Consider the following 57671-nt stretch of genomic DNA (forward strand, 5'->3'; position numbering starts at 1 on the left):
TTACGCATGATGTTTTGTAATTGGCGCACATTGCCCGGCCATGCGTAGCGCTTGAGCGCTGTTTCGGCTTCTCGGCGAATAGAAGTGAATTTTTTGCCGTCTTCTTTAGCATAGAGGGTGAGAAAATGTTTGGCGAGCGTGACAATATCGTTGCCTCGTTCGCGTAGCGGCGGCATTTCAATCGGCACGACATGGACACGGTAGTATAGGTCTTCACGAAAGCGGCCTTCTTCAACCTCTTTGAGAGGATCACGGTTAGTCGCGCAGATGATGCGCACATCCACCTTCATCTCTTTACTGCCGCCGAGGGGCGTAAAGGTGCCCGTTTGCAGAAAACGCAGCAGTTTCTTTTGCATTTCCAGCTCCATTTCACACAGCTCATCCAAAAATAGGGTGCCGCCGTGGGCCATTGACGCAGCGCCTTTGCGATCCGCCGTCGCGCCAGTGAAGGCGCCTTTTACATGGCCAAAAATCTCGCTTTCCATCAGATCTTTGGGTATTGCGCCGCAGTTAATGGCAATAAAGGCGTTGTCGCGTCGTTTGCTTTCATTGTGAATGGCTTCGGCGCACACTTCTTTACCCGTACCACTTTCCCCGACGATAAACACGCTCGCGCTAGTGGGGGCGACCGAATCAATGATTTTGTAGACGCCTTGCATCGGCAAGCTAGAGCCAATAAAACCATGAAATTGAGGTCGGTCGAACTTGGCTTCGATGTCTTCAACAAGGTGCTCAAGCTTGGCTTGCTTGATGTGCAGATTGATGGAAGTGATCAGTCGGTCTGCATTGATCGGTTTCTCTAAAAAGTCTTTCGCGCCTTTTTGCACTAAGCTCACCGCAAGATTGACGGAGCCATGCGCGGTGGCCACCACCACGGATGTTGGGATCTGCTTTTCATTGATCCAATCTAAAATGTCTTCACCATCCATATCGGGCAATTTGAGATCGAGAATCACCAGATTGGGTGCGTGGCGCTCAATAAACGCCATTGCGTCCCGCCCTGTCTCAACATGAAACATGTCAAAGTCTTCATGTTTGACGTATTCCTTATACAAAATCGCGAGGGACGTTGAATCCTCGATAAGAAGTACTTTAGATCGCATGATTGATTCCTTGGTTAAGTCCTTGGTATTGGCTGCGAGAATTGAGCGCTTGGTGTGAAGCGAGCACTCAAAAGCCCTGTTGTTGTCGTTCTTGTAGGGCTTGGATCGATTCTTGTGTCAGCTGGTTGAGCTCAGGACACAGCGCGAACGCGGGTGCGGCTTTATCATCCAGACAGAGGTGCTCGATTTTGCGTGCAAGGTTGGAGAGGCGCCGACAGCCGAGTGCTAACGAGGCGCTGCCCAGAGTATGACTTTCAAATTCAAGTACAGATTTGTCGTTGTCGCTGGCCGCTTGCATGATGCGCTGAATGCGTGATTGGGTCTCTTCAACAAAGTGGTCGATCAGCATCGGCACCACTTCTGCACTGGTATCTTGGATCATCTGCTTAATGATACTCTCATCGATTAAACTCACATCGCTTCCTTCTAAACGGCTGATATACATTAAGAATAGTCGAAAATATTCCGTCAGCGGTTTAATTTAACGAAAGAGTTACGTCGATCGCGCTTTCAGCAAGCAGAGAGTGAATCAATGCTGATTGAGCAGCTCGTTGCTAAAGAGTTTATTTTGCAGATAGCGGCGAAATTTTGGGGTAAGGAAAGGAATGCGATTGAGCTCTCGCACCATTTCTTGCGCAAGTGTCGGCTGATTTTTTAGATTAAACACGCTGCCGAGCAGCGAAATGGATTCGTTGCTCAGCAGTTGTGTCGCTTTCTCAAGTTGCCCTGTGGTGGTGCTGCCACCAAGCACCACAATCGCGGTCTGATCGCAGGCGGTGGCGGCCACTTGCGCGGGAATATTCCCTCGGTTAATCAGTAAGATTGGTGAGGTATCACACACCACGCGGTCGTAACAGCTGAGCCATTGTGTCATGAGCGCTTTCATGCAGCGCGGGTCTCGATACTCGAGCAGCGCCTCGGTGGTGGTAGGGGCTGGTACACCGGTAAACAGCTTGTGGCTCACTTCGTGTTCAAGCAACATGCCGGGCATATCTTGATTGTCTATCGCTGATAGGCTCGGGATAAGCGAGGGGTGGAAGGTGTTTAAATCCACCACCAAGGTTTTGAGGCCGGAGAGCAGATAGCGCTCCGCCAAAGCCGTTGCAACAGACGTGACGCCGTCACCTGAGTTGCACGAGGTAATACAGATCGAGCGACAGCCTTGCATTTCAGCGGCGAGATAGAGTTGCTCAATTTCAGCATGAGTCGCAGGAATCGTCATTACAGCGCTCCTATCAGTACTATGGTTGTTGTGAGTCGCAGAATATCTTCTAAGCCAACACGTGCTTTCTCAAGAAAGCTCTCATTGCGATCGGGCACATAGATGGTATCACCCGCGCGCAATACAGGCAGTTGGTAGATATTGGCGGTTTTACTGAAATCAACCAGATCAAAGGTTCTTGCTTGGCCTTGGCAGCAGGACATATTGACGATGGAAATCTTTTCTAGATAGGCTCTGTCTGACGGGCCGCCGGCTTCTGCCAGTAGGTCAAGAATGGTCATGTTGTCGTCGAACACATAGCGACCCGGGCTATTGACCGCCCCGAGCACGCGCACGGTGGACTCTTTGGGCGTATCCAACCACACTTTATCTTTCTCGGGGATATAGATGGTGTCACCCATAGTGACATTGGGCAGCAGGCTTTCGTCGCCCGTCTCAAAGTAAAGTGAAAGGTTAAGCTTGCTTACTTTGGCGTAGCGTTTGTCTCTGTGGGTGACACGAATGTTGTGAATATCGGCGTCTTTGGTTGGGCCGTCAGCCGCGGAGAGAATATCAAGAAAATGCATCTCTTTAGTAAAGCGGTAGCGACCAGGGGCGTTGACTTGACCAAACACATAGATAGAGGCATCGGAGCTTTGGCGCACCCATTGCGACTTGTTGTCACTGGGATCTTGCGGAAGATCGTGTACACGCACAATCGAACCGGCGCTAATGCGAGGCAGTGCCTGACTTGGCGCGCCTTCAAGAATGAAGGTATCGAGGTTAAATTTATGCATCGTACCATCGGCGGTCACCACTTCAATCTTTGAGGTGTCGGCGCGCAATGTCGGGCCACCGACATGAGCAAGCAAGTCCATCAAATCCATTTCGTCTGACCATTCGATGCGCCCAGGTCTCACTACCTCACCAATCACACTCACCGCACGGTTAGGCGCTATTTTAAGCCACGACTTTTCATTCATGTCGGTTTTTTCCGGTACGAAAATGGCGTCGCCAGACTCAATGGTAGGCATAGCTTGCGGATTTAAACCTTCTGTAAACGCCGTTAGGTCAAATTTGACGACATCGCCATTGGCTTTGATAAGGCGAATCTGGCGAGACTCGGCAAAGCGGGTTGGTCCCCCTGCATTGGCCAAAATATCCATAAAAGAGGCACCATTTTTACTTTCGTACGCGCCTGGACTTGCCACTTCGCCCATGATGTAGACCACATTGGCCCCCGCACGAATCTCTTCTTCTTGCTTGGGCACGAAAATGGTCGTGCCGGGATTGATCGTTGGGAGGAGCGAGGTGTCGCCGCTATCAAGATAGGCTTTGAGATTAAATTTTTGCGGCGAGTTTTCACTGATGACGCGGATCTGCTCAACAGAGGCATAGCGAGTCACGCCGCCAGCACGCATTAGAATATCAACCAGATCTGTTTGTTCTTTGTAGCTAAACGAGCCCGGTGCATTCACTTCGCCAAACACCTTGATGGCGGTGCGCGCGTCGGCGCTGTCACCGGAGTTGGCGAGCTTAGCGGCATCGAACTCTTGTTCTATGTTACCGACCAGCGGAGATGCTGGGACAAAAATGGTGTCAAGGGACGCCAGTTCGGGCAGCAAACTTTCATCGCCCGTATCGAGAAAAGATTTGTAATTAAACGACTGTTTGTCAGCGCCGCGCTTAAGCAACATGTTGTTCAACTGAGCGCCAGAGCGTAGCCCGCCCGCTGCGAAAATGGCCATTTGTACATCGGCACTTTTTGCCAGAGTGTACTCGCCGGGTGAGTTGACATAACCTTGTACTGAGACAAGGATTTGTTGCTCAGCGATAAACACCGTGAGGTTGGAAAGATCGCGAAACACCCGCTCAAGCGATTGTCGCACAGCGGATTCGAGCTGCGCTTCGTTGTAGCCTGCCACATACAGTGCGCCCACTTCAGGCAGAGAGATTCGCCCCCGTTTGTCCACTTGGAAGCCTTTGTTGAGCGTCTCTTCTCCAGGTAAGTCGACTTGAATGAGATCGCCAACTTGCACGCGCTCGACCGCCCAAGCTTGAACGCTAAATACGAGACATAGTGCGATAAGCCATTTACTCCATACCATGCTGGCCTCCTTGCGTCAGCTCTTCTACGTCAAGCACTTCCACACTCACGCGGCGGTTGGTAAGTTTGACACCTGCGCTATCGCCTTCAAAAAGGGGCAGGGTGTCACCAACCGACTGGGTTTGAACTCGGTTGGGCTCTAAGCCAAAAATGGTTAAATAGCGTTTGACTTGCTTCGCACGGCCCATTGCGAGCGTTTGATTGTATTGGCTGGAACCATCGGCATCGGCATGGCCGGTCACGCGCAGCGTCAAGGTTGGATGCGTACGCAGAATGTTCGCGGCTTGCGCGAGATGACCCATGTATTTGGGGTTGATTTCCGTCGAGTTGTGGGCAAATTGGTTGTCGACGTTGAGGAGTTCGAACAGTGAATCCACAGTGCTCAAATGCTCCTGAAATTGTTGTTCGTCCTGAGGAGGCACACAGTTCGCTTGAGAGGTGACATAATCTAAACGCTGCTCAAGTTCATTGAGACGTTTGCGCTGAATCACCAAATCGTTGGCGGCGTCGACCAAAAGTCCGCCCTCAAGCTCACGTGCGATTCGGTTTTGTTTTTCAACCGCTTGAACCACCGCCGCAGGAAAGCACCAGCGAGCGCCTTCTCGAATCAGGGAATCAAGGTGCAGTTTGGCAAGTTGCCAGTCAAACCTGAGCCCATGCTCGGGGCCAAGTGGCTCATCTGGCATCACTGGCGAAAAGCTCGATTGCAAATATTGCTCGGCCAAGCCACCTTGACCTTCATCCGGGTAGCTGCTGCACCCGAATATTAAGGTTGTGGTGGCGATCACCGCCAAAGTACGAAGTTGGGTTGCCATACCGACGCTCCTGTTTAGTTAGAGTCTTATTGCTCGGGTAGTGCGACATTAATGCAGCTTCGAATTCACAGGAATCGCCTGGCTAATGCGCAGCAGATTCATGATTTCCAGTGGCTGCCCGCTGACATTTTCGATACGCATTTGGCGATTACGCTCGACTAAACGCTTGTACAAATACACCAGCGCACCGATGCCTGAAGAGTCGAGAAACTGCACGTCTTTAAAGTCCACTTCGATCTCCGTTTTGTTTTGATCGTCGATAATGGAGTCAATGTAAGGCTGCGCACTGCGACTGCCTTCTGCGTCCATGTTGCCGTGAATAATCAGTGAAATAGTATTGGCGTTGAGTTCTAGAGTTTGCATTTCCATGGTCAATCCCTCGATAAGTGTGTGGGTTGTGTTTGGCTTATCGGTAGTAGAGCATGGAGCGTGCCAATTTTATTTCTTATATATTTTAATGAGTTAAGTTGATCTTCTGTCATTTTCTCATTTTGAGAAATTTGCTTTTGTCATTTTGACAAGCAATTCAACTGCAATTGATAACGTTCTAAGTTTAGGTCAACATGAAGTGGCTCGAACGAATTTTGTTCACAGTTGCATAAGCTTGTAGGCTGAACAATGATGTGCGTAACGCTTTTACATGGATGAATGTTATGCATTTACGTTACACATTAACGGCTTTAGCCATCGTCACGGCACTGACAAGCCAAGCGAGTGAACCCACTGGTGCGGATCCCTGGCTGCAAATGCCACTCGCCAACAGTTATGATGCGAATGTCGATGTTGAGGCGTATTGGAAAAGTGAAAAGCTCGATGGGATTCGAGCAATGTGGACGGGTAATACCTTGCTGACTCGAAGTGGCAATCCAATCCATGCGCCAGCGTGGTTTACCGAGTCACTACCGGATTATCCAGTGGAAGGCGAGTTGTGGGCAGGGCGAGGGCGCTTTCACATCGTGCAACAGACAGTGATGGATACCACACCTCACGACGCAGCGTGGAAACAGATCGACTTTATGCTGTTTGATTTGCCGACCTCGGCAGGCAATTATCAAAAACGCTATTACAACTTAATTGCCTTAGTCGAGACCATTGACCGGCCTCACATCCGCTATGTTGAACACACGCCGATAGGCGATGAAGATGAACTGCTACGCTACCTAGATAGTATTGATAGTGATAACGGCGAAGGGGTGATGCTAAGAAAAATCACCAGTCGTTACCAAGCCGGTCGCAGCACGGACCTACTCAAACTGAAAAAATATCAAGACACGGAAGCGCAAGTGCTTGGTCATAAAGTAGGTAAGGGAAAATACAAAGGCATGCTCGGCGCGCTGCTGGTCAAGCTGCCGAACGGCATAGAGTTTTACATTGGTAGCGGGTTTAACGATGAACAGCGCCGCAATCCACCACCACTTGGCAGTACCGTTACCTTTCGCTACAACGGACTGACTCAAAATGGTGTGCCCAAGTTCGCGCGTTTTATTCGCGTCCACCAAGAGTAAGAGGTCTCACTTTCCAGCCAGCTATCAGCGTGGAGAGTCCCCACACCGCGCAAAAAGCTGCTGCCAATACTTAACGTGTTCTAGCGTGGCTTGGCGATATGCCTGGTAGACCGTGTCAATAGGGTACGCCGGTTCAAGAGGGACGTCAGTGAGAAAAGTGAGATGCGCTTCTAGCACGTAGTAGAGTTTATCGTAATAGCTCAGTTCCGGTTGTATTTTCTCTATATAAACAGATTGGAATACGTTACGTAGATAGCGATACCGAGTGGTGTCACGGCCGGCGCCACACACAATCACATCATCGTACTGATGCAACTGCTTGGTGATGGTATCAAGCCATAATGTACTGTTTTGCAGGGAAAACAGTAGATTCCCCAACCACAATTGCTTGTCCAGCACCTCTTGATGAGGTCGGATTGGATGGGCGTATTGCCACGCACTGCGTGGTTCAATCAATTCGGAAATGCCTGCCAAGGTTTGCAACGCACTGACAAAACGCTCATCAGGAAATCCATTACTCGGTGAGAGCCAATCTTGAACTTGAAGTTGTTGCCGCATCGCATCGCTGGTGTAGAGCAAGTTAAACCAATGGCTGCTGAGTTGCGCCTCTTTGCTAGGTAAGAGTGTCGAGAGCGTTGCTACGAGCGCAGGAGAAAGAGACTCAGCGTTGATACAGCGTTGAATACCTCTTAACAACTCTGTTTGATAATCGAAATTGGCGAACTCGTCTTGCACTTTTCCCAGTGACGAATTTTTTTCAGCGATCAGGTGAAAGAGCCCACATTTTCTTAACTCATAGCTGTCGAGCAAGCCAATGGTTGTGGCAGCGATGTCGATTCGAATGTCTGATTGCGCGGGGAGCGACCAATAAACCGCATCTGGCGGATCCAGCTCGGGTTTATCTTGAACATTCGCAACACGGCTTAAATAGTCGTCAAATCGTCCACCAGTAGAATGCGCGCCAAAGTCGCAGCCTGATAAAAGCGCGAGCCATCCTATCGCCACCAACCCCATTATCAGTGTTCGGACGTGACGACCGATGGATAGGGTCATCGTCCGATTGTTCTTTGTTGTTTCATTGACATCATAGCGAGGAGTCATGGATTACTGTCTGGTGGTTTGATTGTTAAGTTGTTACGTATGAGGCCAAGTATGGTTCAAAAAGACCAGCATGTAGCTGGTCTTAAGAAGAAAACAGGTGATGAGCAAACACGTCCTTATTTCGATGCAAACTCTAACTGCAACTGTTCAGGTTGGCGGTGCATCCACTTGAGGCGCAGACCCAGCATCAGTGCAGCGGAGGACAAACCGACAATGAATCCCATCCAAAAGCCGTGTGCACCCATGGGTTCGGTAATCCAATCGGTCATCGCGAGAATGTAACCGGTGGGTAGCCCTAACACCCAGTAGGCGATAAAGGTACGGTTAAAAATCGCAGACATGTCTTTGTAGCCACGAAGCGCACCCGCAGCGACCACTTGAATGGCGTCAGTCACTTGGTAAATCGCCGCTAGTAGCAGCAGTTGAAGAGCAAGATCGATCACCGCACGGTTGTGAGTGTAGAGCAGCGCGATCTGTTCACGAAAGACGACAGTGAGGACGGCCGTGGCTAGTGACAGTGTCACTGAGACAATAATGCCGACACGAGAAGCCACGGCGGCGCCATCCACACTCTCTTCACCGAGCTTATGACCCACGCGAATACTGGTTGCGGCGCCAATGCTCATGGGCAACATAAAGACCAGCGAACTGAAGTTGATCGCCACTTGGTGAGCGGCGACGACCAAGGGCCCAAGAGGGGCAACCAACAGCGCGACGACCGCGAACAGTGTGACTTCAAAAAACATCGCGGCAGCGACGGGAAAGCCCAATTTTAACAAGCGGACTTGAGCAGCCAGCTTGGGTGCACACCACTGACCAAACACATTGATATGCGCTAAGCGTTTCGAGGTCACCACGTAGAACAGCAACATGGCAAACATGATCCAATAGACAATTGCGGTGGCAACGCCACACCCAACGCCGCCTAACGCCGGGGCGCCAAATTTACCAAATACAAATATCCAGTTGAGAGGGATATTCAGCAAAAGCCCGAGAAAGCCAATCACCATCGCGGGCTTGGTTAACGACATACCATCGGTAAAACTGCGCAAGGTTTGAAACAGTAAAAAGGCCGGAACGGCAAGCATCACCGCATCCATATAACCGATGGTTTTGGCCGCCATCACCGATTCTACATCCATCAGGCCTAAAATCGTTTGTGTTTGCAACAACACAATCACGGTCGGCACGCTGAGTAGCAGTGCCATAATAATGCCTTGATGAATTTCAAATGGGATCTTGTGCTGACGACCAGAGCCATTGAGCTGCGCGACAACCGGCACCAATGCCATAAGCAAACCGATACCAAATAAGATGGTCGGCAACCAGATACTGGCAGCAATCGACACCGCCGCCATATCGGTGGCACTGACGGCCCCGGCCATCACGGTATCGACGAATCCCATTCCGGTTTGAGCGACGGAGGCGATCAAGACAGGTGTGGCCAACTTGATGAGGGCTTTGGCCTCTGATTGATAACGTTGCACGGAAATCTCCAACTTACGGTCGTTATTGTAATAGAAGTGAATAGTACGCTTGTGCGCGATGATAAAGAAGTGTCACACTAAGCGCCATCAAAATACGTATCAATACTGTCTTATCTTGCACACTGAGCAAGGTGAGCCCGACAAAACAGGTGGAAGTGAGTATGTTTACGGGAATTGTACAAGGAACGGCGCAAGTTGTATCCATTGAAAAAAAAGAGAACTTTCAAACTCATGTGATCGCGCTTTCAGAGGTGATGCGAGAAGGACTGGCTATCGGCGCATCGGTCGCGCATAACGGCTGCTGCTTGACGGTCACGCACATCGACGGCGAACACATCAGTTTTGATTTGATGCAGGCGACGCTGCGTTTGACCAATCTTGGGGAGTTGAACGAGGGCGACCAAGTCAATATCGAACGGGCGGCTAAGTTTGGCGATGAAATTGGCGGTCATTCGATGTCGGGTCACATTAGTGCAGTGGCCAAGATCGTTGAGATCATTGATACACCTAACAATCGTACTATCTGGTTTGAGTTGCCTGAAGAGTGGCTCAAATACGTATTAGCCAAAGGCTATATTGGTCTAGACGGTTGTTCACTGACCATTGGTGAGGTTAAAGATTCGCGCTTTTCGGTGCACCTGATCCCGGAAACCATGCAGCGTACCTTGTTTGGTCAGCGCCAAGTGGGTGATGCCATCAATGTTGAGTTTGACCCGCAAACCCAAGCGATTGTGGATACCGTCGAGCGCGTATTGGCAAGTCGCACCTAACCTCGTTAGGCGAACGTGGATGACCAGCCCTGAGCGCTCCTTACGTTCAATCAGTGCCGCTCTTTAGGCTCGAACGTTAAAAAATTTGCTCGTCATCTGCGTCGACTTGAAGCTCAACCGTATCATGCAACTCGTCGACCATCATATTGAGATGAATGGTGTGACAACAGGCTGGGCAGTCATCATAAAAGTTTTGACTGCCATTGGACGCGTCGAGCGTAATGGCAATATGGTGCCCGCAATGAGGGCAAGAGATACGTTTTTCGGTGTATTCACGCATAACAGACTCCTTACAACAAAACCGCCTTTGCGATGAATAAAGCATACGCTGACTTGTTGCTGTTTGACGTGAATTAAGTAAAAAATTTGACCGACCAAGGAAAAATCCCACCAAAGACGTAGGCCGCGCAGTTTGTCTACGCGGCCTTTGGGCTAGATTTAACGTATCTTCTCTACACGTAAAGCTGAGGCGTAAAGACTGACCAAGATCAGTAGCTCAGAATCGTGTTGATGCTTTTTTGTGCTTGCTCGAGATAATGCCCGCCAAATTGGTTATAGTGATTTAAGAGGTGGTAGAGGTTGTAGATCTCTTTACGCTCGGAATATCCAAGATCGAGCGGTAAAATACTTTCATAACCTTGATAAAACTCAGGCTGAAACCCCTCAAACAGCTCTGTCATGGCAATATCGCACTCGTGATCACCCCAATAGCAGGCGGGATCGTAGCAAATAGGACCAAACACAGAGAGCGACGCGTTACCATGCCACAAATCACCATGAAGTAGCGAAGGGCTAGGGTGGTGATTGGCTAAGCGGTCGCGGATGACTTGGGTAAATTCATCAATATCGACCAAATTAATCCCTTTCTCTTTCATCAGTTGCAGTTGCCAACCGATACGCTGCTCTGCAAAAAAGTGGTTCCATTTTTTCGTCCACGGATTGGGTTGTAAGGTCGCACCAATATAGTTATCGACATCAAAGCCATACTCTTTTTGTTCACCCCACTGATGCAAGCGTGCCAGTTGCTGACCAAACTTGTAGCTGTTTTCGGCATCGTCGAGCGGCTTAGTCGGTAGATAGTTGAGGATAATGAAGGCGTGAGTCTTGCTTTTGCCAACGCCAATCAACTCTGGGACAAAAACGGTATTGCTCTCCCGCATAATACGAATGTTTTCCGCTTCAATTTCGAACTTAGGCAAAAATTCACGTGTGTTCACTTTGACGAAATAACGTTGCTCTCCATCAGAGATCATATAGCAATCACTGATATCGCCGCCGCTAATGCGTGTTTTTTCGAGGATCTCGAAATTGAACATTAGGGTATCGGAAAGGTGCTTAGAGATCGCTTGCCACATAATCTGCCCTCAACTCGTTGCTATAAATCCAGTTTAGAAGAGTTGACGCAAAATTACTGGTTTCTAGTGCAAAAATTTCAATCATTTCGAGACTTTAAACGTACGGTTAACGAAAGTGTGACCGTGCTCTAATCGAACAGTGAATTCCAGCTTGGTGCAAAAAATCAACATAAGCATGGATTCTTAGCCTGAATTGGTTGTGAAAGGGTAAAAAAATGACTTAGTATTATTACTGTATGGAACGACATAAGTAAGAGGGTGGATTGTGGTCGTTGACACAGATGGTTACTTAGCATTAATTGAACATTTAGCACTTAATATTGATATTTTCACAGCGGCTGATGGTGATACCGGAACAGAGAGCGTGGAAGACGTGGTGACCGATATGGTGGCAAGTAACATCATGGCCATTTTTGAGCAAAATCCTGAACTCCACTCCAGTGTCCGTTTCAAGTTACTTAAAGAAGCCGATTCTGTTGTTGAAGATTTGGGTGAAGTGTTGGCGGGTGTGTGGACTAAACCGGCGACCAATGATCAAATCACCTTCCTTGATGAGTTTATTGCTCTGTTGAAAAACCTGTTCGATAGCGCTGTCGCCAAATACGACTAACGCAGTGATTCGAGCCTGTCGGTAGCGACAATAAACAAAACCGTCCAAATAGGGCGGTTTTGTTGTTTTTAAATGTTCAGTTTATATTGTTCTCATTAGACGCCATGCCTACGCTGCCGGCGTCTCGATGCGCCTAAAGTGCCAGAACTTCGAGGCCCAATATGGATTATCCAAGCGAGAAATGATCACGCCTTTGGACGTCGAGGCGTGCATGAATCGCTTGTTGCCCACATAAACCCCCACATGACGCACATTCCACGAGGTTTTGAAAAACGCCAAATCACCGACTTGAGCGTCTTGATAGTCTATCTGTGCGCCGAGTTTTACCTGAGCTTTGGTGGTACGCGGAAGGCTCAATTCAAGTGCGTCGCGATAGGCTATCTGCACAAACGCCGAGCAATCAATACCAGAGTATGAGCTGCCGCCTAAACGATAGGGCACCCCTTTCCACTGCTCATAAACTTGCATAAATGACTGATTAACCGTTTGTTCGTGTGTGCTTAACGGCTGGTTAAGCGGTGCCTGCGCCGAGCGCTGTGGTGAACTGCTGCAGGCGAAAAGCGTTAGCGACATCAGTGTTGTCGCTATTGTGCTGGTGGGTATCCTTACGACTTTCTTCACATTCACTCCTGACACGTGGTTGTCATAATCACGTCATACACTACGCGCATCTAAACTTTTGTATGACGTCGGTTCCAAACTATGACTCAAAACAAACCCGCGACTGCGCACACCAAACATCGTAAATCGTTGTCACTGATTCAAACCATCAGTGCGGTGTTTCTCTCTATCACCATACTGGTGATCGTCCAGTCTGTCACCAGTGTGAAAGGCTTAGAGAGAGTGGATGCACAATTTCACCGCTTATCAAACCAAGCGCTGCCATTAGCGATGACGAACGCTAAGTTAACACAAACCATTTTAGACCAGCTCAAGCAACTGAGCTATGGCACACAAGTTGAGAGCCAAACGGAGTTGACGCAAATTCAAGAGCTGGTTGAACAGCGCATTAGTCAATCACATCAATATGCACAAGATGTGTTCACTATTGCCAACGAGTTTGATCAAGCCATTTCCACTGAAGATCAAACAGCGCTGGAGGACAATATTGAGCAGCTGAGTCAGCTGACGCGACAAATTCTCGCAACACAAGCGGCCCTTCTTAAGCGTCAAGCGCAGATCAACACTGACGTCAGCGGTTTTCGTTATGGATTGAGTTCAATCGGTCCTGAAATGAACCGAATCAGCTCGTTTTTGGCGATAGACAACCCAGAATCAAGTGATGCGGCGAACCGATTTATTGCCAGTGCCAGCTCAATGGAGAGCACTTTTCTGGTATTGATGATGCAAGACAACTTGGATCAGGCGATGGACGAATACAAAGAGATGCGCAACCGGATCGCCGGCATCACCTTAGCGTACGATGACTTCGCTGAGTGGCACCCGGATGTGGTTGAGTTTGCCAGCTTGAACGCGCCGTATGAGATGGTTTTAGCGGGGTTTGAAGACGGTGGCGTGTTACAACAGATCCTAGACAAACTTGAACTGGCCGATACGCAAAGAGCGAACGTAGCAAAAGCGGCGGTATTGGCTAACCAAACCGTCACTCTTTTGAATCAGCTCTCAGACACATCCGAGGGGCTAATGAACGATAGCCAGGCGGTCGTCAACACGGCGATGAGTCAGATTGTCTCGACCATGTTATTAAGTAGCGCCCTCTTAGTGACATTGGTGGTGGTCTCTTGGTTGGCACTGCGCAGCTGGACCTGTCGCGGCTTGAAGAACATTCTCGCTAGCCTCACCACACTCACAGAGCATGACTTTTCTCAATCGATTAGTTCAGTCGGGCCGTTTGAATTTAAAGAGATCGCCCGGAAGCTCAATCAAGTCGTTGCGTCAACCAATGAGTCTATTTCGACTGTGACACGCAACTGCGAAACCTTGTATCAAACCGCTGAAATCAGTCACAACGCCGCGGAGCAATCCAATCAAAGTTTGACTCAGCAAAACGAAGCGTTGGCGAGCATGGTGACCACGGTGACCCAACTAGAGGCATCGATTCGTGAAATCGCGCAAGTGACCAATGAATCTTACGGCGAGTCTCAAGCTGCAGCGCAGTTTTCAAGTCAAGGCGTCAGCGCTATTGTCGATAATCAAGCCAGATTGCAATCACTAGAACAGACATTAAACCTGAACGAGTCTTCGATGGTCGAGTTAGATAACCGCGTCAAACAGATCCGTGAAATGGTGGATATGATCGCCGGAATTGCAGAAAACACCAATTTGCTGGCTCTCAATGCTGCGATAGAAGCGGCAAGGGCAGGTGAGCAAGGGCGAGGCTTTGCGGTCGTCGCAGATGAAGTGAGGAAACTGGCTAGCGATACTTCTAAGCAAACTACGCAAATTAGTCAGCGTATGGGGGAGTTGGTCTCTGCGGCGGAGAAGTCGCGCCAAGCCGTCGCTGATACTAGAGCGGAAATGACCTACGCATTGGCGTCGAGCGAAACGGTGAAACACACCTTTGCCGACATCGAACAAGCGGTTAACCAAATCAAATTGCGCGTCGAGCAGATCACGGTTGCCACTGAAGAGCAAGAGCGCGCCACCGCTGATGTGAGTCAATCCATTACTCAGGTTTCCGATCAGGGTCAACAGACCAAATTGCAGCTGGAATCGATGGTTGAAAGCTCAGAACAAGTGGCCGACATTGCGGGCCAACAACAGACAATGTTGCATAAGTACCGCTTGTCCTGAGAACAATAAGCGAGAGAAATATCGATAGTTAGGTTTTGGGGCGGCGAAAGGGCTGAGACAGCATTTTATCGAGCCACTGCTCGCGTGGTTGGTTGAAGATCGGTAAACCGATCTTCACTTCATCGTGGCCCAAAGCGGGCTGGTCGATGTAAGTGCCAAACCATCTATCCCATATTGAAAGAAAGAAGCCAAAGTTGGAGTGTGTCTCACGAGGGATGACTGAATGATGCACTCGATGCATGTCTGGTGTGACGATGAAGTGACGTAGCTTTCGGTCCCAATCAAGACGCAGCTTGGCGTTGCTATGGTTGAACATCGCACTCGCATTGAGCAGCACTTCAAACACCACTACAGCAATCGGCGACACGCCCAGGCTCAATACCAAGGCCATTTTAATCAGCATCGAGAGAAGAATCTCTAGCGGATGAAATCTCGCCCCGGTGGTGACATCGATGTCTTGATCCGCGTGATGCATGCGGTGCAATCGCCACAGCAAAGGGAGTCGATGAAACAGGCGGTGCTGAATATAAATGGCTAAATCGAGCAGCAACACAGATAGGACAACATTGAGCCAAGCAGGTAACTCTAGCCAATGCATGACGCCAAATTGATACTCGAGCGCGTACAAAGCAACGCCAAAAGCGAGGGTTGGCAGCAATAGGCTAAGAACAACAGAGTTAAACGCCACAAGCGTGAGGTTATTGAGCCAACGCACCGTTTTACTCTGGGTCAAGGCTTTACGCGGCACACGCCACTCCCACAGTCCACACGCGAGCAGTACACCGATAAATACGCTAAGTCGAATAAATTGTGGGTCTTGCATGGTGTCCTCTACATCTTCTACTTCTACATCGGGGTGGGTTTTGATTGAATCTCCCATCATGCTAGGTACACTCTAGCTCCCTAATCTGACCTTGCCAAACATTGTATGAGAGTTCACGCGTTTCATCGCTTATATCAACACCGATTAGACCGCTCAACCAAGCCGTTTATTGCACGCGGCTGCAAAGTGGTGCGCTGTCCCTATTGCCAAGTGGCGCAGTCGTATTGCCTATGCGCGCATCAACCCAACATCGAGTGTGGCGTGCAGGTTTTGCTCATTGTCTCAGATAATGAAGTGTTCAAACCAAGCAATACCGGTCGGTTAATTGCCGATACCGTGCGTGAGACGCATGTCTATCAGTGGCAGCGCACAGAACCCGATCCAGACATGCTCGCCCTCATCGCCGATCCAAGTAACGCGCCGGTGTTGGTGTTTCCAGATGCCTACGTAGACGATAGATCTCGTTTAGTGACGCCGGAGTGGATTCAAAGCCAAAGCCTCAAACAACCCAATAAGACGCCATTATTGATTTTGTTTGATGGCAGTTGGCGAGAAGCGCGAAAGATGTTTCGCAAATCGCCTTATTTGGCGCATTTACCTGTTGTTTCGCTGACACCAGAAAGCGTGTCCCAATACCTGATTCGCCGCTCTGACAATGAGCAGCACCTCGCGACAGCAGAAGTAGCTAGCCTATTGCTGGCGCAACTGGGCGAAGTCAAGGCGTCTCGCACACTGAGCGATTGGTTTTCGGTGTTTCGTGAAGCCTATCTACTGACCAAAAGTCGTGGCTTGGGCGATGCCACTCGTCCGGCGCTGAAACATTTCATCGAACAGAGTGAAAATGAGAATTCGCTCTAAAAGCCACGGTTTGAGTGGCGATTGTCTGCGCACCTGGTTTTAAGCGACAACTAAATCCGTCATCGGTCACGGAATGTAGGCGTAGCAATATGGATAATGAGTCGATTTATAAAATTGATAACATTGATTTCTGGGAGAGAAACCATGTACTACGGCTTTGATGTGGGTGGCACTAAGATTGAGTTTGGTGCGTTCAATGAGCAGTTAGAGCGTGTTGCAACCGAGCGTGTGCCTACACCAACCGATAACTATGACTTGCTGGTCGAGACCATCGCGGGCTTGGTGAGCAAATACGATGCGCAGTTCGGCTGCGAAGGCAAGATTGGCTTGGGTTTACCGGGTATGGAAGATGCCGATGACGGCACCGTGCTGACCGTTAACGTTCCTGCAGCGAAAGGCAAACCGCTGCGCAGCGATCTGGAAGCGAAAATTGGTCGTGGCGTTAAAATCGAAAACGATGCGAACTGTTTTGCTCTATCAGAAGCGTGGGACGATGAGCTGAAAGATGAGCCTTCAGTGATGGGCCTTATTCTCGGCACCGGCTTTGGTGGCGGTTTGGTGTATGAAGGTAAAGTATTCTCAGGTCGTAACCACGTCGCGGGCGAACTGGGTCATATGCGCTTGCCTATCGACGCTTGGTTCCACCTTGGTGACAACGCGCCGCTGCTGGGCTGTGGTTGTGGTAAGAAGGGCTGTTTGGACAGCTACCTGTCTGGTCGCGGCTTTGAGCTTATCTACGAGCACTATTTCCAAGAGTCGAAAAAAGCGATCGATATCATCAGCGCTTACCAGCAAGGCGAGAGCAAAGCCGTTGAGCACGTTGAGCGCTTTATGGAGCTACTTGCGATCTGTTTTGCCAACATCTTCACCGCTAACGACCCTCATGTGGTCGCACTGGGTGGCGGTCTCTCGAACTTCGAATTGATCTATGAAGAGATGCCAAAACGTGTGCCGAAATACCTACTGTCTGTGGCCAAGTGTCCGAAGATCATCAAAGCGAAACACGGTGATTCTGGCGGCGTGCGCGGTGCGGCGTTCTTGAATATCAAGTAACGGATGGTTATTAACGCATAAAAAGAGAGCTTGCCTAGGCAAGCTCTCTTTTTGTCCGTGGATTAATGGGTCGTGGGATTTGCGGCTCATGGTAATTAAGTTAGTGAGCGCAGAGGCGTCTCTACGACTTCTTTTTACCCACACCCAAGTTTTCTTTTTGCGCTAGGGTGATTTTGTCAAACCCTAACTTTCTGAAGTGGTTGTCGCGGTAGTTGCGCATCGCCTTGGTGTCAGAGACGGATTCGATTTGCTGCTCCATCTTGAGATAGGCTGAAATATCAAGACCTTCCGCTTCGGCGACGGCTTCATGAATATTGCGATGCTGCTGGTAGGAAAAAGTCAGGGTTTTGTCTTCACCTTTGTAGGTGTAGAGGATGGTACGCGCCATAAATCTTCTCTATAAAAGTCACTAAAGCGTGGAGGCTTTGGTTAGCGTCCACGCTGGCAAATCGAATCGTGGTGCGATCACAAGGATCGTCGTTAGGGTTAGATTCTGCCTTGAAGTGGGAAGATTGTCACGCTTTCACCCACCTTAACCGTATCAACGCTGGGTGAAATCTCAATCAAACAGTTAGCTTCACTCATTGAGCGTAAAATGCCGGAACCCTGACTGCCAGTGGTGGCGACGCACAACTGTCCGTTGGCATTGATGTGATAGATGCCGCGGCTAAACTCGGTGCGACCAAGGCGAGAGCGTAAGTTCTCAGTGGCAATGGCGGGCACCTTGAGTGGCTTCCAGCCGGTTTCGCCCTGCATTTTTCTCAGCGCAGGTTCAACAAAGTTAATGAACGACACCATCACGGCAACCGGGTTACCGGGCAAACCGAAAAACGGGATACCTTGCACTTGGCCAAAGGCCAGAGGCCGCCCGGGGCGCATATTAATGCGCCAAAAATCGATGCTGCCTAATCGCTCAAGCGCCAGTTTGATAAAGTCGGCATCGCCGACGGACACGCCGCCAGAGGTAATAATCACATCGGCTTGGTTGGCCGCCCCAGCAATCACTTGCGTCATCGTCTGCTCATCATCCTCAATGATCCCTAAATCGATGATGTCGCAGCCTAACTGGGTAAGTAAACCAAACAGTGTAAAGCGGTTCGAGTCGTAAATGGTGTTGGCTTGCGCCGCACAGCCTGGGGCTTGCACTTCATCGCCAGTGGAGAATATCGCCACTTTAAGACGGCGGTAAACCTCGCATTCGGCAAAACCGAGTGACGCCATCATACCCATCTCCGGCGAGTTGAGGCGCTGACCCACATCAAACACCGCGCTGCCGATGTTTAGATCTTCTCCGGCCATACGCACGTTCTGCCTGGCTTTAATACTCGCGCCTGCAAAGGTGACATTGTCACCGTTTGTTTGCGCTTGTTCACGCATCACCACTGTATCGGCGTTGATTGGCACCGGAGCGCCAGTCATGATTTTGACCGCTTGACCGGGTTCGAGTGGGTGATTGTAGCTCGAACCTGCCAACACTTGCGCTACAACCTGATAGTGGCTGCGAGCAAGATCGTCTCCGCGAATGGCAAACCCATCCATCGCTGAATTGGTATACGCCGGGACATCAATCGGCGAGGTGACCGGTTTAGCCAATACGCGTTGGTAACTGTTTTGGATGAAGGCGGTTTCACGCTCTTCAATCGAGCTTACAGCGGCAAGTATGTTGGCTCGCCCTTGTTCAACCGAAAGAAACGCTGGTGAGAGGGCATCACAACTGGCCGGTGTGGATGCGCTTTGTTGGATACTTTGTCGGGCGTGTTGTTGCGAGCTTTGCACAACGTAGTCTTGAACAAACTGCGCAATACCATCGAGGTCATTGATATTGAGTGTGGGTAGCGAGGTGTCGAGTGAGTCGCTGTCCGAGGCTACGGCGATAATGTTGGTATCCGTCGGGTATAGCCAAGGTTTTCCTAACGCTTCACGATGCAGTTCTATTTTGTCGAACGCAATGTTCTTACAGCCTTCCACCAAAATGACGTCGAGCGCGCTGCGATCGAATCGTTTAAGCAAATAGTCAAACTGCGCTTCTTCTTCCGGTGTTTCTGTCATCAGAGCGTAGCGATTGCGTGAAGCGATCAGCATTTGGCTTGCGCCCGCTTTGCGCAGTCGGTAGCTATCTTTACCGGGTTTATCGACGTCAAAGTTGTGGTGCGCATGTTTGAGCATGCCGACGCGCAACCCCGCCTGGGTTAGTTTGGGCAGTAAGGCTTCAAGTAGGGTAGTTTTTCCTGTGCCTGAGTAGGCAGCAAAACCAAGCACTGGTACGCCAAGTTCGGCGTAAAACGATCTATTCATGAGGTAAGGTGTCCAAAACGCTGCAATTCTTCAGGAGTGTTGAGATTGACAAAACAATCGGGCGAATCACTGAAATCGACCCATTTGGTCTGACACTCTTGGTAAAGGAGAATGATTTTGCGATCGCCTCGGCGTAAGAACGCCTCAAGCCTTGGCAGAACGGTGGTGTGAAACAGAGTAAAGACCGGTTGCAGATGATCGCCATCATGGGCGACCAAGATTTCAACGCCATCGTCAATCGCCGCGCAAAAACGTTCCACGAGATCGAGATTGATCATTGGGCTGTCACACGGCACAAATCCTACCCAAGGGGATGAGGATTGCGCCAGTGCATAGTGAAGACCGGCATGAATGCCACCGAGTGGCCCGGGGAAGTCTTTGAATTGATCCTCAAAAACCGGCGCCATCTGCCCGTAACGCTCAAGGTTGCGGTTGGCATTGATGGCAATCTGGGAGGTTTGCGTCGCAAGACGTTGGTAGACATGTTCAATCAAGGGTTGATTGCTGAGCGTAATCAGCCCCTTGTCTTGTCCACCCATGCGGGTTGCTTGCCCACCCGCTAAGATAACCCAACTAGTTTGCGTTGGATGAAGCATAGTTATTCTCTTTTGCTTGTTCTGAAATGACGTGCAGCAGCGGCGATTCGATTAGCGTTGTCTTTTTAATCCACCACTGCTTACGGCACAAATTGGTTAGGGCATTTTGCTGGTGACTGGTGACGACGATACTCGAACCTCGATCTAATAAATCCTTCGCCATCAATACCAAACGCTCGATAGACGCTTGGTCGAGTGAGGCGCTCGGTTCATCCATTAACAGAATCGACGGTTTCAGAATCCACGCTCTAGCCATCGCCACTCGCTGCTTTTCACCCCCAGACAGTACCGAAATGTGCTCATCGGCCAAGGTTTCCAATCCTACCATGCGCAGCGCTTGAATAACTTGCGCTCGCTTGTCTTTTGCCGTTGCTTGCTGAAACTTTATCCCATACACCACGTTTTGATAGACGCTACCATCAAACAGATAGGGAGACTGATGCAAATAGATAACGTCACTGCGGCCAAGCCTTGGGAAGAGGCGTTGTAGCCAGTGATCGTTTTGTGCCAATACTTGGCCAGTGGTGGGTTTGATTAAGCCCGAGAGAATTTTAAGCAGTGTCGTCTTACCGACGCCGTTGGCCCCTTTAAGGTAGATGGCGTCATTAGGGCCAATCGTCAGACGAGGAATGTGAAACAGTACTCGGTCTTTAAAGCGCATCGACAATTGGGTCGCGTTAAGTTTGATGGTCATAGTCGAGCCTTATTGATTTCTGAGATGGCCTTTGCCACGCATCGAAGTGAGTACAAAATTTAACGCCAGCGCTAAAGTAAGCAACACGATCCCCAGTGCTACCCCTTGTGCAAATGCGCCTTTATGGCTCTCCATCGCAATAGCGGTAGGGATGTTTCGTGTGATCCCCATGATATTGCCGCCCACCATAGTAGAGCAACCCACCTCAGTCACAATCCGTGAGAAGGCCGCAATCGCCGCCGCAAGCAGAGGAAAGCGGGTTTCCCAAATCATGGTGGCGATAATACGTGGTATTGACGCGCCGAGGGTGACGGCGGTTTCTACTGCGCGGCGATCGCTCGATTGCAACGCACCATGCATCATGGACACCATCACAGGAAAGCCGATCAGCATTTGCCCAACCACCATCGCTTTTTGAGTAAACAGCATTTGCCAATCGCCAAGTGGCCCCGCGCGTGACAGCAGCATATAGAGAAGCAGACCGATGACCACCGTTGGGATAGCCTGTAGAGTATTGACGATCGCAAGCAGTAGCCATTTGCCCGTGAACTCAGTATAGGCAAGCAAAAATGACAGCAAAATCGCCGGTAACAATACAATCGAAATAGCGCTGAGAGAGACGGAAAAGGAGACCGCAACGATCTCCCACAGCTCTTGGTCAAAGTGAATAAGTAACGCTAGTGCTTCTAGCGTCGTGTGCCAAACGGTCATCGACGATCAGTTCTTCTCAGCATTAGCAACAAACAGTTGCTGGTTGTTGAGTTTGAACTCATTGATCAAAGTTTGCCCTTGAGGGTTGACCAACCAGTCGCTGAACGCTTTTGCACCTTGGTAATTAATACTCGGGTAGCGTTTAGGGTTAACTAGAATCACCTGATAAGGGTTAAACAGCGCTTGGTCGCCTTGGTAAACAATGCTTAATTCAAGCTTGTTATTGTAAGCCAGCCAAGTGCCACGGTCAGTGAGAGTGTAGCCTTGCATTTCATTGGCCATATTCAGTGTCGGACCCATACCTTGGCCTACCGAGCGGTAGCCGCCAAAGTTAGGTTCCATTTCGGTTTGTTGCCAAATGCCAAGCTCTTTTTTGTGCGTGCCTGAGTCATCCCCTCGAGAGACAAAGGTCATGCCTGATGTTGCAATCGCTTTGAACGCATCCATCACGCTCTCTTGCTCACTGACCTTGGCCGGATCGCTGTTTGGACCCACCAAAACAAAATCGTTGTACATCAACGCGCGAGGCAGCACGCCGTAACCTTTGTTGACAAATTGTGCTTCGGCTTTGGGGGCGTGGGTCATCACCAAATCGACATCGCCGTTCTCGCCCATCTTCAGGGCTTTTCCTGTTCCTGCGGCAATCACGTCGACGCGATAGCCGCTCTCTTGCTCAAACTTGGGCAAAAGGTAGTCGAGCAGTCCTGAGTGATAGGTGCTGGTCGTGGTGGCTAAGCGTACATGCGAAGGTGAGTCGCTTGATTGCGCGGAGTAACTGACGACGGCTAAAGACGCCGATAGGGCGACGAGTGAGGTTGATTTCATGCTAACTGTCCGTAATTGTTATTGTCTTTATCGTTGCTCTCAAAAAATGAGGCGTGATCACTAAAATAGAACACGCTTAGTATGCAATTCAAATGCCATTGAATCATCTCATATATTTCAATAAGTTAGATTTGCATAACGTGAGGTGGGACAAATTGTCGCACATAAAATAGGGTGAAAAGACAATTTGTTGATACACTCAAGCGCAATGATACCCAACACAGACACTGCGGTTATGCCAAGTTCACTCGATATGCAAAAAGCCAATCAATACCATGCCTTTTCGGTTCTTGTCGTTGACGATGAAGAGGGCATGCAGGCGATATTAAAAAAAGCCTTGAGTAAATGGTTCACTCGCGTCGACTGTGCTGGAAGCATTGAGGAGGCAGAGGGACTGCGCAGCCAACACCATTTTGATCTGATCATTCTCGACATCAATTTGCCGGGGAGATCCGGGATTGAGTGGGAAGAAGCGTTTGATGACGACGATAAACGTGCCGACGTGATTTTTATGACTGGCTATGCGGATCTCGATACGGCAATCAGCGCGTTAAAACTCGGCGCGTCTGATTTCATTCTCAAACCGTTTAACTTAGAACAGATGCTTGCCGCGGTGCAGCGCTGTATGAATAAGCGTTTAGCAGAGCGTCATCAATACGCGCTGAAGCGCGATGTTGCACGGCACATTAAAACCGACATTGTCGGCGGATCAGAAAAAACCAAGCAACTGAAACAATTGATCGCTCAGTTCGCGCCGTCTCGCGCTTCTGTTCTTATCGAGGGTGAGTCGGGTACGGGTAAGGAGTTGGTCGCAAGGGGGGTGCATGAAGCCAGTCAACGCAGTGGGCCGTTTGTGCCGGTGAACTGCGGCGCGATTGCACCTGAGCTATTAGAAAGTGAGTTGTTCGGCCATACCTCGGGCGCGTTTACCGGTGCAAAGAAAAACCGAGAAGGCCTGTTTCGCGTGGCCAATGGCGGCACACTGTTTTTAGATGAAATTGGTGAGATGCCGCTCTCTATGCAATCGGCGCTGCTGCGGGTACTCGAACAACGAACCATACGTCCGGTCGGTAGCGAGCGAGAGATCACGGTGGATGTGCGCGTTGTCGCCGCCACCAACCGCAACTTGCAAGAGGAGGTCGAAAAAGGGCAATTTCGCGCGGATCTCTATTATCGCCTAAATGTACTGAAAATTGACGTGGCGCCACTTCGTCAGCGGAAACTCGACCTTATTGAATTGATCCCTTTCTTCACGCGCATGTTGGCCTCTGAACTTGGTATTCCCGATCCTAAGTGGGCGCATGAAGACATCGTCGCACTGAATGATTACGATTGGCCCGGCAACATACGTGAGTTGAAAAACGTCATCGAGCGCTGCATTTTGCTCGGTAAGCCCCCCGCGCACTATTGGCGAGAGACCGACACTCTGCCTGTGCACAGCGCGATCAGTGTCAATGTATCGACCGGCAGTGAGCTGATTGACTTTGGTAGTGATAATCCGCCCACCGGTTACCCCAATAACTGGTCACTCAAAGAGGTAGAAAAGGCGCATATTTGCCAAGTGGTCGAGTTGTATGACGGCAATAAATCCGCAGCGGCGCGCGATTTGGGTGTGGCGAGAAAAACGCTTGAACGCAAGTTTAAAGAGTGGGAAGACTCTGACCATGTCTAATCGCCTCAGTTATAAGTGGCGACGCCGTTTTCAGAGTATGGTGCGCTATCGGTTGATGTTTTTGACCTCCGCGCCTATCGCTCTGACGTTAATTGCCTTGATTGGCATTACCATCTACTGGTCTATTCAATACACTTGGCAGAGCGCGTTGGTGGATGTCTCTGAGCGACTTGGCGTGGCCAACAACAGCATCGAACTGATTCAAGAGAAGCAAGCCAATCACGTTAAAGCCTTTGCTGATTCTTACCAATTTCGTGTGCGTTTATCCAAGCGTCTCTCTCTGCATCAAAACAACGCCGATTTTATTTCATGGGTGGCGAGAAAAAAGCGCGATTACCAACTCGATTTTTTGCGATTTCACAGTGTCGATACGATTGAAGATAAGTTCCGTTTTCTTGATCTCACGCGGCGCGAATCCTTTTTTGACCTGTTGTCAAAACAAGAGCTTGAGATGCTCGGCGGCGATCTGAAAAATCGCGCTCAAGTGCCCATTCTTGGCAGTGACGATATTGTGAGAGAGGGGCTGGTCAGTCGTACTGTGGTACCGATTCATGATGATCAGGGCGATCTGATGGGGTTTCTAGACGGCGGGTTACTGCTCAACAACAGTACCGTTCTGGTCGATCAAATTCGCGATCTCATTTATCCAACCAAACAAGATGCCTTAAGGCCGGTTGGCACCTTGACCCTGTTTCTTGATGATATCCGCGTCAGCACCAATGTACCGCTCGATAGTGAAGACCGCCTCGGCCGCGCCATCGGCACGCGCGTGTCTAATGAAGTGCGCCAAAGCGTGCTTGAGGACGGACAAGAGTGGGTCAATTTGGCCTTTGTTTATGACGCTTGGTACATCACCGCCTATCAGCCACTGCGCGATCAATACGATAACGTGATTGGCATGCTGTATACCGGTTACTTGCTGTGGCCATTTGTCATGACCTACATGACCAACATTGCTGAAGTGTCGATCATTACCGTGCTGCTTTTGATCGGGTCTGGGATGATGGTCTATCGTGGCTCACGCGACTTGTTCAAACCTATCGAGCACATTCACCGTGTCGTCAAATGGATTCAACTGGGTAAGGAGACCCGCATTGGCGATTTAGGGCTTGACGAAAACCACGAGCTGGCGCAACTGGCCAAGCAATTTGACAATATGCTGGACTTGCTTGAGAAACAAAAACGCCAGCTCGAGATGGCGGCGAACGAGTTAGAAGGTCAGGTGCGTCAACGCACGGCCAGTTTAGAAGAGAAGACGCAACAACTGGAGCTGCATATCCAATTACTCAACCAAACCCGCGATAAGCTGGTGGTCAGGGAGAAGCTGGCGGCGCTCGGGGAGTTAACCGCGGGCATCGCGCACGAGATCAACAACCCAACTGCGGTGATACTTGGCAATATTGAGTTGATTCAATTTGAACTCGGTCAGGAAGCCCATCGAGTCAACGATGAAATAGTGGCGATTCACGGTCAAATTGATCGGATCCGAAATATTACTCGCAGTTTGTTGCAATACAGTCGCCAGGGCGGCGTGCAAGACGAAATCACCTGGCAGCATGTTAATCCCATCATTGAAGAGAGCATTACCCTAGTCAAGACGGGCAGTAAAAAGCGCCAAGTGACCTTTGAGACCGAGCTTTGTGCACACACGCCGGTTGAAGTGAATCGACATCATCTACTGCAAATCTTGGTGAACCTACAGATGAACGGCATTCATGCGATGCAAGGGGAAGGGACGCTGATAATCCGCAGTCACGATTGGCAAGAACAGGGGCAGATCCTTGGCGTCGTCATTCAAGTCGAGGATCACGGCTGCGGCATCAAGCCAGAAAATGTAACGCGTATTTTCTCGCCTTTCTACACCACCAAACGCGAAGGCACTGGCCTTGGGCTGTCGGTCTCGCAAAGTTTACTTAGCCAAACGGGCGGCGAGATCTCAGTCACATCAACACTAGGAAAAGGCAGCTGCTTTAGTCTTCATCTACCGTGTAAAGCGGACAACGGTATCAAGGTCGCCACCCTATAAAGCATCACACGAAAGGAAAAGCGGTAAAAGGCTTGCAGTTGCCGCCTTGAGCAAGTAGTGTGGCGCCGTTTTTAACGGTTTCAAAAAATAAGGTAACGATTGTGATATCCACCAACAACATCACGCAGCAATTTGGTGCTAAGCCGCTGTTTGAAAATATCTCGGTAAAGTTTGGCGAAGGTAACCGCTATGGCTTGATTGGCGCGAATGGATGTGGCAAATCAACCTTTATGAAAATCCTCAGTGGTGAGCTAGAGCCAACGGGTGGTAACGTCAGCTACGACCCGAATGAGCGCGTTGCTAAACTGAACCAGGACCAGTTCGCCTATGAAGAGTTCACTGTGATTGATACCGTGATCATGGGTTACAAAGAGCTTTGGACGGTGAAAAAAGAGCGCGATCGTATCTACGCCTTGCCAGAAATGACCGAAGAAGAAGGCATGCTGGTAGCCGATCTGGAAGTTCAATTTGCTGAAATGGACGGTTACATGGCCGATGCCAAAGCGGGTGAATTGCTACTCGCAGTGGGCATTCCTGAAGAGCAACATTACGGTTTGATGAGCGACATTGCCCCAGGCTGGAAACTGCGTGTGCTGTTGGCTCAGGTACTGTTTGCTGACCCGCACATCATGTTGCTTGACGAACCAACCAACAACTTGGACATCGACACCATTCGTTGGTTGGAAGAGACGCTCAACCAGCGTAACTGCACCATGATCATCATCTCGCACGACCGTCACTTCCTTAACTCTGTCTGTACGCATATGGCGGATCTCGATTACGGCGAACTGCGTGTCTACCCGGGTAACTACGATGAATACATGATGGCTGCCATGCAGGCGCGTGAACGTCTATTGGCGGACAATGCGAAGAAGAAAGCGCAAATTGCCGAGCTGCAAACCTTCGTCGCGCGCTTCTCTGCCAACGCTTCAAAAGCGAAGCAGGCAACCTCTCGCGCGAAGCAAATTGATAAGATTCAATTGCAAGAAGTCAAAGCATCAAGCCGCCAAAACCCGTTCATCCGTTTTGAGCAATCAAAAGAGCTGTTCCGAAATGCATTGGAAGTGGAAAACCTTAGCCAAGGTTTTGAATCCATGCTGTTTGAAAACTTCAATGCGATTTTTGAAGTGGGCGAACGCGTCGCGATTATCGGTGAAAACGGTGTGGGTAAAACCACTTTGCTCAACACGCTTGCTGGCGTCCTTGAGCCGAAATCGGGGACTTATAAGTGGTCTGAAAACTCAAACCTTGGTTACTACGCCCAAGATCATGCGCATGACTTTGAAGAAGACATGAACTTGATGGAGTGGATGGGTCAATGGCGACAAGAGGGTGACGACGAGCAAGTGATTCGCAGCTTCTTAGGCCGTATGTTGTTTTCACAAGATGACATCAAAAAGTCCGTCAAAGTGCTCTCTGGTGGTGAACAAGGCCGCATGTTGTTGGGTAAATTGATGATGCACAAACCCAACATGTTGTTGATGGATGAGCCTACCAACCATATGGACATGGAATCGATCGAGTCACTCAACAATGCGCTAGAGCAGTACAAGGGCACCTTGTTCTTCGTCTCGCACGACCGCGTCTTTGTTGACTCTTTGGCGACACGAATCATCGAACTCAAAGACGGTAAGATCACTGACTTCAAAGGCACTTACGCTGAGTTCTTGAAAGCCAAAGGCATCGATGGCTAATGAACGATCCCTAGGATGACATCATCAATGCCATCCTAGATGAATGATAACGGCCGCTTCAGGTACTCTTTCGATATAAAGCATCCTGAGGCGGCCGTTTTTTGTAGGTCGCGTTGATTGATGTTGCTTAGAAGATTTAGAGTCTTAACGCGTCCCGCTGCTCGTTTCCCCTTTGACATCAAACACCATTTTTTGCGCGCCGGTAAAGACCTGAAAGCGCAGCCCTTTGGCGCGCGCAATGGTAGTGATGCCAAACTGCTCAGCAAGCTCTAACCCCATTTGTGTGACGCCAGAGCGCGAGAGCAGCACAGGAATGCCCATTTGCGCGACTTTAATCACCATCTCAGACGTCAAGCGACCCGTGGTATAGAAGATTTTATCCTCGCCGGACTCTTGATTGATCCACATTTCTCCCGCCAATGTGTCTACCGCATTGTGCCTGCCCACATCTTCGACAAAAGAGAGCACCTGATCGCCCTGACAAATCGCGCAACCATGCACCGCGCCGGCTTTTTTGTAGGTATCATTGAAATGGGTGAGCGCTTCTAGGGCTTGGTAGATAGCGCTTTGCTTGATCGAGATTTGCGGGACTTGATACCCCTCAAGTTGCTTCATGACATTGCCATACATGGTGCCTTGACCGCAGCCCGACGTGACGGTCTTTTTCTTTAGCGCAGCTTCAACGTGTTCAATATCCTCTTTGGTTACCACCGCAGCGGTGTGCGTTTCCCAATCGATGATTACCGACTCAATCGCGTCCGGGTCAGTGAGGAAACTCTGGTTTTTCAAATAACCCAATACTAACGATTCGGGTCTTGAACCGAGTGTCATCAGCGTAACCACTTCTTTCCAATTGAGCATCACAGTCAACGGACGCTCACAGGCGATCTGCTTAACGAGTTTCTCTCCGTACTCGTCATAAACGTCGACTTCAATCGTTTGCTGAGGGTTGGGTTGGGTTTTAATGATGTTGGGTTTCACGTCGACACGGCCTTTCGCATGGGTTTGTATTGTTGTTGAGACAAACATATAGCAATTTGCGTTCCCAAACTCTAGTGAGATCAATATTTTGAATACTCAGCCTCATTAAGTACGATTGATGTGCATTCTGTTGTCTATGTTATTAGAGCGACTGAGGCATCTTGTCTCTTGGCGCACACATCAACGCTAGGTACGATATTTGCAAAGCGTTATTTTACTGTTCGTTCTTTAAGACGCGTCCTTTAAGGAATCAATAGTGGCTAGGAAACACGTCTTGTCAGGCGAATAGATAATACGAGCGCCATTCGTTTTCTCGAATGGGCTGATAACAATGATACGCTGGTGAACCATGTCAAACTCAATACATCGAATTAAAACCGAGGATAGCTGGCCCATCGCGAGCCGATTGGTGTCGCATGAAATTTCAACTGGGATTTGGTCAACCACTCAATGGCAACTCAAGGAGTTTGAGCTCAGCCCCGCCTCCGGAGAGCCATTTGTTAGCACGTTGCGCTTATTTAAAGATGAGCGCACGGACTATCGATTCAACTTAAGCGCTCAGCAACCCAAGTTATTCTTAATATTGGATGTTATGGAAAGCGATGAAACGCCAAAAATTGTAATGATCACTGCTTCACAAAGTGTTGCGGGGCAATACATGGATGGCGATTACCTCGTGCTTTCCAACGCCATGCCTCTGCCCGTCCAAGCGTGGATGGAGGCGTTTATCGGCCGACACGGCGAGCTACTCGAAGTGAGACGTAAGAAACGCAAAGGAGCAGGGCGAGCCAGTGGCAAGTAGTTTTTTACAGCGTTGGTCCCAGCGCAAACTCGAGGACGTGAGAGAGGAGGCTCAACCTGTCTTACCGTCCGATTCAGAGGCCCAAGATTCGGACGATAGCGGAGCACAGCCGTCGATCAGTGGTGTTGAGGCGAAGCAAGATACGTCAGCGCCGGGTAGTTCGTCACATCATTCTCTCGATGAGTCCTCAGGGGACATCGCCGCACTGTTGTCATCAGATGCAGAGCAGAGCATAAAAAAGCTCGCGCTAAGACAACTGTTTCAATCCGGCGCCTTTAGTGAAGTCGATAATCTCAATGATTACGATCATAACTTTAAGGCGGTCAAGAGCTTATCCAGCGATGTGGTCAATCAATTGCGTGACTGGATGGGTGAGCAAGATAAGGCTTCCACTATCGACCCGATAGAAGAACCGTCGCAAGTGGTGCAAACAGACACGTCATGCTCTGATCTTAACACGCATTCGGATGAAGAGATCCAAGAGACCGCAGATCCCGTCAATGTGAGTGGGACAAAAGATCCCACATTGGAATGAGGGACATTTTGACCAAGGGATAAAGAAAAGGTGAGACAAATTGTCTCACCTTTTTTATGGTCTTTAGCTAATCAGCACTACCCGTTTAAAAACTAGCGCTAATTTACTGATTAATTTGAAATTATTTTTTGGTATGGCATTTGCTTTGCTCTGTTCCATCAAAATAAAACGATAATAAAACACTGGAACGCAGCAATGCATGATCACACACACGTGAGCAGTCACCCGGCGCAAGGTGGGGGAGGTCAACACCTACCTTGCGAACTTGGCTTAACGCAACTGCTCGAACAAAATCAGTCAGTCAATGGCCTAGCACGCGCCGCCGCTATTCAAAGCACGGTTGAGCTAGCCAATCTCATCCCACCCACCGTCAGTTACGAAAGCCAAGGCGATACGTTGATCATTGGCCCAACCGCCATTATCGAGAGCGCTGCCGAGCAGTTAACCATGATGGGCAGCGTCACTTTGCTCTCTACCGACGGAGAAGCGGGCACGCATCCATCCCTTTACTTTACTCGCAGCGTGCGAGTGAGTGGGTTTCTTGGTGCATTTGAGGTGATGATCGAGAGTAAAGGCGGCGAAAGCAATCTCGCTGCTGCAACACTGGGCCGCAGTCAATTCGATATTGTGCTTGATCTTTGCTTAAGCAGTTGCATGAGTGAAGAAGTGCCAGTGCCGGGTTATTACCCTGTAGGCCGAGGTTACCCCAAACTGACTCAAGCGCTTGAAGAGATCCCGACCTTAAAAGGCACCTTTGATAAGCCTAAATATTTTCGTCTCGATACCGACTTGTGCGCGCACAGCTCACGAGGAGTAAAAGGGTGTGAGCGCTGTGTCGATGCCTGCCCGGCAGGCGCACTTTCCAGCCAAGGGAGTGAGAAGACAGGGCATAAGATAGAGATTAATCCGTTTCTCTGCCAAGGGGTTGGCACCTGTGCAACCAGTTGCCCGACGGAAGCCATTCATTACGCGCTACCTAACCCAACACAAACGCAGACGTTTGTTGAGCGTCTATTGGCCAACTACCGCAAGCACAACGGCCAAGCGCCCGTCCTTTTATTTTGCAGTGAACGCCATGAAAGTTACAACGTCATGGCGCTTAAGCAGCTACCCGACAATGTTATTCCCGTCGAGTTGGAAGAGATCGCCAGCGTCGGTATCGATACGTGGTTTGCGGCATTGAACAACGGCGCTTGCCAAGTGTTGTTTGCCGTCAGTCAGCACATGCCGCAAACCATATTGCGCGTACTCAATAGTGAAATTGACACTGCTCAACGCTTTCTTGCACAGCTAGGAATTGAGACCTCGCGTATTGAGCTGCTCTATATCGAGTCACTACGCAGCACGACACCAACGTTGATTACCGAGCCGTTAAGCATCTCTCTGGGTGAGATCAGCGGCAACAAACGTCAGCGTCTGTTTAGCTGTTTAGATGCCCTCGCGCAGCACTACCCGCCAAGCCAGGTTATCGCTGATGTTCCTGCTCATGCGCCTTATGGTCAAGTGAAGTGTGACAGCACTAAGTGTACCTCTTGCATGAGCTGTGTGGCGGTGTGTCCTACTCGCGCTCTGCATACCAACGGTCAATCGCCCTCTTTGCAGTTTGTCGAGCAAGATTGCGTGCAGTGCGGCTTGTGTGAAAAAGCGTGTCCAGAGGGCGCGATTGAGTTAGAAGCGCGCATGAACTGGAATAAGCAAGAGAGAGAGAGCGTCAAAATCATTCACCAAGAACCGGCGGCCAAGTGTCTGCGCTGTGAAAAGCCGTTTGCTCCTCAATCTATGATAGACATGCTGCAATCCAAGTTACAGGGTCACTCACATTTCACCGATCAAGCAGCAATCAATCGTATTGCCATGTGTGAAGATTGTCGTGTCGTCGATATGTTTGAGTCGATGGCGAACGACCCGATGCAACAGCTCAACTATTAGGATTTCAAATGGAAACGACAATGGACCCTCATCCATCCCCGCGCGCAGAAGTGTATCTATTGATTGCAACCTTGCTGCGCCAGTGCCCCAATGAGCCGATGTTGAACTTTTTGCGAGAGTTAGAGACCGAGCCTGCGAACAACGACATGGTTAAGGCGTGGCAATCACTCAACAGCGCAGCAAAGCACGTCGAGCCAAGCCAACTTGAAGATGAGTTCTTTGAGCTTTTTATCGGTATTGGCCGAGGCGAAGTGGTGCCGTTTGCCTCTTGGCACCTCACAGGCTCATTGATGGAGAAACCGTTGGCAGAGCTGCGTCAGACGCTAGCCAAACTCGGATTCGAACGCGACAGCCATGTTAAAGAGCCCGAGGATCACCTCGCAGCATTGTGTGAAGTCATGGCGATGCTGGTTCCGCATGATGAAGTGACGCAGCAACAGTTTTTTAACGACCATATTGCGCCTTGGTTTCATCTGTTTACCGAGCAACTGAATGAAGCAAAGCACGCCCAGTTTTATCGGAGTGTCGCTCTATTGATAAGCGCTTTTCTCACTGTCGAGCAGGTGCGTTTTACGCGCTCGCCAGATCATCACACCAGTACACGAATTGAAGTTAAAGATGCCACCGAGTATGGACCGAGTTCTCTATAGAGATTTGGTCTGAACTCAGGAATAAGAGAGGGCACGACAACAGAGTGACTCTCTCAATACCAATAAGGTAAGGAAGCAAAATGAAAAACAAAAGTGAAGTGGATAATGGACGCCGCGACCTGCTTAAAGGCGTGGCCAGTGCCGCCGTTGTCGGTGCGGTTGTCGCCGGAACCAGTCAAGCCGTAGAGGCAAAAGAGAGCGGTGTTACAGCGAGCGAGCCAACCAAAGCTGGCTATCGTGAAACGCAGCACGTGCGCGATTACTACGACACGCTATAGGAGTGAAGACGATGAAACTAACCAAACGCTCCGATACGGTCAGCCAGCAAAATAATCCGCTGGGTATTTCTCGCCGCGCCTTTATGAAAAATAGCTCGCTCGCCGCAGGTGGTGCAGTGGCGGGCGCGTGTCTCTTCACCCCGGGAATGATGAAAAAAGCCGAAGCGAAAGCGGTTGATCCTGAGGCGAAAACCGAAGTAAAACGCACGATTTGTTCGCACTGCTCTGTGGGTTGCGGTATTTACGCCGAAGTACAAAACGGCGTATGGACAGGGCAAGAGCCAGCGTTCGATCACCCGTTTAACGCCGGCGGTCACTGCGCAAAAGGGGCAGCGCTGCGAGAGCACGGTCATGGTGAGCGCCGATTAAAGTACCCAATGAAGCTTGAAAATGGCAAATGGAAGAAGTTGTCATGGGAGCAAGCGATCAACGAAATTGGTGATCAGTGCTTGTCTATTAGAGAGCAGTCGGGCCCAGATTCGGTCTATTTCCTTGGCAGCGCCAAGCACAATAACGAACAAGCTTACATGTTCCGTAAAATGGCGTCTCTGTGGGGAACCAACAACGTCGACCACCAAGCGCGTATTTGTCACTCAACGACGGTCGCCGGTGTAGCCAATACTTGGGGCTACGGCGCGATGACCAACTCCTTCAATGATATGCACAACTGTAAGTCGATGCTGTTTATCGGCTCTAACCCAGCGGAAGCGCATCCTGTAGCGATGCAGCATATCCTAATCGCCAAAGAGAAGAACAACTGCAAGATTGTCGTCGCTGACCCGCGTAGAACGCGCACCGCAGCGAAGTCGGATCACTACGTTTCTCTGCGACCGGGCTCGGACGTTGCTTTTATTTGGGGCATCTTATGGCACGTGTTCGCTAATCAGTGGGAAGATAAAGAGTTCATTCGTCAACGCGTGTTTGGTATGGACGAAATCCGTCAGGAAGTCGCCAAATGGACGCCAGCCGAAGTCGAACGTGTGACGGGAGTCAGTGAAGCGGATGTTTATCAGACGGCGAAACTGCTCTCTGAAAATCGACCTGGCTGCGTGGTTTGGTGTATGGGCGGAACTCAACACACCACAGGTAACAACAACACTCGTGCTTACTGTGTATTAGAGCTGGCACTGGGTAATATGGGTAAATCTGGCGGCGGCGCTAACATTTTCCGCGGGCACGATAACGTGCAAGGTGCGACGGACCTTGGCGTTTTGTCGCACACTCTTCCCGGGTATTACGGTCTCGCTGATGGAGCATGGCAACATTGGGCGCGCGTATGGGATTTGGATTTTGACTGGGTGAAGAATCGCTTCGATCAAAACGAGTATCGCGGTCAGAAACCGATGAACAACATGGGGATCCCAGTATCACGCTGGATTGATGGTGTACTGGAAAACAAAGAGAACATCGAGCAAAACGACAACATTCGCGCCATGTTCTACTGGGGACACGCGGTCAACTCGCAAACCCGTGGCGTTGAGATGCGTCAGGCGATGAAAAAGCTCGACATGATGGTGATTGTCGATCCATACCCAACCGTCGCAGCCGTAATGAACGATCGCACCGATGGCGTCTATCTGCTGCCTGCCACAACGCAATTTGAGACCTATGGTAGCGTTACTGCGTCAAACCGCTCGATTCAGTGGCGCGATAAAGTGGTTGACCCCTTGTTCGAATCCAAACCGGATCATGAAATCATCTATTTATTGAGTCAGAAACTGGGTATTGCCGATCAACTGTTTAAACACATTCGAGTCGAAAACAATCAGCCTGTGATTGAAGACATCACGCGTGAATTCAACAAAGGGATGTGGACCATTGGCTACACAGGACAAAGCCCTGAGCGATTGAAGGCGCACCAACAAAACTGGCACACCTTCCACAAAACCACATTGGAAGCAGAAGGCGGCCCGATCCACGGTGAAACCTACGGACTCCCTTGGCCATGTTGGGGAACGCCAGAGATGAAGCACCCAGGCACACACATCCTATACGATACCTCCAAGCCAGTAGCACAAGGTGGCGGTAACTTCCGCGCCCGTTACGGGGTTGAATTTGAGGGCAAAAACCTTTTGGCAGAAGACAGCTATTCGAAAGGCTCTGAGATCCAAGATGGCTACCCTGAGTTCAGTGACAAGTTGCTGAAATCGCTCGGTTGGTGGGACGATCTCACGGAAGCTGAGAAAGCCGCCGCAGAGGGCAAAAACTGGAAAACCGATCTCTCTGGCAGCATTCAACGTGTGGCCATCGCCCACGGATGTATTCCATTTGGTAATGCGAAAGCACGAGCGATTGTCTGGACCTTCCCAGATCGCGTGCCGCTGCACCGCGAGCCACTTTACACACCTCGTCGTGATCTTGTTGCCGATTACCCAACTTGGGATGACAGTGAATCGATTTACCGATTGCCGACGCTCTACAAATCCATACAAGACCAAGATAAATCCGGTGAGTACCCGATTATTTTGACCTCTGGTCGCTTAGTCGAGTATGAAGGTGGCGGTGATGAAACGCGCTCAAACCCTTGGTTGGCAGAGCTGCAACAAGAGATGTTTGTTGAGGTGAACCCGAAAGACGCCAACGATCTCGGCTTTAAAGATGGCGATATGGTTTGGGTTGAAGGGGCTGAGAAAGGGCGAATCCATGTTAAAGCTATGGTAACGCGCCGAGTTCGCCCGGGTATGGCGTTCATTCCTTTCCACTTTGGCGGCAAGTTCCAAGGCGAAGATCTGCGTAGTCGTTACCCAGAAGGCTCTGATCCTTATGTGATTGGTGAGTCTGCCAACATTGCCACGACCTACGGTTATGACCCTGTGACGCAGATGCAGGAAACCAAAGTCACCCTCTGTAACATTCGTAAAGCGTAAGGAGTTACCCCATGGCTAGAATGAAATTCCTATGTGACACCAAACGCTGCATCGAATGTAACGGCTGTGTCACGGCATGTAAAAACGAAAACGATGACGCATTAGAGTGGGGCATACAGCGCCGCCGCGTTGTGACCCTCAATGATGGTGAACCGGGTGAAAACTCGATTTCGGTGGCGTGCATGCACTGTACCGATGCACCATGTATGGCAGTGTGTCCCGCCGATTGTTTTGAACACACTGAAGATGGCATCGTGCTGCACAACAAAGATCTCTGCATTGGTTGCGGCTACTGTTTGTTTGCTTGCCCATTTGGTGCACCGCAGTTTCCAAAACAGGAAGCGTTTGGTGAACGTGGCAAAATGGACAAATGCACCTTCTGTGCAGGCGGACCGGAAACAGAGCCAGGCTCGCCAGAAGAGCGTCAAAAGTACGGGGCTAACCGCATTGCGGAAGGTAAGTTGCCGATGTGTGCGTCATTGTGTTCAACCAAAGCACTGCTGGCGGGCGATGCAGAGAAAGTGTCTGATATTTTCCGCCAACGTGTGGTTGAACGGGGAGCAAAAGGGGCTGGTTGGACCGATGGTCATGATCTCGCCTTTGATGCCACTAAGAGCTGAGCACGGAGAGTAGAATGAGTTCTATTTTTAAACGTGTTTGGGTCACCATGCTGTCAGTAATGGCGGCATGGTGGGCCGTATCTCTGCCAGTGTACGCGGAGCAAGAGACAAACGTGGCACAAAGTGAGATGACCCAACTAGCCGGCGCCGATTATTGGCGCCAGGTGCGCGAAGGCGAGGCGGGGTATACAACCTCGCAGTTTCCTGAGCATGGCGTTCTGATCACTGCCCCAGGGCAAACCTGGTACATCCTCAAAGAAAAGTGGATGTCGCCCGCAGGCGCAGTGGCGATATTTGGCAGTATTGCGATGGTGACCTTGGTCTACTTAGTGATGGGGCCAATTAAGTTGAGTGCACCGCGTACAGGCAGAAAGATCAAACGCTGGTCGCGCCTAGACCGCGCACTCCACTGGAGTATGGCTTTTACCTTTCTGACATTGGCGTTTAGTGGCTTGATGTTGGTTTACGGCAAGCATTTTCTTAAGCCCTATATTCCGAGTGAGCTATGGGGCTGGGTGATCATCACTGCGAAGCAGTATCACAACTACATTGGCCCTATTTTTTATCTCTTGCTGCTGTGCATCCTCGTTAAGTGGTGGCGAAAGTCGGTGTTTAAAAAGGTGGATCTGGTTTGGTTCTTCAAGCTGGGCGGCATGGTGGGCAAACATAAAGGTAGCCATCCGTCCGCAGAGTTTTCAAATGCGGGGGAGAAGGCGCTGTTTTGGCTCTTGATCGTGGTGGGCACCGTGGTTGCGTTTAGCGGGTTGGTGTTGGATTTTCCAATATTCGGTCAAACTCGCCGCGATATGGAGCTTTCTAATCTCGTGCACGGCTTAGCGGCGCTGATTTTGATTTGTGGTTTTGTCTTCCACATCTATATCGGTCTGTTTGGTATGGAGGGCGCACTAGAGGGCATGGTCACGGGTGAAGTCGACGAAACTTGGGCGAAAGAGCACCATGACTTGTGGTACGAGGAAGTTATGACGAAAACGCCCGACGGTAACAAAGGAGATAAGCATGAACCAAACGCATAAAGGAATTTGGGTCGCCTATATCCTGAGTTGCTTCACTCCCTTTACCTGTTTGATTTCAGGGGTGATCGCCATCGTGTACGCGGGTTATCGACTCGATAAAGGTGAAGATGGACAGGTGGTGGATTCACACTACTATGGATTGATCAGAACGTTTTTCCTTAATTTGACCTATTTTGTGGTCTTGATCATCACCGTCGCGACATCCAATGGCTTGCTTAAAGGGGTGAACGACTACTGGTATAAAAGCCAGTGGATAGATTCGATTGCTCATGCGATTCCATACATCGGTTTTGCTTTGGGCTTAGTGGCCATTGCAGTGTGGTTTGTGCGTATGGCACAGGGCATGCGATTGCTTCGCCAGAATCAACCGTTTCACTTCTCCAAAGGGCCCAATCTCTAACGGTAACGTGGCATTCACATATATTGATAGCGCTCCAATATGGGGCGCTTTATTGATTTGGTGGATGCATTAAATTGGTGCGTTATCACCAAGTTGGTGCCATTGGTTTAAATCTCTCTAACTTTTAGTCGCTCTCCCTTCAAGCTTTAGAATTATTATCGACATAAAATCAATGCCTTATTTTTACTCTGACATATTGCTCAATACTGGCACAGATATTGTTTACTGGCTTTCCTGATTCATTTTTCACTAATTTGGTGAATAAAAAATAACCGACGCACATAAAAAGTGCGCTACATGGAGACAGACAATAATGAGCCTAGATGTAAGTCAGGTACACGGAGCCGTTCAAACCCTGACACAGAGTTCAGATACCCTTTTTTTGCTGCTGGGTGCCATCATGGTGTTTTTAATGCACGCGGGTTTTGCTTTTCTCGAAGTAGGGACGGTGCGCCACAAAAACCAAGTCAATGCACTGGTCAAGATTCTCGCTGATTTCGGCATTTCAGCCCTCGCTTACTTTTTCTTTGGTTACTGGCTTGCCTATGGCGCAAACTTCTTTGCCGATGCGCAGACCCTATCGCAAGGCAATGGTTATGAACTGGTGAAGTTCTTCTTCCTTCTCACCTTTGCGGCGGCCATACCAGCGATTGTCTCTGGCGGCATTGCTGAGCGTGCACGTTTCTATCCGGTACTGATTGCGACGTTTTTTACCGTCGGTTTGGTCTACCCAATCTTTGAAGGTATGATTTGGAACGGCAACTACGGCGTTCAAGCTTGGTTTGAAAATCAATTTGGTTATGGCTTCCATGACTTTGCAGGCTCTGTCGTTGTGCATGGCGTGGGCGGTTGGATAGCCTTGGTTGCCGTACTGTTTCTAGGTATGCGTAACGGCCGTATTCGCGCAGGTAAGCACACCAACTTCGCGCCTTCAAATATCCCATTTTTGGCACTCGGTGCATGGATTCTATGTGTCGGCTGGTTTGGTTTTAATGTGATGTCTGCGCAAACGCTGGAAGGCATCAGCGGCCTAGTGGCGATGAACTCACTGATGGCGATGGTCGGGGGTATTGTGGCGGCCTTGATTGCGGGTAAAAATGACCCTGGGTTTATCCACAATGGACCGCTTGCCGGTTTGGTTGCGGTGTGTGCCGGTTCAGATCTGATGCATCCGATTGGCGCGCTTGTTACTGGTGCGGTGGCTGGCGCACTGTTCGTTTACCTCTTTACCTATCTACAAAACAAAACCAAGATCGATGATGTACTCGGCGTGTGGCCTCTGCACGGCGTTTGTGGCGCGTGGGGTGGTATTGCGGCTGGAGTCTTTGGCCAAAGCGCACTCGGTGGCTTAGGCGGCGTGAGCTTGACGGTTCAAGTGCTTGGCACCATTGCTGGTATCGTGATTGCGGTCGTAGGCGCCATGCTTGTCTACGGCATCATCAATAGTGTGACCGGATTACGCTTGTCCGAGGAAGATGAGTTTAATGGCGCCGATTTGGCGATTCACAAGATCTCTTCAACCAACGAAGACTGATCAAAGCGCAGTATCCAACGAACTCGGGGCGCGATTAGGCGCCCCGTTTTTGATCATCCATCACAGAAACCACACCTCGTTTTAAACGCTTCGACTATGGTCTAATCCTTATTCCTATTGTTGTTATTGATGAAGTGCTAAGCTAACAGCAAAGGAAGAAAACCAATAAAGGAAGACCTATGAAGTTTCCGTACCGCAACGTCGTTGTATTGACTGGCGCAGGTATCTCCGCTGAATCTGGTATTAAGACCTTTCGCGCTCAAGATGGCCTTTGGGAAAACCACCGTATTGAAGATGTCGCAACGCCAGAAGGATTCGCGCGCAATCCAGACTTAGTACAAGAGTTTTACAATCAACGCCGTCTCAAACTCCAAGATGACTCGATTAAACCTAACGCCGCCCATCTCGCACTAGGTAGGCTAGAGCAGGAGTTGGAAGGCAGTGTCACCATCATCACGCAAAATATCGATAACTTACATGAGCGCGGTGGCAGTACCAATGTCATTCATATGCATGGCGAGCTACTGAAAGCGCGTTGCAGCGTCTCCAATCAAGTAGTCGATGAACAGGGGCCGATTCACACCGGTGATTTATGTCATTGCTGTCAAATCCCGTCACAGATGCGCCCCCACGTTGTGTGGTTTGGCGAAATGCCGCTGCGCATGGGTGACATCTATGAAGCGTTGGAAAAGTCGGATCTATTTATATCCATTGGCACTTCCGGTGTGGTGTATCCCGCTGCAGGATTTGTTCATGATGCAAGAATGCACGGTGCCCATTCGATTGAAATCAATCTAGAGCCAAGCGCTATCGAGAGTGAGTTTGAAGAAAAACGCTACGGTAAAGCAAGTATTGAGGTACCGAAACTCGTGGATGAGATTTTGTCGCTACAGACACCATCACGCAAACATGCATAACTGGCGCGACAGGAGCTGAAACACTGTTAACGTTTAAAGTGAGCAGTACATACAACAACGGCCACATTGCGTGGCCGTTTTACTTTGATACTCTTATCGACGATGGGTTATCGATACGAGTGAGTCATTCGTGGACTAGTTGTTCACTTTGAGTTTTTGGAAGTACTCATCGTAAAGCACGCTGGCTTCACCCACCTCATCTTGCCATGTGCCGCTTTCCATAACCTCTTGTGGTGGGAAGATGCTTGGATCGTTGGCAAAATCTTCGGGTAGCAAGTCGTGCGCGGTGGCGACGGGGGTCGGGTAGCCGATTTCAACGGCGATTTTCGCCGCGTTCTCAGGACGCAGTAGGAAATCGATCATCTTGTGCGCGGCTTCGATGTTTTTCGCTTCTGCTGGAATTGCTAAGCTGTCCATCCAAAAAATGGCGCCTTTCTCTGGCCAAATGATGTCGATGGATGCGCCTTCTTGACGAGCCATGTAGGCAGACCCATTCCAGAGCATACCCAGCGACACTTCACCGGCAAGGTAAGGGTTAGCGGGGAAGTCAGAGTTAAATACCAATACATTGGGCATTAGTTTTTTCAGCTCTTGATACGCCGCTTCAATTTCGTCAGGGTTGGTGGTGTTGGGTGAGTAACCGAGTTTGGTTAAGGCGATGTGGAACACCTCACGTGAATCGTCCATCAGCATCAGTTGGCCTTCCCACTTAGTATCCCAAAAGTCGTCCCACTTGGTGACGGTTGAGCGGTCTAGCATATCAGAGTTGATGCCAATCCCCGTCGCGCCCCAAATGTAGGGAATCGAGTAATTGTTGCTTGGGTCAAAAGGCTTGTTTAAGAAATTACTGTCGAGATCGGCAAAGTGCGACAATTGGGTCTTATCGATTTGTTGAAGCATGCCTTCCTTGCGCATCTTCGACACAAAATAGGTAGACGGTACTACGAGGTCATAACCTGAACCTTGAGTCTTTAACTTGGCGTACATGCTTTCGTTAGACTCGTAGGTTGAGTAGATCACTTTGATCCCAGTTTCTTTTGTAAAGTCTTCAAGAACTTCAGACGGAATGTATTCCGACCAGTTGTAGAAATAGAGTTCTTGATCAGCAGCCATAGCAGGGGAAGCGATAAGTGTCGCTGCGCACAAGGCGCTTGCATAGAATTTACTTTTCATTGTATTTCCGTTTTTTGGTGCGCCATCAAGATCCATCGTTCCTGACGTATCTTATTGATAGTGCAGTGAGTAATAATATTTATCTACAAGATAAACCATACGCGAAAAGTATATCAGCCAAACAAAAAAATAGGCAGCATCCGCTACCTATTTTGTTCTTTTCGTCTGTTAACCGGTTATTGACCCGCTTTCAACTTCATAAAGTAATCTTCGTACTTAACCGTCATGTCACCAACCGCATCTTGCCATTCCACTCGGTCAAGATCCTCTTGCGATGGGAAGAGCGGCGCCACATCTTTAAACTTGGCATTAGACTCCGCTACAGCGGTTAAGTAACCGGTATCACGCGAGATTTGTTCTGCGATTTCAGGGCGTAGTAAGAAATCGATCATCTTGTGCGCAGCTTCTACGTTTTTCGCGCCGGAAGAGATAGCAAAGTTATCGACCCAACCAATGCCTCCTTCTTTTGGAAAGACCAGTTTAAGGTTGAGACCTTCATTTTGCGCGGCGGCAGCACTGCCATTCCACAACATGCCGACACCCACTTCGCCCGATAAGTAAGGCGCTGCTGGGTTGTCTGAGTTAAAGACTAAGACGTTTGGCATGAGCTTTTGCAGCTCAGCGTACGCTTGGTCGATTTGCTCTGGGTCAGTGGTATTGCCTGAGTAACCCAGTTTACGTAAAGCGATATGGAACACCTCACGCGTGTCATCCATCAACATGACTTGACCTTGCAAATCCGGGTTCCATAGGTCTGCCCAGCTGGTAAAGTCGTTGGTATCGTACATGTCTTCATTTACGGCGAGACCTGTGATCGCTACTACGTGGGGAATCGAGTATTCGTTGTTTAGATCATAAGGTTTGTTGAGGTAGTTTTTGTCCAAGTTAGCAAAATTCAACAGCTTGCTCTTATCGATTTTCTGCAACATACCTTCGTCACGCATTTTTGCGACGAAGTAGGTCGAAGGGACGACTAAATCGTAGCCTTGGTTGTGCGTTTTTAGCTTGGCATAGAGTGTTTCATTCGACTCATACGTCGAGTAAATCACTTTAATGCCGGTTTCACTGGTGAACTGCTCAAGCAAACTGCTGTTAATGTACGGCCCCCAGTTCATAAACACTAATTCTTTGTCTTCTGCACGCGTTTGCGCTGAAAAGAGAGAGAACATGCATGCACTTGCCGTAATTAAAGTTGCCCATTTTTTCATTGACGTTAGCTCCAAACCAAACGTACAGGCCAGCAACACTGGCCATTATCGATACAAAACAGGACGGCGAGTGCCGTCCCGTACAAAGTCACGGGTATCAGTCTACCTTCTCGCGAGCAATCAGTTGCGAGAGGATAACCAGTGTCAACGACACCACCAACATGACGGTTGCAAGAGCATTCACCTCTGGTGAAATGCCCACCTTCACCATTGAATAGATCTTCAATGGTAGAATTTCATAAGTCGGCCCTGTGACAAAGGAGCTGATGATCACATCGTCCAGTGATAGTGTGAAGCTCAGCAGCCAACCGGCAGCGACCGCAGGCTTCGCCAAGGGTAAGATGATTCTGCTTAAAATCGTCCACTCACTCGCGCCCAGATCTTTTGCTGCCTCAAGCATTTTTACATCAAACCCGTTTAAGCGGCTGTATACCGTCACAACCACGAAAGGCAGACAGAAGGTAATGTGGGCGATCAACAAAGTGAAAAAGCCCAGTTGCGCGCCTAGCACCAAGAATAGGGCAAGCAGCGAAATCGCCATCACGATATCCGGTGACATCATGACAACAAACAGCATGCCATTAACCGCGTTTTTGCCCTTGAAGTTATAGCGAAATAGCGCTACCGCAGTTAGGCTACCAATCACGGTGGCGGCAGTAGCGGAAAATACCGCCACGTTGATCGAGTGCCACGCAGCTTGCATTAGGCTGTCATTGTTGACCAAGGTTTCGTACCACTTGGTGGTAAAACCATCCCACTTCATGCCGAATTTATTGGCATTGAATGAGTTAACGATCAGCACGATGATAGGCAGGTACAAAAAGCCGTACACGACGCTCATAAAGCTAAATCTAACTGTTTTTCCCATCAGCTTAGCTCCACTTTCTTATTCAAGAGTTTTCCTGCTCGATAGTAGGCGTACAACATCACCGCCATCGCAATGGTCAATGCGATACTGGTTGCCGCGCCGAATGGCCAATCACGTGCATTGAGCACTTGGCTTTTGATCACGTTACCAATGAGCAAGTTCTTCGCACCACCGAGCAAATCGGAGATATAGAACATGCCGAGCGCAGGCAGCAGAACCAATAAGCAACCACCAATAATGCCAGGCATGGTCAATGGTAAGGTGACACGCGTGAAGATTTGCAGTTTGTTGGCACCGAGATCTTTCGCCGCCTCAATGTAAGTATCGTCCAATTTTTCAATAGCCGAATACAACGGCAGAATCATAAACGGAAGCAAGATGTAGACAAGGCCAATCATCACGGCGCTTTCGGTGTACATAATGCGTAGTGGCTTATCGATAAGTTCCAGTGCCATCAATGATTTGTTTAAAATCCCCTGAGTACCTAAGACAATTTTTAGCCCGTAAGTCCGAATCAGCGAGTTGGTCCAAAAAGGAACAATGACCAAAAACAGCATGATAGGGCGCCACTTGGCCGGCATCTTTGCCACGATGTAGGCAAAAGGGTAGCCAATCACCAAGCAGATCAAGGTGGCGACGATAGCCATATAGAACGAATGCCACAGTACTTTGGCGTACAGTGGGTCGAATAGGCGCGCGTAGTTGTCTAAAGTAAAGGTCAGATCGATGAGATTCGCTTCGTCACGCGTAAGGAAACTCGTACCAATGATCATCAGGTTGGGTAACAGGACAAATAGTGTTAACCAGCCGACAATCAGCGTGATGATCGCATTTTGAAGATTAAACTTCGACGCTTTCATTGAGCACCACCTCCCAGCTCTCCACCCAAGTGATGGCAACTTTTTGACCGAGAGAGTGATCAACATCCGGGTCATCTTCATTGAAGAATTCACTCACCATGACGCGCATACCTGATTCAAGTTCTATCACGGAGTCGAGCGTCATCCCTTTATAGGTACGCTCGGTGACGTGACCAACGATGCCACGCTGCTCGGACTCTTTGATCTCTTCGATACGTAAGTCTTCAGGGCGTAGCATCACTTGTAGCTTGTCGCCGGCTTGAGCTTCACCTTCGAAGTAAACAACGCTATCGACGCCTTCAATTTCGGCGCGCACACGTTTGTCGTCCAAACACTCGATCATGGTGGCATGAAAGACGTTAATTTCACCGATAAAACGCGCAACGAATAGGTTCTTCGGCTCTTCGTAAATCTCACGTGGGGAGCCATCTTGCTCAATGACGCCATCGCGCATCACGATAATGCGGTCTGACATCGATAGCGCTTCCTCTTGGTCATGGGTGACAAAGATGAAGGTGATGCCCAGTTTGCGCTGAAGCTGCTTAAGCTCAATTTGCATCTGCTTGCGCAGTTTGTAGTCCAGCGCTGACAACGATTCGTCTAACAGCAATACCTTGGGTTTGTTGACCACCGCGCGTGCAATGGCGATACGCTGCTGCTGGCCACCGGAAAGCTGGTGAGGCTTGCGTTGCGCCATCTCTTCTAGACGGACCATGCGCAGCGCTTCAAGGACTCGGGGTTCGATGTCTTGGCTCGGCACTTTTTGCATACGCAAACCAAACGCGACGTTCTCAAACACCGTCATGTGCGGGAAGAGGGCATAACTCTGGAAAACAGTATTGACGTGTCGCTGCTCAGCAGGAACATGAGTCATAGTTTGACCATCAAGAATGATGTCACCGTTATCTGCAGACTCGAAGCCCGCAATCATACGTAATACAGTTGTTTTACCACAGCCTGAAGGGCCTAAAATGGTCAAAAACTCACCGTGATTTACATCGAGATTTAGGTGACCGATGATTTCTTTACCATCGAAGCTTTTACTGATGCCGGCTAAGCGTATAACCGGTTGTTCTGCTGTATTTTTGCTGTTCAACGTCTGTATTTCTCCTACTTAAACAGAACCATAGCGTTGTACCTAGCCATCACTATGGGTATTGATTCATTTCCCTAATGAGAAAGCGCATAAAATAACGTGAAGTTAGAGGCGCGAATCATAATCACCAAAATCGTGAAATCAAAGCAATTTATCAGCCTCCAAGTGAAAAAATTTTTATGAAGTCTGACCTGTATGTTTGTTAACGAAACTAGTCCCCGTTATCTAACGTGGGTGGACGAGACTACGACCCGTGATTTGTTCAACCTGTTGCCCACTTTAAAACACAAAAAGTTCAAATATCAATCAAATCGTTGATAAAACTGGCAACAATGACGGTTCTGATTTTAGAGTGCGAGATGTTTCAGTATAATGATGCTAATTTTTTCTCTAAAAGTGAGTGTGCCAGCGTAACATGGCAGGCAGACCAGTGATGGAATTCCAATGAAGAGTGAGTTTGAAAAAGACTTCAACCTTGGCGGCAGTATCGAGCGCGCCTTATCCGGAAATTACGAGCTGAAGGTCGTGGATGTGCTCAAAGAAGCGGGCCAGCACACCATGAAACATTTCGTCTCTTTCTCTCCGGCGATCATCGCCTTGATTGCGTTGCAACTGGCGATTTTTTATATCGCTCTAAAATTGCAACTGGGTAATCCTTCTATCATCTTCGATGCGATTTTAGGTACCGCAGAGTTCGACCCCAGTATTTTCAGTGCGATTATGGTCGCCAACTTTAGTTACGAAGTGATCAGTGCACCGATTTATGCCGGGATCAGCTTAATGGCGATGAGTCATGCGGCTGGACTCTCAACCAAGCCCCGCCACATGCTCAAAGGGCTACAACATACCATTCCAGTTATTATGGCGACACTGTTTAGCCTGCTCCTTCAAGGCGTGGCCGGAATGATTCTGCCCTTTGTTTCTATGTATTTGTCGCTGGCGTTTAGCAACTCTATGCTCCTTATCTGTGAGAAGCGTGTACCGCCCATGCAATCGCTGCTGTTGTCGCTGCGCGCCGTTAATAAGAAGTTTTTCCCACTAGTGGGTTTGTATTCCGTCGTAACGGTGCTGTTTATCGTCGGTGTGATGTTCTACGGAATCGGCCTCATTTTTGTGCTGCCGTTTTTCTTCCACGTCAAAGGCATCGTGTACCGCAATATGTTTGGTATTAAGCTAAAAATTGTCACCAAAGAACAACCTACAGATGAGAATGATGATGACAACGACCCACAAATTTTCAATGCGTAAGACGGAACTACTTGTTTTAGTGATCGCAGCTCTGGTTGCCAGTTGCAGTTACTACCAGTACGAGAAACAGGATCAAGAAGAGGCGGTGAGCGTTTCCTATTCTCAAGCGAAGAAAGTCGGTAAAGCGCCAGATTTTACTCGCTTTGATGATGTCTCCGAGAAAAAACAGGCGTTCTTCGACTACCTACGCCCGGGTATCGAGTTGGAAAACCAGAGAGTCAAAAAAGAGCGTTCGCGTTTAGACATCATTCAACGTCGTTTTCAAAAGGGTCAGTTAACAGCCAAAGATCGTCAATACGCCTCTGAGTTGGGTGAACGTTACAACGTCCAGCTTCCAGAAGGCGGCATTGATCAAGCTTGGCTTGAGACTATGTTGCATCGCGTCGATGTATTGCCGGAATCTCTGGTGTTGGTTCAAGCCGCCAATGAGTCAGCTTGGGGCACGTCGCGTTTCGCCCGCAAGGCAAACAACTACTTTGGTCAATGGTGTTACTCCGAAGGGTGCGGTGTGGTACCGCTAAAGCGGGGCGATGATATGAGCCATGAAGTTGCCAAGTTTAAATCGGTCCAGCAGTCCATTCATGGCTATTTTATGAATGTGAATCGTAATCACGCGTATGAAGACTTGCGTGAGATCCGTTACCAACGACATGTAAAAGATAAAAGTCTTACCGACACTGAAGCAGCTATCGCTTTAACTAATGGCTTGCTGCGCTATTCTGAGCGCGGTGAGGACTATGTCAAAGACATCAAGACGATGATCATGCACAATCAGGACTTCTGGGAAGATAACCTGACAAAACAATAAGTAACGATAATGACTCGATTAAAGTTAGCCCTAGGACTTGGGTTTGCAGCGGCAATGGCGTGCACGCCCGTCGCCGCGCAAGAATACATGTTTACCTACACCAAGCTTTACACGCACATGAAGCAAAACGCCAAAGAGGGGCATGAAGACGTTAAAATCGGCTTCTTTTTTCTCAATGCCGATACGAAGCGGAATTGCGTGATTGAGAAAGCATGGATGGAAAAAGAGCAGCACTACGAAGAGCTCAAGTCCTCTCAGTACCATGAGCTTTTGGTACCACTCGATAACAATCTGCGTTCTGCGAATCCATTAGTCTTCGTGCGCACCCCGCAAGATCAGCGCTGTGATTTCTCTATGGTCGTCATGACCAAACAGCCCATGGAAGGAGAGGTCTCTTACCAAGAGGTTGAGGTACTCCTTCCTCAAATGCATGCCATGCTTGTTGATCTCGGCGGGATGTTCGCTAGCTGGTTCACGCCAGATGTCGAAGGTATCACGTTGGAGTTTCCCAACGATCTCAATGGTGTGATTCAGTTCTCCAATGGCTCAGAGAAAGCGATTGTGGCTGGCAAAGTACAAGTGGCGTTAAGTGAGATTGGTGAGGGGGGCAAGATGACGCTTCCGACCCAAACTGCGCGAGTGTTGCCATACTTACCCAAGGCAAAATAGCCATCTGCTCGTCTTTACCTAAACGTAATAAGGGCCGCATCTGCGGCCCTTATTCTTTATGACGAATAAACCTGACTACAAGTTGGTCACATTGAGCTGAAGGCTAGGATCGAACTCTTGTACACGATCGTCTTCATCAAGCTCTGGAGTCGGGATTTCTTCTTTATCGAAGCCAATATCTCCACCGTTGATGACACCAGAGTCTTTATCAACGGATTTAAAATCGAACAGTTCAAAGTCAGCCAAGTGGCTAGGTACCACATTTTGCATAGCGCGGAACATGCTTTCGATTCGACCAGGGAAGCGTTTGTCCCACTCATTAAGCATCTGTTTGATGTTCTGGCGCTGCAAGTTTGGCTGTGAACCGCACAAGTTACACGGGATAATTGGATAGCCGCGCAAATCTGCATACTTGATGATGTCTTTTTCACGGCAGTACGCCAGCGGACGAATCACCACGTGTTCACCGTTATCCGACACCAATTTAGGTGGCATGCCTTTCATTTTTCCGCCGTGGAACATATTCAAAAAGAGTGTTTCGAGAATGTCATCACGGTGGTGGCCAAGGGCAATCTTGGTTGCGCCCAACTCTTTTGCAGTGCGATACAAGATACCACGACGCAAACGTGAACAGAGTGAACAGGTCGTCTTGCCTTCAGGGATCTTATCTTGAACGATAGAGTATGTATCCTCTTCGACAATTTTGTATTCGACACCAAGTGACTCTAAATACTCTGGCAGGATGTGTGCAGGGAAGCCAGGCTGTTTTTGATCAAGGTTGACCGCAATCAATTGGAAATTGATTGGCGCACTCTTTTGTAAACTCATCAAAATATCAAGCATAGTAAAGCTGTCCTTGCCGCCGGATAAGCAAACCATAATGCGATCACCGTCTTCAATCATATTGAAGTCTTGGATGGCTTGGCCGGTGTTGCGGCGGATACGCTTTTGCAGCTTATTAAAGTTGTATTGTTGAGCTTTAGTTAGCTCTTGAGTTTGCTCAGTCATCAGCTTGCAGTCTTAATCAATCATGAATCCAAATGAAGTGCGTATGATACGGATAAATCACTCAGATGCCAGCGTTAGCGCAGAAAATAATTTATCGGCTTGAGGTCCAAACCGCGGTCTTTTGAGAGGAAAGAAAATAGCCTCACCAAAGGGTGAGGCTATTGAAGGAGAACAAGTCCATTAGATTGCTGTTTTAGGATCGAGTGGGCTGATATAACCAGCGGGTTTCAGGGCGAGTACATCGCAATTGATCTTATCAATCACATGTTCAGCGGTATTCCCGATAAACACGGCTGAGAGTCCGGTGCGTCCAGTGGTACCGATAATCACCATAGCGGCATTCTCTTTGATAGCGGCGTCTGGGATAACGTCCTCTGGCAAACCTTGCTCCACAATGGTTTGCTCTTCATCAAAACCATGTTTTTGTCTCAGTGCTTTCATCGCTGTTAAGTGGTGGCCGCGAACAGCATCGGTATAGGTGGTCGGGTCAAACTCTGGTAACTCAATAGTAATGTTGGCCGGTGTGACTGGATAAGCGTTAACAAGCAGCGGACGTGCGCCTAATCGCTCAGACAAACTCTTTAGCTGCTCAACCATTTCATCGTTTAACCCAATGTGTGTGTCATTTTCTGAACCTACGTGCACGGAGGCGAGAATACTTGCGTCCTCTGGCCATGTTTCGTTTTTAACCAGCAACACAGGAGAAGGGCATTTACGCAGCAAATGCCAATCGGTTGGGGTGAAAATCACCGACTCTAAGACATCATGCTTGCGTGTACCTTTAATAACGATGTCGTGTTCACCAGAAAAGACTTCGGCGATAATCGCTTCATATGGACGGTTGTGCCACACCACTTTGACTTCAAACTCCACGTTGTCATTCAAATAGGGCTGTGCGACTTTTTGCATCCATTGCTCGCGTTGACCGATCACACCTCGGCGCATTGCATCTCTTTCATCAGAAGAGAGCATTGAGGTCATGTCATAAGAGAAGTCATAGATAGAGAGAAAGAACGTCACTCGACTCGGTGAACGGCTCTGCGCGGCAAGCTGCATCGCTCTGGAAAGGGCGGGTTGTTCTTCTTTATTGATATCGGCAACCACTAAAATCTTATTGTAAATACTCATAATTACTCCTTGGAGTAGAGTTGGGCTATAAGATTAATGTAGCTTACTTTTGAGGAGAGTATTAGGAAAACAATGCGGAAAGTAGAAGAAGTATGATGTAGCTCAGAATAGAGCTACATCATTGAACTGATTACGATTCTTTTGAAACGCCCGCCAGATCCATCAGCGCATCGTGGTCGATGATGGTGATGTATTTCCCTTTCACGCTGAGAATTTCAGACTTTTGGAAACGGCCTAACAAACGCGAGATTGTCTCTACCGTCAATCCGAGATAGTTACCAATATCACCACGAGTCATGGTTAAACGGAACTCACGAGGGCTAAAGCCGCGCTGCGAAAAACGAGTTGAAAGGTTGTATAGGAAAGCAGCGAGACGCTCTTCTGCGTTCTTCTTTGAGAGCAGGAGAATCATGTCTTGGTCGCCTTTGATTTCATTACTCATCAGGCGCATGATTTGCTGACGCAACTTAGGCATTTTACCTGAAAGGTCGTCCAAGATTTCGTAAGGGATCTCACACACCATCGACGTCTCAAGCGCTTGAGCGAAACTTGGGTGACAATCACCAGTAATCGCATCAAAGCCTACAAGGTCACCGGCTAGGTGAAAGGCTGTAATTTGTTCATCGCCTTGCTCGGTAATGGTGTAGCTCTTAATGGTTCCTGAACGAATTGCGTAAAGAGATTTAAGCTCATCACCCGCTTTAAATAGCTCTTGGCCTTTCTGGATAGGCTTCTTTCGTTCGATAATTTGGTCAAGCTGGTCAAGTTCGGACTCGTTCAAAGTGAACGGAATACAAAGCTGACTGATACTACAGTCCTGACAGTGAATCGCACAACCACCGGACTGAATTCGCTTTGTTGCAGGCTTTTCAGAAATCATAACAACCTTTCACTATTTGATATACATCAATATTTTAGCACCCATTAGCGGCAAAAGGTAGCGGAAAAAAATGTATAAAAACAGGTATCTATAAACTAATTAATAAAATCGATATTGCATCATATCCGGTAAAAATGCCGTAGATTAACAGCATAAACGCAACAATTTGACGAAATACTGAAGAATTTTGAATCCGCTTAAGCGCCTCAGCCCCCATGCCAACCGCCAGCATCGCGGGTAGGGTTCCCAGCCCAAACATCAACATGACTAAGGCGCCGTTTAGCGCGCTGCCAGACACCGCAGACCACGTCAATGTGGAGTAGACAAGTCCGCAGGGTAGCCATCCCCAGACCATGCCAAACGGAAGGGCGTGCAAGGGGGATTGTAAAGGCAGTAGGGATTTGCCCGCTGGAGAGATAAAACGCCAAAGCTGCTGACCCAGCTTTTCAATATGCAGCAGTCCGTGCCACCATTTTCCGATGTAACACGCCAGCAAAATCATGAAAAGTGCCGCCAGCAAACGAAGCCATATCAAGACACTATTTATTTGGCTCAGTTTGCTCAACGACGCCACTGCGCCGCCGACGATGGCTCCAAGCAGTGCGTAACTGATTAATCGACCAAGATTGTAATAAACGGGCGTCCAGCGAGAGGGCGAGGTTTGCCCGATGGTGAGCATTGAGGCGATACCACCACACATCCCCATACAATGTCCGGCCCCGACAAGACCGATAACAAACGCGCCGAACCAATCAATCATCATGGCTCACGTTTCTTTTGCTCAGACTCATCTTCGTCAAACAGAATGTTGTGACCTTGACGCTCGAGATCTTCAAACTGCTCGCTTTTCACTGCCCACAGAAACACCGCTACGGCAACACAAACCAGTACGATGGCAATAGGGATTAAGATATACAAGCTTTCCATTTACTTACCCTGTTCTTTGAGCAAACGCAGAGAGTTCGATACTACAATAATTGAGCTTGCAGACATACCAACCACAGCAAAATAAGGCGCGACCAAGCCGGCAACAGCGAGTGGCAAAATCAATACGTTATAGCCCAGTGACCACGCGAGGTTTTCACGGATGATTTTTCGAGTTTGCAGCGCGAGTTTGCGTGCATCAAGGATTCGTTCCAAGTGATCACCAAGCAACACCATGTCCGCTGAGGCTTTGGCAACATCGGCACCACCACCCATGGCGACAGACAGATGCGCGCCGGCGAGAGTAGGGGCATCGTTAATGCCATCCCCGATCATCATGGTGACGTCATTCGCATCAACGTGGTTTAAGAATTCGAGCTTGTCTTGAGGCTTGGCTCCTGCGACTACATCCTCAATCCCAATTTGCTCGGCGACCAATGTCGCGTTGGTGTGGGAATCACCCGTTAGCAGCGTCACTTTGATGCCCGCTTGCTGAAACTGCTCAATAAACGGCTTGGCGTCCTTACGAATCGGGTCGTGATATTCAAAGGTGGCCACTAGCTCGTTATTCAGTGATAAGTAAATGCAGTTAGGTGAGGGACTCGCCCCTTCACCAATCACAAACGAGGCACTGCCTATTTTCGCAATCGCACCATCAATCGAACCGGTTACACCAGAACCAATTACGTTCTCGATGTCTTGAATCTCCAGGCTCTGAACCGCATAAGGCTTAAACGCACGGGCCAGAGGATGATTGGCGTGGGACTCCAATGCTGCGGCCATAGAGAGCGCTTCTTCACGAGTGATATCTCCATGGAGCGTCACGTGACGAATTTCAATGTCACCATGCGTTAAGGTACCGGTTTTATCGATGATCAAATGGTTCACTTTACACAGCGTTTCGAACACGTGGCTTTTGCGCAGAAGTATGCCGAAATTGCCCATGCGAGATGTCGCGCAGGTCAACGCCGTTGGTGTCGCGAGAGAGAGAGCGCAAGGACAGGTCGCGACCAATACTGACAACATGATCCAGAATGCATCGTCTGGGTTTGCTTGGTGCCAAAAGAACCAGGTAACCGCAGCAATCACCAAAATAATCGCGACAAAATAGCGCGCAACGACGTCGGCTATCTCGGCGATTTTGGGTTTCGCAAGCTGTGCTTCATCTTGCAGGCGTACAATTTTCGAGATCATCGAGTCCGCTTTGCTGGATGTCACCTCAAGTTCAAACGCTTCCTCGCCGTTGAGGGTACCGGCGTACACATAATCCTCGACATTTTTCACTACAGGAACGGATTCGCCCGTTAACATCGACTCATCGATGTGGACTCGGCCTTTGATGATCTTGCCATCGGCAGGAATGTGCTCACCGGGTAACACGCGGATTTGATCGCCGAGTTTTAGGCTTCTGACGGCAATTTGGTCACCTTGAACCGTGGTGGCCATTGCAGGTATTAATTTAAGCAGGTTTCCACTTGCAGCGGCGGCTTTGCGTCTTGCGCGCATTTCAAGAAAGCGGCCAACCAAAAGGAAAAACGCAAACATCGAAATGGATTCAAAGAAAACTTCACCTTGCTCTGTAATGGTCGCCACCAAACTGGCAAAGTAGGCAAAAATCATCGCCAAAGAGACGGGGACATCCATGCCGAGAGTTTTACTGCGTAAGCTACGCCATGCATTTAGGTAAAAGGGCAGCGCCGAGTAGAGCATAACCGGTGTGGCAAAAATAAGGCTTACCCAGCGAAAGTAGTGTTTAAACTCGGGTTCTAGATCGCCAAACACTTCAAGGTAGAGCGCCACTGCCAACATCATGACTTGCATGGTCGCAAGGCCAGCTATACCTAACCGATAGAGGTACTGCTTCATTTGCTGATGGTAAGCCGCTTCTTGCTGGTCAGCTTCAAATGGCGCAGCTTTGTAACCCAATTGATGAATCGACGAGAGAAGATCGCTGAGTCGAGTTTTGCTTTTATCCCACGCGAGTATCGCACGATTGGTCGTGGTGTTGACACGAATAGACAAAACGCCAGATTGGGTCGAAACTTGTTTCTCAATCAGCCAAGCACAAGCCGCACAAGAGACACCATCGAGTGACAATGTCACCTCTGCATGTTCTTCATTGGTTCTGACAAACTCCGATTGAACCTCTTCGTTGTCATAGTGAATGAGTGCCTTGAGCTGCTCGGGAACCAGTTCGACTTTTTCTGCAGGCGCTGTTCGGTATTGATAGTAGGACGCGAGCCCACTATCAATAATCGTTTGGGCGACCGTCTCACACCCTGGGCAACACATATCGCGAGATTCACCGAGGATCTCCACCTTATAATCCGTGTTGTCTGGTACATCTTCACCACAGTGGTAACACGATTTACACATAGCTACGCTTACATCAATTAATTGGAAAGAGGGATGGCCATCTCAGAAGGGAATGTCACGCGGCCTTGAATCAACCATTGTGCATCATGAGGGGTCAGTTCGATAAACCAGGGGCCTTGCAGCGCATCGTCAAGCTCAAAGCGATATTGACCTTTGGCGTCAGACGTCAGTAATCGGCTAAAATCGCGATCAGGCAGTGTGCGATGGGCAAACATCGCGGTGATAGCGGGGAAGTGATCGAGAGTGCCTTTATCAAACGTGATGACGATAGCGTTTTCGTCAGAGACGACTTGAGCGCTCAGTCCTAACTCTTTTGCAACGTTAATCTTTGAAATATCAACGTTGATCCCTTTTCCTTTTTTATAGTAATCCTCAGTAACCAGATCGACCGAGTTCTGAGTGAAAATAACGACCGTTATAATAGTCCATACCACCACGATCGATGGAAGGATGATTAGAAACCACGGCCAAAACTGCTTATACCAAGGCTTTTCCATAAAAAAGTTCTCAATTTATAAAATGAAATCAGGGCTTTAACTGTAAAGGAAAGACAGCCCCATTACCATCAGTTGACAGCATGGGGCTGGAATTGAAATGTAACTTATTGTTCTGAGTTGCTTAGGCTCCATACATAGGCAGCGACAAGTTGCACTTTGTCTTCACCTAGTATGTCTTTCCAAGCTGGCATTACGCCTGAGCGGCCGTTCATGACCGTCTCTGTCACTTCAGCACGCGAGCCACCGAATAACCAATCTTGGTCAGTCAGATCCGGTGCACCCACAGCTGGGTTACCTTTACCGTCCGTACCATGACAAGCCGCACAAACCGCAAAACGTACTTTACCTGCTTCTGCTTCGCGCGCGTTCACGCTACGACCTGACAAGCTCAGCGTATAGCTCACGACTTCTTTCACGCCTTCTTCGCCAAGCGCATCTTTCCACGCAGGCATTTGACCGATTCGGCCTTGCATGATGGTGGTCACGATAGCTTCTGGCTCGCCGCCGTATAGCCATGCGTCGTCAGTCAAATTAGGGAATCCTTTTTGACCGCGAGCGTCAGAGCCGTGACACTGCGAACAGTTTTGTAAGAACAGGCGCTGACCCACTTTTACTGCTTCATCATCCGCTGCAATCGCAGGGATAGGGCGCAGATCAGAGGAGCCATCAACATACGCAAGTCGCTTGAATGCTTCACCAAAGTAGGCATCTGCATCATCAAGCTCTTTGGCGTATTGTACTAGCTGCTTGTTCTCTTGAGAGGCGGCAATCGACGCTTTTGACTCTTCAACCGAACGAACGGTTTGATCTGAGCTCTGCCAGCCCAAGACACCTTTAAAGCTGCCAAGACCTGGATAAAGCGTTAAATAGATCGCTGCAAATACGAACGTACCAATGAAAAGGTAAGTCCACCATTTAGGTAGAGGATTGTTAAGCTCACGAATGCCATCGTATTCATGGCCCATATCAGCGCCTTCCTCTACGCCCATTTTATCTTTAAGACACCAGATAAGTAGTGCAGCACAGCCGACCAGTGTTCCGACCGTGATGATAATTATCCAAAGACTCCAAAACGTCGTCATTGCTTAGTCACTCCCTGTTCTTTTTTGGGCTGTTCAATCTCGTCAGCAAAGACAAGGTTGGCATCTTCTTCGAAGCGAGCTTTACGGTTTTTGCCGTAAGCCCACCACACAACGCCAATAAAGCTCACGAACAGAACGATGGTCCAAATACTGTGAATAGTACCTATATCCATTACGTCACCCCTTATTTACTTCATTGCGTGACCAAGAGACTGAAGATAAGCAATGATGGCATCCATCTCTGTTTTACCTTCTACATCTTTAGACGCGTTTGCGATTTGTTCATCTGTGTATGGCACACCGAATAGGTCGCGGAAAATACGCAATTTCTTCTCAGTGTCCTTACCATCCAGTTCATTGTCAGCCAGCCATGGGAAACCAGGCATGTTTGACTCAGGAACCAACTCGCGTGGGTCAATCAAGTGAACGCGGTGCCACTCGTCAGAGTAACGGCCACCTACGCGCGCAAGGTCAGGACCTGTACGCTTAGAGCCCCATAAGAACGGATGCTCCCAAACGCTTTCGCCCGCGACGGAGTAGTGACCGTAGCGCTCTGTTTCCGAACGGAAAGGACGAATCATTTGGCTGTGACACACGTTACAACCTTCGCGAATGTAAATATCACGACCTTCTAGCTCCAACGCAGAATAGGGACGCAAGTTTTCAACCGGCTCCGTTGTCTGTTTTTGGAAAATCAGTGGCGTGATTTCTACCAGCGCACCCAAACTGATGGCAAACACAATCAGGATCGCAAGCAAACCGACATTACGTTCTACTAGTTCGTGGCGATTGTTAGAATTTGAACTCATTCTTTAATCTCCTTAAGCCGGTTGCGGGATAGCTTTTAGGCTATCTTTTGGCGCGGTAACGGTTTTGTACGTGTTGTATGCCATGAGGAACATACCTGCTAGGAAGATAAAGCCACCTAGGAAACGAACAAAATAGAACGGGTAAGACGCTTGCACAGACTCTACAAAACTATACGTTAATGTGCCGTCTGAGTTCACTGCACGCCACATTAGGCCCTGCATAACGCCCGAAATCCACATCGCGACGATGTAAAGAACAGTACCGATAGTGGCTAGCCAGAAGTGGGCGTTGATCATGCCAACAGAGTACATACGCTGCTGACCGAATAGACGCGGAACCAAGTGGTAAACCGAACCAATCGACACCATAGCAACCCAACCTAATGCCCCTGAGTGCACGTGACCGATTGTCCAGTCAGTGTAGTGGGAAAGGGC

Annotated in this window: 58 protein-coding genes (2 of these 58 cut by a window edge); 23 read left to right on the top strand and 35 right to left on the bottom strand. The window is 49.2% G+C overall.

The features are described 5' to 3' along the window. From AC6R10_RS12470 to AC6R10_RS12495, 6 genes are all read right to left on the bottom strand, one after another. Positions 1–1103 carry the 5' portion of a sigma-54-dependent transcriptional regulator gene (locus AC6R10_RS12470; protein ID WP_500672418.1) on the bottom strand. The gene continues 376 nt to the left of window position 1, outside the view, so the window shows 1103 of its 1479 coding nt (coding positions 1–1103); its start codon is at positions 1101–1103; its stop codon lies beyond the left edge, outside the window. A gap of 67 nt (positions 1104–1170) precedes the next feature. Next, entirely contained in the window at positions 1171–1518 is a 348-nt protein-coding gene (locus AC6R10_RS12475) for an Hpt domain-containing protein (RefSeq protein ID WP_334555310.1), read from the bottom strand. Between the two features lie 114 nt (positions 1519–1632). Then, positions 1633–2325: a P-loop NTPase family protein gene (locus AC6R10_RS12480; RefSeq protein WP_500672419.1), complete on the bottom strand. Its 693-nt coding sequence runs from the start codon at positions 2323–2325 to the stop codon at positions 1633–1635. Continuing rightward, positions 2325–4412 (bottom strand): SLBB domain-containing protein, encoded by a 2088-nt coding sequence (locus AC6R10_RS12485; RefSeq protein WP_500672420.1) that lies wholly within the window; start codon positions 4410–4412, stop codon positions 2325–2327. The genes AC6R10_RS12480 and AC6R10_RS12485 overlap by 1 nt, the downstream gene beginning before the upstream one ends. Continuing rightward, entirely contained in the window at positions 4399–5226 is an 828-nt protein-coding gene (locus AC6R10_RS12490; protein WP_500672421.1) for an OmpA family protein, read from the bottom strand. The genes AC6R10_RS12485 and AC6R10_RS12490 overlap by 14 nt, the downstream gene beginning before the upstream one ends. 48 nt (positions 5227–5274) lie before the next feature. After that, a complete protein-coding gene (locus AC6R10_RS12495; RefSeq protein WP_334555314.1) occupies positions 5275–5595 on the bottom strand; it encodes an STAS domain-containing protein in 321 nt (106 codons plus the stop codon). Positions 5596–5879: 284 nt separating this feature from the next. Here AC6R10_RS12495 and AC6R10_RS12500 point away from each other — a divergent pair, with 284 nt between their 5' ends. After that, positions 5880–6731: a DNA ligase gene (locus AC6R10_RS12500; RefSeq protein WP_500672422.1), complete on the top strand. Its 852-nt coding sequence runs from the start codon at positions 5880–5882 to the stop codon at positions 6729–6731. A 24-nt stretch (positions 6732–6755) separates the two neighbouring features. Here the strand turns inward: AC6R10_RS12500 and AC6R10_RS12505 are convergent, their stop codons facing one another. Both AC6R10_RS12505 and AC6R10_RS12510 read right to left on the bottom strand, forming a co-directional pair. After that, on the bottom strand, positions 6756–7784 hold the full coding sequence (locus tag AC6R10_RS12505; RefSeq protein WP_500672423.1) for a DUF3080 domain-containing protein: 1029 nt from the start codon (positions 7782–7784) through the stop codon (positions 6756–6758). A 164-nt stretch (positions 7785–7948) separates the two neighbouring features. Next, positions 7949–9361: an MATE family efflux transporter gene (locus AC6R10_RS12510; protein WP_500672474.1), complete on the bottom strand. Its 1413-nt coding sequence runs from the start codon at positions 9359–9361 to the stop codon at positions 7949–7951. 119 nt (positions 9362–9480) lie between these two features. Here AC6R10_RS12510 and AC6R10_RS12515 point away from each other — a divergent pair, with 119 nt between their 5' ends. Beyond that, positions 9481–10089 (top strand): riboflavin synthase subunit alpha, encoded by a 609-nt coding sequence (locus tag AC6R10_RS12515; protein ID WP_500672424.1) that lies wholly within the window; start codon positions 9481–9483, stop codon positions 10087–10089. 76 nt (positions 10090–10165) lie between these two features. Here AC6R10_RS12515 and AC6R10_RS12520 read toward each other — a convergent pair whose 3' ends face one another. Further along, complete coding sequence (locus AC6R10_RS12520; protein ID WP_334555318.1) at positions 10166–10369, bottom strand: CPXCG motif-containing cysteine-rich protein; 204 nt, start codon at positions 10367–10369, stop codon at positions 10166–10168. A gap of 208 nt (positions 10370–10577) precedes the next feature. After that, positions 10578–11444 carry a fructosamine kinase family protein gene (locus AC6R10_RS12525; RefSeq protein WP_500672425.1) on the bottom strand — a complete coding sequence of 289 codons (867 nt, stop codon included), beginning with the start codon at positions 11442–11444 and terminating at the stop codon, positions 10578–10580. 265 nt (positions 11445–11709) lie between these two features. Between AC6R10_RS12525 and AC6R10_RS12530 the strand changes: the two genes are divergently transcribed. Beyond that, entirely contained in the window at positions 11710–12054 is a 345-nt protein-coding gene (locus AC6R10_RS12530; RefSeq protein ID WP_500672426.1) for a DUF3802 family protein, read from the top strand. Positions 12055–12162: 108 nt separating this feature from the next. On the opposite strand, the gene AC6R10_RS12535 is transcribed toward AC6R10_RS12530, so the two are convergent. Then, positions 12163–12627 (bottom strand): C40 family peptidase, encoded by a 465-nt coding sequence (locus tag AC6R10_RS12535; protein ID WP_500672427.1) that lies wholly within the window; start codon positions 12625–12627, stop codon positions 12163–12165. Positions 12628–12756: 129 nt separating this feature from the next. Here AC6R10_RS12535 and AC6R10_RS12540 point away from each other — a divergent pair, with 129 nt between their 5' ends. Further along, complete coding sequence (locus tag AC6R10_RS12540) at positions 12757–14808, top strand: methyl-accepting chemotaxis protein (RefSeq protein ID WP_500672428.1); 2052 nt, start codon at positions 12757–12759, stop codon at positions 14806–14808. Positions 14809–14836: 28 nt separating this feature from the next. On the opposite strand, the gene AC6R10_RS12545 is transcribed toward AC6R10_RS12540, so the two are convergent. Next, on the bottom strand, positions 14837–15631 hold the full coding sequence (locus tag AC6R10_RS12545; protein WP_500672475.1) for a sterol desaturase family protein: 795 nt from the start codon (positions 15629–15631) through the stop codon (positions 14837–14839). A 105-nt stretch (positions 15632–15736) separates the two neighbouring features. On the opposite strand from AC6R10_RS12545, the gene AC6R10_RS12550 reads away from it, so the two are divergent. Both AC6R10_RS12550 and nagK read left to right on the top strand, forming a co-directional pair. Beyond that, the gene (locus AC6R10_RS12550; RefSeq protein WP_500672429.1) at positions 15737–16489 is read left to right on the top strand and encodes a tRNA-uridine aminocarboxypropyltransferase; all 753 of its coding nucleotides are present in this window, start codon (positions 15737–15739) and stop codon (positions 16487–16489) included. A 144-nt stretch (positions 16490–16633) separates the two neighbouring features. Continuing rightward, positions 16634–17542, top strand: coding sequence for an N-acetylglucosamine kinase (gene nagK, locus AC6R10_RS12555; RefSeq protein WP_500672430.1), 909 nt, complete (start codon positions 16634–16636; stop codon positions 17540–17542). Positions 17543–17663: 121 nt separating this feature from the next. Here the strand turns inward: nagK and AC6R10_RS12560 are convergent, their stop codons facing one another. The 6 genes from AC6R10_RS12560 to AC6R10_RS12585 form a co-directional block, all read right to left on the bottom strand. Further along, complete coding sequence (locus tag AC6R10_RS12560) at positions 17664–17930, bottom strand: DUF2960 domain-containing protein (protein WP_500672431.1); 267 nt, start codon at positions 17928–17930, stop codon at positions 17664–17666. 98 nt (positions 17931–18028) lie between these two features. Next, positions 18029–19837, bottom strand: a complete 1809-nt coding sequence (locus tag AC6R10_RS12565; RefSeq protein WP_500672432.1) for a bifunctional molybdopterin-guanine dinucleotide biosynthesis adaptor protein MobB/molybdopterin molybdotransferase MoeA — start codon at positions 19835–19837, stop codon at positions 18029–18031. After that, positions 19834–20433: a molybdenum cofactor guanylyltransferase MobA gene (gene mobA / locus AC6R10_RS12570; RefSeq protein ID WP_500672433.1), complete on the bottom strand. Its 600-nt coding sequence runs from the start codon at positions 20431–20433 to the stop codon at positions 19834–19836. The genes AC6R10_RS12565 and mobA overlap by 4 nt, the downstream gene beginning before the upstream one ends. Then, positions 20411–21127, bottom strand: coding sequence for an energy-coupling factor ABC transporter ATP-binding protein (locus tag AC6R10_RS12575; protein ID WP_500633363.1), 717 nt, complete (start codon positions 21125–21127; stop codon positions 20411–20413). The genes mobA and AC6R10_RS12575 overlap by 23 nt, the downstream gene beginning before the upstream one ends. A gap of 9 nt (positions 21128–21136) precedes the next feature. Continuing rightward, positions 21137–21838, bottom strand: coding sequence for an ABC transporter permease (locus AC6R10_RS12580; RefSeq protein WP_500672434.1), 702 nt, complete (start codon positions 21836–21838; stop codon positions 21137–21139). A gap of 6 nt (positions 21839–21844) precedes the next feature. Further along, a complete protein-coding gene (locus AC6R10_RS12585) occupies positions 21845–22663 on the bottom strand; it encodes an ABC transporter substrate-binding protein (RefSeq protein ID WP_500672435.1) in 819 nt (272 codons plus the stop codon). A 235-nt stretch (positions 22664–22898) separates the two neighbouring features. Between AC6R10_RS12585 and AC6R10_RS12590 the strand changes: the two genes are divergently transcribed. The 3 genes from AC6R10_RS12590 to AC6R10_RS12600 all read left to right on the top strand — a co-directional run bounded on the left by AC6R10_RS12590 (position 22899) and on the right by AC6R10_RS12600 (position 28055). Continuing rightward, entirely contained in the window at positions 22899–24335 is a 1437-nt protein-coding gene (locus AC6R10_RS12590) for a sigma-54-dependent transcriptional regulator (RefSeq protein ID WP_500672436.1), read from the top strand. Then, positions 24328–26361 carry a sensor histidine kinase gene (locus AC6R10_RS12595; protein ID WP_500672437.1) on the top strand — a complete coding sequence of 678 codons (2034 nt, stop codon included), beginning with the start codon at positions 24328–24330 and terminating at the stop codon, positions 26359–26361. Before AC6R10_RS12590 ends, AC6R10_RS12595 begins: the two co-directional genes overlap by 8 nt. 101 nt (positions 26362–26462) lie before the next feature. Next, the gene (locus AC6R10_RS12600) at positions 26463–28055 is read left to right on the top strand and encodes an ABC-F family ATPase (protein ID WP_500633366.1); all 1593 of its coding nucleotides are present in this window, start codon (positions 26463–26465) and stop codon (positions 28053–28055) included. 144 nt (positions 28056–28199) lie between these two features. Here AC6R10_RS12600 and fdhD read toward each other — a convergent pair whose 3' ends face one another. Next, positions 28200–29084, bottom strand: coding sequence for a formate dehydrogenase accessory sulfurtransferase FdhD (gene fdhD / locus AC6R10_RS12605; protein ID WP_500672438.1), 885 nt, complete (start codon positions 29082–29084; stop codon positions 28200–28202). A gap of 301 nt (positions 29085–29385) precedes the next feature. On the opposite strand from fdhD, the gene AC6R10_RS12610 reads away from it, so the two are divergent. From AC6R10_RS12610 to cobB, 11 genes are all read left to right on the top strand, one after another. Further along, on the top strand, positions 29386–29838 hold the full coding sequence (locus AC6R10_RS12610; protein WP_334555335.1) for a DUF3305 domain-containing protein: 453 nt from the start codon (positions 29386–29388) through the stop codon (positions 29836–29838). Continuing rightward, positions 29828–30373 carry a DUF3306 domain-containing protein gene (locus tag AC6R10_RS12615; protein WP_500672439.1) on the top strand — a complete coding sequence of 182 codons (546 nt, stop codon included), beginning with the start codon at positions 29828–29830 and terminating at the stop codon, positions 30371–30373. The genes AC6R10_RS12610 and AC6R10_RS12615 overlap by 11 nt, the downstream gene beginning before the upstream one ends. Before the next feature lie 195 nt (positions 30374–30568). Next, the gene (locus AC6R10_RS12620) at positions 30569–32302 is read left to right on the top strand and encodes a 4Fe-4S dicluster domain-containing protein (protein ID WP_500672440.1); all 1734 of its coding nucleotides are present in this window, start codon (positions 30569–30571) and stop codon (positions 32300–32302) included. Positions 32303–32310: 8 nt separating this feature from the next. Continuing rightward, positions 32311–32952 (top strand): TorD/DmsD family molecular chaperone, encoded by a 642-nt coding sequence (locus AC6R10_RS12625; protein ID WP_500672441.1) that lies wholly within the window; start codon positions 32311–32313, stop codon positions 32950–32952. A gap of 80 nt (positions 32953–33032) precedes the next feature. After that, entirely contained in the window at positions 33033–33230 is a 198-nt protein-coding gene (locus AC6R10_RS12630; RefSeq protein WP_334555339.1) for a twin-arginine translocation signal domain-containing protein, read from the top strand. 11 nt (positions 33231–33241) lie between these two features. Then, positions 33242–36097, top strand: a complete 2856-nt coding sequence (locus AC6R10_RS12635; protein WP_500672442.1) for a formate dehydrogenase subunit alpha — start codon at positions 33242–33244, stop codon at positions 36095–36097. 11 nt (positions 36098–36108) lie between these two features. Beyond that, the gene (gene fdh3B, locus AC6R10_RS12640; protein ID WP_334555341.1) at positions 36109–36717 is read left to right on the top strand and encodes a formate dehydrogenase FDH3 subunit beta; all 609 of its coding nucleotides are present in this window, start codon (positions 36109–36111) and stop codon (positions 36715–36717) included. A 14-nt stretch (positions 36718–36731) separates the two neighbouring features. Then, positions 36732–37751, top strand: a complete 1020-nt coding sequence (locus tag AC6R10_RS12645; protein WP_500672443.1) for a formate dehydrogenase subunit gamma — start codon at positions 36732–36734, stop codon at positions 37749–37751. Then, positions 37735–38151: a hypothetical protein gene (locus AC6R10_RS12650; protein WP_487901953.1), complete on the top strand. Its 417-nt coding sequence runs from the start codon at positions 37735–37737 to the stop codon at positions 38149–38151. The genes AC6R10_RS12645 and AC6R10_RS12650 overlap by 17 nt, the downstream gene beginning before the upstream one ends. Before the next feature lie 313 nt (positions 38152–38464). Further along, the gene (locus AC6R10_RS12655; RefSeq protein ID WP_500672444.1) at positions 38465–39685 is read left to right on the top strand and encodes an ammonium transporter; all 1221 of its coding nucleotides are present in this window, start codon (positions 38465–38467) and stop codon (positions 39683–39685) included. Between the two features lie 179 nt (positions 39686–39864). Next, on the top strand, positions 39865–40602 hold the full coding sequence (cobB, locus tag AC6R10_RS12660; protein ID WP_334555345.1) for a Sir2 family NAD+-dependent deacetylase: 738 nt from the start codon (positions 39865–39867) through the stop codon (positions 40600–40602). 135 nt (positions 40603–40737) lie between these two features. Here cobB and AC6R10_RS12665 read toward each other — a convergent pair whose 3' ends face one another. The 5 genes from AC6R10_RS12665 to potA all read right to left on the bottom strand — a co-directional run bounded on the left by AC6R10_RS12665 (position 40738) and on the right by potA (position 45816). Continuing rightward, on the bottom strand, positions 40738–41775 hold the full coding sequence (locus AC6R10_RS12665) for an extracellular solute-binding protein (protein ID WP_500627724.1): 1038 nt from the start codon (positions 41773–41775) through the stop codon (positions 40738–40740). 176 nt (positions 41776–41951) lie between these two features. Continuing rightward, positions 41952–42983 (bottom strand): extracellular solute-binding protein, encoded by a 1032-nt coding sequence (locus AC6R10_RS12670; RefSeq protein ID WP_500672445.1) that lies wholly within the window; start codon positions 42981–42983, stop codon positions 41952–41954. A 97-nt stretch (positions 42984–43080) separates the two neighbouring features. After that, a complete protein-coding gene (potC, locus tag AC6R10_RS12675) occupies positions 43081–43851 on the bottom strand; it encodes a spermidine/putrescine ABC transporter permease PotC (protein ID WP_500672446.1) in 771 nt (256 codons plus the stop codon). Then, the gene (potB, locus tag AC6R10_RS12680; protein ID WP_334555349.1) at positions 43851–44711 is read right to left on the bottom strand and encodes a spermidine/putrescine ABC transporter permease PotB; all 861 of its coding nucleotides are present in this window, start codon (positions 44709–44711) and stop codon (positions 43851–43853) included. Before potB ends, potC begins: the two co-directional genes overlap by 1 nt. Further along, positions 44692–45816 (bottom strand): spermidine/putrescine ABC transporter ATP-binding protein PotA, encoded by a 1125-nt coding sequence (potA, locus tag AC6R10_RS12685; RefSeq protein ID WP_500672476.1) that lies wholly within the window; start codon positions 45814–45816, stop codon positions 44692–44694. The genes potB and potA overlap by 20 nt, the downstream gene beginning before the upstream one ends. Positions 45817–46251: 435 nt before the next feature. On the opposite strand from potA, the gene AC6R10_RS12690 reads away from it, so the two are divergent. The 3 genes from AC6R10_RS12690 to AC6R10_RS12700 are packed head-to-tail and all read left to right on the top strand — an operon-like array spanning position 46252 to position 48532. Next, the gene (locus AC6R10_RS12690; protein WP_500672447.1) at positions 46252–47055 is read left to right on the top strand and encodes a hypothetical protein; all 804 of its coding nucleotides are present in this window, start codon (positions 46252–46254) and stop codon (positions 47053–47055) included. After that, the gene (locus tag AC6R10_RS12695) at positions 47048–47863 is read left to right on the top strand and encodes a glucosaminidase domain-containing protein (protein ID WP_500672448.1); all 816 of its coding nucleotides are present in this window, start codon (positions 47048–47050) and stop codon (positions 47861–47863) included. Before AC6R10_RS12690 ends, AC6R10_RS12695 begins: the two co-directional genes overlap by 8 nt. Before the next feature lie 9 nt (positions 47864–47872). Continuing rightward, complete coding sequence (locus AC6R10_RS12700; RefSeq protein WP_500672449.1) at positions 47873–48532, top strand: DUF2987 domain-containing protein; 660 nt, start codon at positions 47873–47875, stop codon at positions 48530–48532. Positions 48533–48607: 75 nt separating this feature from the next. On the opposite strand, the gene ttcA is transcribed toward AC6R10_RS12700, so the two are convergent. The 11 genes from ttcA to ccoN form a co-directional block, all read right to left on the bottom strand. After that, positions 48608–49540, bottom strand: coding sequence for a tRNA 2-thiocytidine(32) synthetase TtcA (gene ttcA, locus AC6R10_RS12705; protein ID WP_500628126.1), 933 nt, complete (start codon positions 49538–49540; stop codon positions 48608–48610). 180 nt (positions 49541–49720) lie between these two features. After that, positions 49721–50668: a universal stress protein UspE gene (gene uspE, locus AC6R10_RS12710; protein ID WP_334555353.1), complete on the bottom strand. Its 948-nt coding sequence runs from the start codon at positions 50666–50668 to the stop codon at positions 49721–49723. 130 nt (positions 50669–50798) lie between these two features. After that, positions 50799–51548 (bottom strand): fumarate/nitrate reduction transcriptional regulator Fnr, encoded by a 750-nt coding sequence (gene fnr / locus AC6R10_RS12715; protein ID WP_334555354.1) that lies wholly within the window; start codon positions 51546–51548, stop codon positions 50799–50801. A gap of 88 nt (positions 51549–51636) precedes the next feature. Continuing rightward, positions 51637–52311: a sulfite exporter TauE/SafE family protein gene (locus AC6R10_RS12720; protein WP_500672450.1), complete on the bottom strand. Its 675-nt coding sequence runs from the start codon at positions 52309–52311 to the stop codon at positions 51637–51639. Further along, the gene (gene ccoS, locus AC6R10_RS12725; RefSeq protein WP_334555356.1) at positions 52308–52475 is read right to left on the bottom strand and encodes a cbb3-type cytochrome oxidase assembly protein CcoS; all 168 of its coding nucleotides are present in this window, start codon (positions 52473–52475) and stop codon (positions 52308–52310) included. Before ccoS ends, AC6R10_RS12720 begins: the two co-directional genes overlap by 4 nt. Next, entirely contained in the window at positions 52476–54848 is a 2373-nt protein-coding gene (locus tag AC6R10_RS12730; RefSeq protein ID WP_500672451.1) for a heavy metal translocating P-type ATPase, read from the bottom strand. 17 nt (positions 54849–54865) lie between these two features. Then, on the bottom strand, positions 54866–55345 hold the full coding sequence (locus AC6R10_RS12735; protein WP_500672452.1) for a FixH family protein: 480 nt from the start codon (positions 55343–55345) through the stop codon (positions 54866–54868). 104 nt (positions 55346–55449) lie between these two features. Then, positions 55450–56427 carry a cytochrome-c oxidase, cbb3-type subunit III gene (ccoP, locus tag AC6R10_RS12740; RefSeq protein ID WP_334555359.1) on the bottom strand — a complete coding sequence of 326 codons (978 nt, stop codon included), beginning with the start codon at positions 56425–56427 and terminating at the stop codon, positions 55450–55452. Next, positions 56424–56600, bottom strand: coding sequence for a cbb3-type cytochrome oxidase subunit 3 (locus AC6R10_RS12745; protein ID WP_334555360.1), 177 nt, complete (start codon positions 56598–56600; stop codon positions 56424–56426). The genes ccoP and AC6R10_RS12745 overlap by 4 nt, the downstream gene beginning before the upstream one ends. Before the next feature lie 15 nt (positions 56601–56615). Then, complete coding sequence (ccoO, locus tag AC6R10_RS12750; protein WP_334555361.1) at positions 56616–57236, bottom strand: cytochrome-c oxidase, cbb3-type subunit II; 621 nt, start codon at positions 57234–57236, stop codon at positions 56616–56618. 12 nt (positions 57237–57248) lie between these two features. After that, a protein-coding gene (ccoN, locus tag AC6R10_RS12755; RefSeq protein ID WP_334555362.1) for a cytochrome-c oxidase, cbb3-type subunit I crosses the window boundary here: on the bottom strand, positions 57249–57671 show its 3' end. The gene runs 1005 nt beyond the window's last position; 423 of the gene's 1428 nt are visible here — the last part of the coding sequence; its start codon lies off the right edge, out of view — the gene reads right to left on this strand; its stop codon occupies positions 57249–57251.

The organism is Vibrio sp. R12-SG2-ISO1 (assembly GCF_059834045.1).

Bases quoted from the DNA above. Each gene is read 5' to 3' on its own strand.
- ccoS (WP_334555356.1), bottom strand. From the start codon at position 52,475: ATGGAAAGCTTGTATATCTTAATCCCTATTGCCATCGTACTGGTTTGT.
- AC6R10_RS12595 (WP_500672437.1), top strand. From the start codon at position 24,328: ATGTCTAATCGCCTCAGTTATAAGTGGCGACGCCGTTTTCAGAGTATG.
- AC6R10_RS12480 (WP_500672419.1), bottom strand. From the start codon at position 2,325: ATGACGATTCCTGCGACTCATGCTGAAATTGAGCAACTCTATCTCGCC.
- mobA (WP_500672433.1), bottom strand. From the start codon at position 20,433: ATGCTTCATCCAACGCAAACTAGTTGGGTTATCTTAGCGGGTGGGCAA.
- potB (WP_334555349.1), bottom strand. From the start codon at position 44,711: ATGAAAGCGTCGAAGTTTAATCTTCAAAATGCGATCATCACGCTGATT.
- AC6R10_RS12500 (WP_500672422.1), top strand. From the start codon at position 5,880: ATGCATTTACGTTACACATTAACGGCTTTAGCCATCGTCACGGCACTG.
- AC6R10_RS12690 (WP_500672447.1), top strand. From the start codon at position 46,252: ATGAAGAGTGAGTTTGAAAAAGACTTCAACCTTGGCGGCAGTATCGAG.
- AC6R10_RS12560 (WP_500672431.1), bottom strand. From the start codon at position 17,930: ATGGCGCGTACCATCCTCTACACCTACAAAGGTGAAGACAAAACCCTG.
- AC6R10_RS12620 (WP_500672440.1), top strand. From the start codon at position 30,569: ATGCATGATCACACACACGTGAGCAGTCACCCGGCGCAAGGTGGGGGA.
- AC6R10_RS12670 (WP_500672445.1), bottom strand. From the start codon at position 42,983: ATGAAAAAATGGGCAACTTTAATTACGGCAAGTGCATGCATGTTCTCT.
- AC6R10_RS12665 (WP_500627724.1), bottom strand. From the start codon at position 41,775: ATGAAAAGTAAATTCTATGCAAGCGCCTTGTGCGCAGCGACACTTATC.
- AC6R10_RS12520 (WP_334555318.1), bottom strand. From the start codon at position 10,369: ATGCGTGAATACACCGAAAAACGTATCTCTTGCCCTCATTGCGGGCAC.
- fdhD (WP_500672438.1), bottom strand. From the start codon at position 29,084: ATGTTTGTCTCAACAACAATACAAACCCATGCGAAAGGCCGTGTCGAC.
- ccoO (WP_334555361.1), bottom strand. From the start codon at position 57,236: ATGAGTTCAAATTCTAACAATCGCCACGAACTAGTAGAACGTAATGTC.
- AC6R10_RS12580 (WP_500672434.1), bottom strand. From the start codon at position 21,838: ATGACCGTTTGGCACACGACGCTAGAAGCACTAGCGTTACTTATTCAC.
- AC6R10_RS12735 (WP_500672452.1), bottom strand. From the start codon at position 55,345: ATGGAAAAGCCTTGGTATAAGCAGTTTTGGCCGTGGTTTCTAATCATC.
- AC6R10_RS12730 (WP_500672451.1), bottom strand. From the start codon at position 54,848: ATGTGTAAATCGTGTTACCACTGTGGTGAAGATGTACCAGACAACACG.
- AC6R10_RS12695 (WP_500672448.1), top strand. From the start codon at position 47,048: ATGCGTAAGACGGAACTACTTGTTTTAGTGATCGCAGCTCTGGTTGCC.
- AC6R10_RS12540 (WP_500672428.1), top strand. From the start codon at position 12,757: ATGACTCAAAACAAACCCGCGACTGCGCACACCAAACATCGTAAATCG.
- fnr (WP_334555354.1), bottom strand. From the start codon at position 51,548: ATGATTTCTGAAAAGCCTGCAACAAAGCGAATTCAGTCCGGTGGTTGT.
- AC6R10_RS12550 (WP_500672429.1), top strand. From the start codon at position 15,737: ATGAGAGTTCACGCGTTTCATCGCTTATATCAACACCGATTAGACCGC.
- AC6R10_RS12515 (WP_500672424.1), top strand. From the start codon at position 9,481: ATGTTTACGGGAATTGTACAAGGAACGGCGCAAGTTGTATCCATTGAA.
- AC6R10_RS12535 (WP_500672427.1), bottom strand. From the start codon at position 12,627: ATGTCGCTAACGCTTTTCGCCTGCAGCAGTTCACCACAGCGCTCGGCG.
- AC6R10_RS12485 (WP_500672420.1), bottom strand. From the start codon at position 4,412: ATGGTATGGAGTAAATGGCTTATCGCACTATGTCTCGTATTTAGCGTT.
- AC6R10_RS12645 (WP_500672443.1), top strand. From the start codon at position 36,732: ATGAGTTCTATTTTTAAACGTGTTTGGGTCACCATGCTGTCAGTAATG.
- AC6R10_RS12635 (WP_500672442.1), top strand. From the start codon at position 33,242: ATGAAACTAACCAAACGCTCCGATACGGTCAGCCAGCAAAATAATCCG.
- fdh3B (WP_334555341.1), top strand. From the start codon at position 36,109: ATGGCTAGAATGAAATTCCTATGTGACACCAAACGCTGCATCGAATGT.
- AC6R10_RS12720 (WP_500672450.1), bottom strand. From the start codon at position 52,311: ATGATGATTGATTGGTTCGGCGCGTTTGTTATCGGTCTTGTCGGGGCC.
- potC (WP_500672446.1), bottom strand. From the start codon at position 43,851: ATGGGAAAAACAGTTAGATTTAGCTTTATGAGCGTCGTGTACGGCTTT.
- AC6R10_RS12575 (WP_500633363.1), bottom strand. From the start codon at position 21,127: ATGACCATCAAACTTAACGCGACCCAATTGTCGATGCGCTTTAAAGAC.
- AC6R10_RS12590 (WP_500672436.1), top strand. From the start codon at position 22,899: ATGCCAAGTTCACTCGATATGCAAAAAGCCAATCAATACCATGCCTTT.
- AC6R10_RS12630 (WP_334555339.1), top strand. From the start codon at position 33,033: ATGAAAAACAAAAGTGAAGTGGATAATGGACGCCGCGACCTGCTTAAA.
- AC6R10_RS12610 (WP_334555335.1), top strand. From the start codon at position 29,386: ATGTCAAACTCAATACATCGAATTAAAACCGAGGATAGCTGGCCCATC.
- cobB (WP_334555345.1), top strand. From the start codon at position 39,865: ATGAAGTTTCCGTACCGCAACGTCGTTGTATTGACTGGCGCAGGTATC.
- AC6R10_RS12490 (WP_500672421.1), bottom strand. From the start codon at position 5,226: ATGGCAACCCAACTTCGTACTTTGGCGGTGATCGCCACCACAACCTTA.
- AC6R10_RS12565 (WP_500672432.1), bottom strand. From the start codon at position 19,837: ATGAATAGATCGTTTTACGCCGAACTTGGCGTACCAGTGCTTGGTTTT.
- AC6R10_RS12745 (WP_334555360.1), bottom strand. From the start codon at position 56,600: ATGGATATAGGTACTATTCACAGTATTTGGACCATCGTTCTGTTCGTG.
- AC6R10_RS12585 (WP_500672435.1), bottom strand. From the start codon at position 22,663: ATGAAATCAACCTCACTCGTCGCCCTATCGGCGTCTTTAGCCGTCGTC.
- ccoP (WP_334555359.1), bottom strand. From the start codon at position 56,427: ATGACGACGTTTTGGAGTCTTTGGATAATTATCATCACGGTCGGAACA.
- AC6R10_RS12525 (WP_500672425.1), bottom strand. From the start codon at position 11,444: ATGTGGCAAGCGATCTCTAAGCACCTTTCCGATACCCTAATGTTCAAT.
- nagK (WP_500672430.1), top strand. From the start codon at position 16,634: ATGTACTACGGCTTTGATGTGGGTGGCACTAAGATTGAGTTTGGTGCG.
- ttcA (WP_500628126.1), bottom strand. From the start codon at position 49,540: ATGACTGAGCAAACTCAAGAGCTAACTAAAGCTCAACAATACAACTTT.
- uspE (WP_334555353.1), bottom strand. From the start codon at position 50,668: ATGAGTATTTACAATAAGATTTTAGTGGTTGCCGATATCAATAAAGAA.
- AC6R10_RS12545 (WP_500672475.1), bottom strand. From the start codon at position 15,631: ATGCAAGACCCACAATTTATTCGACTTAGCGTATTTATCGGTGTACTG.
- AC6R10_RS12655 (WP_500672444.1), top strand. From the start codon at position 38,465: ATGAGCCTAGATGTAAGTCAGGTACACGGAGCCGTTCAAACCCTGACA.
- AC6R10_RS12650 (WP_487901953.1), top strand. From the start codon at position 37,735: ATGAACCAAACGCATAAAGGAATTTGGGTCGCCTATATCCTGAGTTGC.
- AC6R10_RS12505 (WP_500672423.1), bottom strand. From the start codon at position 7,784: ATGACCCTATCCATCGGTCGTCACGTCCGAACACTGATAATGGGGTTG.
- AC6R10_RS12495 (WP_334555314.1), bottom strand. From the start codon at position 5,595: ATGGAAATGCAAACTCTAGAACTCAACGCCAATACTATTTCACTGATT.
- AC6R10_RS12700 (WP_500672449.1), top strand. From the start codon at position 47,873: ATGACTCGATTAAAGTTAGCCCTAGGACTTGGGTTTGCAGCGGCAATG.
- AC6R10_RS12625 (WP_500672441.1), top strand. From the start codon at position 32,311: ATGGAAACGACAATGGACCCTCATCCATCCCCGCGCGCAGAAGTGTAT.